Annotated in this window: 45 protein-coding genes and 1 tRNA gene (1 of these 46 running past the window's edge); 17 read left to right on the top strand and 29 right to left on the bottom strand. The window is 37.5% G+C overall.

Features of this window, described 5'->3' with window-relative positions; translation table 11 throughout:
* From N3A72_02905 to N3A72_02945, 9 genes are all read left to right on the top strand, one after another.
* A partial coding sequence (locus tag N3A72_02905) for a tetratricopeptide repeat protein (GenBank protein ID MCX7918560.1) occupies window positions 1-1,229 on the top strand: 1,229 nt, incomplete at its 5' end.
* 342 nt (window positions 1,230-1,571) lie between these two features.
* The gene (locus tag N3A72_02910) at window positions 1,572-1,970 is read left to right on the top strand and encodes a HEPN domain-containing protein (protein ID MCX7918561.1); all 399 of its coding nucleotides are present in this window, start codon (window positions 1,572-1,574) and stop codon (window positions 1,968-1,970) included.
* On the top strand, window positions 1,967-2,278 hold the full coding sequence (locus tag N3A72_02915; GenBank protein MCX7918562.1) for a nucleotidyltransferase domain-containing protein: 312 nt from the start codon (window positions 1,967-1,969) through the stop codon (window positions 2,276-2,278). The genes N3A72_02910 and N3A72_02915 overlap by 4 nt, the downstream gene beginning before the upstream one ends.
* A gap of 83 nt (window positions 2,279-2,361) precedes the next feature.
* Window positions 2,362-4,440: a DUF2723 domain-containing protein gene (locus N3A72_02920; protein ID MCX7918563.1), complete on the top strand. Its 2,079-nt coding sequence runs from the start codon at window positions 2,362-2,364 to the stop codon at window positions 4,438-4,440.
* A gap of 196 nt (window positions 4,441-4,636) precedes the next feature.
* Window positions 4,637-4,882 carry a 50S ribosomal protein L31 gene (gene rpmE / locus N3A72_02925; protein ID MCX7918564.1) on the top strand — a complete coding sequence of 82 codons (246 nt, stop codon included), beginning with the start codon at window positions 4,637-4,639 and terminating at the stop codon, window positions 4,880-4,882.
* A 112-nt stretch (window positions 4,883-4,994) separates the two neighbouring features.
* Entirely contained in the window at window positions 4,995-5,990 is a 996-nt protein-coding gene (locus tag N3A72_02930; GenBank protein ID MCX7918565.1) for a DUF1385 domain-containing protein, read from the top strand.
* Between the two features lie 48 nt (window positions 5,991-6,038).
* Complete coding sequence (prfA, locus tag N3A72_02935) at window positions 6,039-7,118, top strand: peptide chain release factor 1 (GenBank protein ID MCX7918566.1); 1,080 nt, start codon at window positions 6,039-6,041, stop codon at window positions 7,116-7,118.
* 72 nt (window positions 7,119-7,190) lie between these two features.
* The gene (locus N3A72_02940) at window positions 7,191-7,526 is read left to right on the top strand and encodes a MerR family transcriptional regulator (GenBank protein ID MCX7918567.1); all 336 of its coding nucleotides are present in this window, start codon (window positions 7,191-7,193) and stop codon (window positions 7,524-7,526) included.
* Between the two features lie 35 nt (window positions 7,527-7,561).
* Window positions 7,562-7,640: transfer RNA gene (locus tag N3A72_02945), tRNA-Pro, on the top strand.
* 15 nt (window positions 7,641-7,655) lie between these two features.
* Here the strand turns inward: N3A72_02945 and aroC are convergent.
* From aroC to N3A72_02960, 3 genes are read right to left on the bottom strand one after another with little or no spacing between them, the layout of a single operon-like run.
* Window positions 7,656-8,822, bottom strand: a complete 1,167-nt coding sequence (aroC, locus tag N3A72_02950; protein MCX7918568.1) for a chorismate synthase — start codon at window positions 8,820-8,822, stop codon at window positions 7,656-7,658.
* A 48-nt stretch (window positions 8,823-8,870) separates the two neighbouring features.
* Window positions 8,871-9,746 carry a shikimate dehydrogenase gene (locus N3A72_02955; GenBank protein MCX7918569.1) on the bottom strand — a complete coding sequence of 292 codons (876 nt, stop codon included), beginning with the start codon at window positions 9,744-9,746 and terminating at the stop codon, window positions 8,871-8,873.
* A complete protein-coding gene (locus tag N3A72_02960; protein ID MCX7918570.1) occupies window positions 9,743-10,630 on the bottom strand; it encodes a prepilin peptidase in 888 nt (295 codons plus the stop codon). Before N3A72_02960 ends, N3A72_02955 begins: the two co-directional genes overlap by 4 nt.
* 437 nt (window positions 10,631-11,067) lie before the next feature.
* On the opposite strand from N3A72_02960, the gene N3A72_02965 reads away from it, so the two are divergent.
* Entirely contained in the window at window positions 11,068-11,835 is a 768-nt protein-coding gene (locus N3A72_02965; GenBank protein ID MCX7918571.1) for a hypothetical protein, read from the top strand.
* Between the two features lie 90 nt (window positions 11,836-11,925).
* Here the strand turns inward: N3A72_02965 and N3A72_02970 are convergent, their stop codons facing one another.
* The 26 genes from N3A72_02970 to N3A72_03095 form a co-directional block, all read right to left on the bottom strand.
* Window positions 11,926-12,795: a response regulator gene (locus N3A72_02970; GenBank protein ID MCX7918572.1), complete on the bottom strand. Its 870-nt coding sequence runs from the start codon at window positions 12,793-12,795 to the stop codon at window positions 11,926-11,928.
* 18 nt (window positions 12,796-12,813) lie between these two features.
* Window positions 12,814-13,701: an acetylglutamate kinase gene (argB, locus tag N3A72_02975; protein ID MCX7918573.1), complete on the bottom strand. Its 888-nt coding sequence runs from the start codon at window positions 13,699-13,701 to the stop codon at window positions 12,814-12,816.
* Between the two features lie 143 nt (window positions 13,702-13,844).
* A complete protein-coding gene (locus N3A72_02980) occupies window positions 13,845-15,269 on the bottom strand; it encodes a B12-binding domain-containing radical SAM protein (GenBank protein ID MCX7918574.1) in 1,425 nt (474 codons plus the stop codon).
* A gap of 95 nt (window positions 15,270-15,364) precedes the next feature.
* Complete coding sequence (locus N3A72_02985; protein ID MCX7918575.1) at window positions 15,365-16,204, bottom strand: glycosyltransferase family 2 protein; 840 nt, start codon at window positions 16,202-16,204, stop codon at window positions 15,365-15,367.
* 73 nt (window positions 16,205-16,277) lie between these two features.
* Window positions 16,278-17,750, bottom strand: coding sequence for a hypothetical protein (locus tag N3A72_02990; protein MCX7918576.1), 1,473 nt, complete (start codon window positions 17,748-17,750; stop codon window positions 16,278-16,280).
* A gap of 16 nt (window positions 17,751-17,766) precedes the next feature.
* On the bottom strand, window positions 17,767-18,936 hold the full coding sequence (locus N3A72_02995) for a Wzz/FepE/Etk N-terminal domain-containing protein (GenBank protein MCX7918577.1): 1,170 nt from the start codon (window positions 18,934-18,936) through the stop codon (window positions 17,767-17,769).
* A 7-nt stretch (window positions 18,937-18,943) separates the two neighbouring features.
* Window positions 18,944-20,329, bottom strand: coding sequence for a sugar transferase (locus tag N3A72_03000; protein ID MCX7918578.1), 1,386 nt, complete (start codon window positions 20,327-20,329; stop codon window positions 18,944-18,946).
* Between the two features lie 266 nt (window positions 20,330-20,595).
* Window positions 20,596-21,576 (bottom strand): NAD-dependent epimerase/dehydratase family protein, encoded by a 981-nt coding sequence (locus N3A72_03005; protein MCX7918579.1) that lies wholly within the window; start codon window positions 21,574-21,576, stop codon window positions 20,596-20,598.
* Between the two features lie 13 nt (window positions 21,577-21,589).
* Entirely contained in the window at window positions 21,590-22,861 is a 1,272-nt protein-coding gene (locus tag N3A72_03010; protein MCX7918580.1) for a glycosyltransferase family 4 protein, read from the bottom strand.
* Complete coding sequence (locus N3A72_03015; protein MCX7918581.1) at window positions 22,854-23,981, bottom strand: glycosyltransferase family 4 protein; 1,128 nt, start codon at window positions 23,979-23,981, stop codon at window positions 22,854-22,856. Before N3A72_03015 ends, N3A72_03010 begins: the two co-directional genes overlap by 8 nt.
* Window positions 23,982-23,989: 8 nt before the next feature.
* Entirely contained in the window at window positions 23,990-25,441 is a 1,452-nt protein-coding gene (locus tag N3A72_03020; protein MCX7918582.1) for an O-antigen ligase family protein, read from the bottom strand.
* Between the two features lie 162 nt (window positions 25,442-25,603).
* Window positions 25,604-26,779, bottom strand: coding sequence for a glycosyltransferase family 4 protein (locus N3A72_03025; GenBank protein ID MCX7918583.1), 1,176 nt, complete (start codon window positions 26,777-26,779; stop codon window positions 25,604-25,606).
* A gap of 118 nt (window positions 26,780-26,897) precedes the next feature.
* Entirely contained in the window at window positions 26,898-28,211 is a 1,314-nt protein-coding gene (locus N3A72_03030; protein MCX7918584.1) for a flippase, read from the bottom strand.
* Between the two features lie 118 nt (window positions 28,212-28,329).
* On the bottom strand, window positions 28,330-29,118 hold the full coding sequence (locus tag N3A72_03035; GenBank protein ID MCX7918585.1) for a class I SAM-dependent methyltransferase: 789 nt from the start codon (window positions 29,116-29,118) through the stop codon (window positions 28,330-28,332).
* A 6-nt stretch (window positions 29,119-29,124) separates the two neighbouring features.
* Window positions 29,125-30,231: an alkaline phosphatase family protein gene (locus N3A72_03040; protein ID MCX7918586.1), complete on the bottom strand. Its 1,107-nt coding sequence runs from the start codon at window positions 30,229-30,231 to the stop codon at window positions 29,125-29,127.
* 146 nt (window positions 30,232-30,377) lie between these two features.
* A complete protein-coding gene (locus N3A72_03045) occupies window positions 30,378-31,745 on the bottom strand; it encodes a hypothetical protein (protein ID MCX7918587.1) in 1,368 nt (455 codons plus the stop codon).
* Window positions 31,746-31,900: 155 nt separating this feature from the next.
* Window positions 31,901-32,872 (bottom strand): hypothetical protein, encoded by a 972-nt coding sequence (locus N3A72_03050; GenBank protein ID MCX7918588.1) that lies wholly within the window; start codon window positions 32,870-32,872, stop codon window positions 31,901-31,903.
* Between the two features lie 190 nt (window positions 32,873-33,062).
* On the bottom strand, window positions 33,063-35,798 hold the full coding sequence (locus tag N3A72_03055; GenBank protein ID MCX7918589.1) for a hypothetical protein: 2,736 nt from the start codon (window positions 35,796-35,798) through the stop codon (window positions 33,063-33,065).
* A gap of 324 nt (window positions 35,799-36,122) precedes the next feature.
* Window positions 36,123-36,431: a class I SAM-dependent methyltransferase gene (locus tag N3A72_03060; protein ID MCX7918590.1), complete on the bottom strand. Its 309-nt coding sequence runs from the start codon at window positions 36,429-36,431 to the stop codon at window positions 36,123-36,125.
* 111 nt (window positions 36,432-36,542) lie between these two features.
* Window positions 36,543-37,466, bottom strand: a complete 924-nt coding sequence (locus N3A72_03065; GenBank protein MCX7918591.1) for a glycosyltransferase family 2 protein — start codon at window positions 37,464-37,466, stop codon at window positions 36,543-36,545.
* A 15-nt stretch (window positions 37,467-37,481) separates the two neighbouring features.
* On the bottom strand, window positions 37,482-38,555 hold the full coding sequence (locus tag N3A72_03070; protein ID MCX7918592.1) for a tetratricopeptide repeat protein: 1,074 nt from the start codon (window positions 38,553-38,555) through the stop codon (window positions 37,482-37,484).
* Window positions 38,552-40,708 carry a CehA/McbA family metallohydrolase gene (locus N3A72_03075; GenBank protein MCX7918593.1) on the bottom strand — a complete coding sequence of 719 codons (2,157 nt, stop codon included), beginning with the start codon at window positions 40,706-40,708 and terminating at the stop codon, window positions 38,552-38,554. Before N3A72_03075 ends, N3A72_03070 begins: the two co-directional genes overlap by 4 nt.
* Before the next feature lie 250 nt (window positions 40,709-40,958).
* Window positions 40,959-44,357, bottom strand: coding sequence for a C25 family cysteine peptidase (locus N3A72_03080; GenBank protein ID MCX7918594.1), 3,399 nt, complete (start codon window positions 44,355-44,357; stop codon window positions 40,959-40,961).
* Between the two features lie 72 nt (window positions 44,358-44,429).
* A complete protein-coding gene (locus N3A72_03085; GenBank protein ID MCX7918595.1) occupies window positions 44,430-47,048 on the bottom strand; it encodes a C25 family cysteine peptidase in 2,619 nt (872 codons plus the stop codon).
* 105 nt (window positions 47,049-47,153) lie between these two features.
* The gene (locus tag N3A72_03090; GenBank protein MCX7918596.1) at window positions 47,154-48,251 is read right to left on the bottom strand and encodes a GDP-mannose 4,6-dehydratase; all 1,098 of its coding nucleotides are present in this window, start codon (window positions 48,249-48,251) and stop codon (window positions 47,154-47,156) included.
* Between the two features lie 84 nt (window positions 48,252-48,335).
* Window positions 48,336-49,277, bottom strand: coding sequence for a GDP-mannose 4,6-dehydratase (locus N3A72_03095; protein ID MCX7918597.1), 942 nt, complete (start codon window positions 49,275-49,277; stop codon window positions 48,336-48,338).
* 235 nt (window positions 49,278-49,512) lie between these two features.
* On the opposite strand from N3A72_03095, the gene N3A72_03100 reads away from it, so the two are divergent.
* From N3A72_03100 to gatB, 7 genes are all read left to right on the top strand, one after another.
* Entirely contained in the window at window positions 49,513-50,637 is a 1,125-nt protein-coding gene (locus N3A72_03100; protein ID MCX7918598.1) for an LptF/LptG family permease, read from the top strand.
* A complete protein-coding gene (locus N3A72_03105) occupies window positions 50,634-52,754 on the top strand; it encodes a hypothetical protein (protein MCX7918599.1) in 2,121 nt (706 codons plus the stop codon). The genes N3A72_03100 and N3A72_03105 overlap by 4 nt, the downstream gene beginning before the upstream one ends.
* 436 nt (window positions 52,755-53,190) lie before the next feature.
* Complete coding sequence (locus N3A72_03110; protein MCX7918600.1) at window positions 53,191-54,042, top strand: tetratricopeptide repeat protein; 852 nt, start codon at window positions 53,191-53,193, stop codon at window positions 54,040-54,042.
* Between the two features lie 92 nt (window positions 54,043-54,134).
* Window positions 54,135-54,560 carry a nucleoside-diphosphate kinase gene (gene ndk, locus N3A72_03115; GenBank protein MCX7918601.1) on the top strand — a complete coding sequence of 142 codons (426 nt, stop codon included), beginning with the start codon at window positions 54,135-54,137 and terminating at the stop codon, window positions 54,558-54,560.
* 26 nt (window positions 54,561-54,586) lie between these two features.
* The gene (locus N3A72_03120; GenBank protein MCX7918602.1) at window positions 54,587-55,957 is read left to right on the top strand and encodes a YchF/TatD family DNA exonuclease; all 1,371 of its coding nucleotides are present in this window, start codon (window positions 54,587-54,589) and stop codon (window positions 55,955-55,957) included.
* Window positions 55,958-56,017: 60 nt separating this feature from the next.
* Window positions 56,018-57,478 (top strand): Asp-tRNA(Asn)/Glu-tRNA(Gln) amidotransferase subunit GatA, encoded by a 1,461-nt coding sequence (gene gatA / locus N3A72_03125; GenBank protein MCX7918603.1) that lies wholly within the window; start codon window positions 56,018-56,020, stop codon window positions 57,476-57,478.
* A 92-nt stretch (window positions 57,479-57,570) separates the two neighbouring features.
* Window positions 57,571-57,671 carry the start of an Asp-tRNA(Asn)/Glu-tRNA(Gln) amidotransferase subunit GatB gene (gene gatB, locus N3A72_03130; protein MCX7918604.1) on the top strand. The gene runs 1,327 nt beyond the window's last position, so 101 of the gene's 1,428 nt are visible here — the first part of the coding sequence; it begins with the start codon at window positions 57,571-57,573; its stop codon lies beyond the right edge, outside the window.

A 57,671-nucleotide genomic window follows, 5' to 3' on the forward strand; every position in this document is an offset into this window, starting at 1 on the left:
GCGTAATTCTCGGAGCGGGAATAATTTTTGCTATCATTAAATCACCGAACATATATCGCTGGGGTCTACTCTGGTTTCTCATCGCATTACTGCCGGTAGTAAATATTATCCCGATATATAATCCGTTCGGCGAACGATATCTCTACCTACCGTTTATTGGTATAGCTGGGATTACCGCATATACGTTGTATTTGTTGAAAGATAAAAAATGGATTTGGAGTATTTTAGCCGTATTGGTTCTGGGGTTATCCATACGGACAGCTATTCGAAACCGTGATTGGCACAATGATTACACGCTGTTTTCGCAAGCGGCAAAATATCCGAGCGGACCTCGGGTATATTTTAATCTCGCGAATGAATATCGTAAACGCGGACAAGTTGAGCTCGCTATTCAATCCTATCAACAAGCGATACAACGTGCACCGCAGTTCATTCAAGCGTTACATAACCTCGCTACCCTTTATACAGAACAAGGAAATTTTCCCGCTGCGGTTTCAGTTTTCCAGCAAGCGATACGAGTTAATCCGAATTCAGCATTACTCCATAACGGTTTAGGTATGACGTATGCACAACTCAATCAGTTAGCATTAGCGCAAAACGAATTCCAACATGCGATTGCATTGCAACCTGATTATAGTGAAGCGCATCATAATCTCGGTATTATTTATCTTAAAACCAACCAAATCGAATCCGCAATATCTGAATTTAAACTCGCAATACAATTCCAACCGGATTTCCTTTTATCGTATGATATGCTCGCGTCAATTTATATTTCTCAGAATAAACTCAATGATGCATTAACCGTTCTCCAAACTGCATTACAAAAATCCCCTGAACGGATTGAACTATTACAGAACCTAGCGAAAGTATATCAGCAGCTCAATCGAGTGCAAGAAACAATAACGATTTTTCAACAAATCTTGAAAACGAATCCGAATTATATCCCGGCATTGAACGATCTCGCTTGGCTCTATGCAACATCATCAGATGCATCAATTCGGAACGGATATAAAGCGGTTGCACTCGCATTACAAGCTGCGAAATTAACGAAATTCAGCGATGCGAATATTCTTGATACATTAGCTGCCGCCTACGCTGAAACGGGCGAGTTTACCCGCGCTATTGAGTACATTCAACAAGCGATTAACCTTACTTCAGATAATAATCTCCGTACACAATTTCACGCGCGATTAAAACGATACCACAAGAAATCCCCTTATCGCGAATAGCTGCCGTTTGTTTTAACCCAAAACTGTATCTGCTAGAAAAAAATCAGATTGCGGCTACTATCAATGCTTCTAAGCTTTCTGTTAGATAGAAAAGGAAATATTATCCATCTTGTATAAAATATGGCGTTAGCACCTTGACAAAAACCTCCTGGTTACCAGTCGAATTATCGCGATTTGAACGGAATACAAAAATAGTATTTCTCTATTCAGACAAAATTGCGTTCTACTAACCCGTTCTGATTCAATCTCAAAACGGTTTTTTATTTTGCCTGTTTACTATTACCAAACTTTCCTGATTTCATTGTTTCATGGTATTATAATTACGTTAGAAAGGAATATCTTATGCGGAAACAAGCACAGTTATGGTTCCGGCAAGCGGAAGCTGATTTAAAAGCTGCAAATGATAGTTTCGCTGATAGAAATTATGAATGGAGTTGTTTTCAAGCACAGCAGAGCGCTGAAAAGGCTCTCAAAGCATACCTCTATAATTTAGGATATACCTCGTTAACCACTCATTCAATAAAACTGTTGATTAATGAAGCACAAAAAAAAGAAAAAAGATTTTTGAAATTAGATACTCCTGCTCGAATTCTCGACAGCTATTATATTCCGACTCGATATCCGAATGGATTAGATGCGGATACTGCACCAGTTGATTATTATGATAAAAAGGATGCAAAACAATGCCTAAACTATGCAACATTAATATTGACCACCGTGAAACAATTACTCAAGAAATGAAAAAATTTATCACCCGGTTACTTCGGAAATATTCAATTCACCGTATCTATCTTTTTGGTTCATTCGCTAGAAACCAACTCCATGAAGGTAGTGATATTGATTTGATTATTGTTGGTGATTTTCAAGGAAAGATGTTTGAACGAATTGCTACAGTACTCCAACTTACCGATTTACCTATAGAACCCTTAGTTTATACTCCAGATGAATTCAATAAAATGAGAAAACAGAATTGCTTTCTCAAGAAAGCAATCGCTGAAAGTAAACGACTATACCCTGAAAATAGTTACCAAAATATATTCAAAGTCTAACCAAGGTTAAATAAACAAACATTAAGTCTAGTCATAGTTTCGATGGAGAGAACTATAGTAAAATCCAACCAATAATACATTCAATGATCTCTTCTACACGGTTAATCGGAATTATAGTTGCGTGCATTGCATGCTGTATATATCTTTATACTCTCTGTCCCACGGTATATGTTGGCGATAGCGGAGAATTAACCGCAGCTGCGTATACGCTCGGAATCGCGCATCCGCCAGGGTATCCCCTACTCTGTTTAACCGGTAAAATCTTCACGTGGATTCCCGTCGGCGATATTGCATATCGGATAAATCTTCTTTCAGCTTTTTTCGCTGCAGGAACAATCTTTTTCCTGTTCCTCCTATTAATCAAATTAACTAATAATCAATTCGCTGCTGCTAGCGGCAGCTTACTCTTCGCATTTTCGCAGACGTTCTGGAGCCAGGCGAATATCGGGAAAAGCAGTTATGCGATGAATAGTTTTTTTACCATCGTTATTTTACTTTGTCTCTATCTATGGAGTGAACGACAAATGAACGTTACTCCACATAAACCTACACCGCATAATGCTGGAATACAATATCTGTATGTATCAGGATTATGTTTCGGATTAGGATTATCCAATCACCATACGCTCCTGCTATGGTTACCGCTCTATATTCTATTTATCATTTATATTCATATACGAACTGTACGAGTGAATAAACAAAAACAATCTAAAAAATCGAATTCGGGACAACCGAAAAAAGTCGGAGAAACTTATATAACCGTTTATCTCATGCTCATTTTTTTCTTCATCCTCGGACTAGCACTCTATGTATATCTCCCACTTCGCGCAACATTAAATCCGCCAGTAAACTGGGGTATTCCAGATAATGTAGAACGGTTCGTTGCCCATTTAGTTCGAAAACAATATGGAAGTATGAGTTTTAATTTTACTCTGCCAAGAACGTTAGATTTGCTACTTCAGCAGGTTATCGTGTATGGAAAACTGCTCAGCGCTCAATTCAGTCCGTTCATGCTCGGCTTTGCTATGGTAGGTATGCTATTTCTTTTTTGGAAGAATAAACCCAGTTCTACGTGCCAAATTCAGCCGTTTTCCTGGCTTTTACTCGGGATATTTATTTTGTATAGCTTCGGATTAATATATCTTATTAACTATCGGATTACTACCGAAGAAATTACACTCGCGCATGTCTTTTTTATCCCGTCATACTTGATAGTAGCTATCTGGATATCATTCGGTATATCATTCATAATGCGATACTTACAGAAATACTATTTAACGATAAATAAATCAATCGCTTATATATTATTACTCTTACCACTAATTCCATTGCTGAGTAACTATAAACTTAACAATCGGCTTGGTAATAGATTCGGTGAACTGTATGGGAAAAATATATTATCTGCATTACCACAAAACGCTATTCTCTTCTCCATACGCGATAGTAATAATTTTACACTCGCTTATCAAAAAATTGTTAATAAACAACGACCAGATATTACTATCTATGATATGAGCGGAGGATTGTTTGAAGATGCGAGCGGGGGATACCGGAAACAAAAATGGCAATTATCCGAACCAGAAATGGCAGAACGGCGTACCCAATATTTCAACCAACTCCTCGCACGAAATAACAATCAACACCAGATATTTTTCGAAATTCCTGTCGAAATGACTGCTTTCCCTGGATATACACTCAAACATGATAGCTATTTTTATCGTGTCGTCTCTGTAACAGATACATCTCGAGTTTACTTTAACCCAGCAGAACTTGAAGATATTGATAGATATTACCATTCCTGGGAACAGAATAATCTTATTACCCGTATCGTGAATTTCTATGTTCGAGAAGCGTTAATTGATTACCATTTCCATCTCGGGAAATATTATCTCGCAATTGGCGACCAGAAGAAAGCATTTGACCATTTTTCTCGTGCTGAAACGATCGGGGCAGATTTCTCCCAGGTGTATAATAATCTCGGAACTATTTATTATGAATTAGGTAAATTCGATTTAGCGGTAGAAAAATATAAACAGGCAATCGCTATAGCTCCATCGAACCGAGAAGCATATTATAACCTTGCGCTCTATTATCAAAATATTGCAAAAAATCCGGTTTTAGCTCAATTCTACTATCAACAATTCGAATCTCGAAATAGGTAAATAACCCGCTCTACCTACCTTACATTTGTTTAACCTGTGGAGTTGAGTGGGAATTGCTTTGAGCAATTCCCACTCAACTCCAGTAGTTCAGCTTTCTTACTTACTTCGATAATCAAATTTTAGACAAAAGAGGGATTTTTTGATATAATAGATAGTTCAATACATAAAGTTTTCTTAATAAAGGAGTAGAGAGCTGATGAAAGAGAAAATCCATCCGCAGTATTATCAAGTAACCATAAAATGCGCTTGCGGTGCCGTATATGAAACCGGTAGTACCAGAAAAGACTACCATGTCGAAATCTGTTCCGCCTGTCATCCCTTTTTTACCGGGAAACAGAAATTAGTCGATTCTGCTGGTCGAGTTGACCGATTCCAGAGAAGAGCGGAAAAAACTGCTGCGGTTACCGCTACAGCGAGCGCAGCGAAAAAAACCAGTAGTTAGCTTCGTTTCCCTTATAATGCAGGATAGTAGTTTACTATTTATACCCTTGGGTATAACCGCAATATAGACTACCCTGCATTTTTTATTTACCCATAATTCAAGCACGAGCAATATGTTCTCTATTTCTAAAGAAGATTTTGCGGTCGGCGGTCAAGCGGTAATTGAAGGAGTTTTGATTCGCGGGTCTAAAGGATATACGATTGCGGTTCGCCATCCGAACGGGAATATCATCACTCATCAGGAATCGCGCATACCGTTGCACCAAAAATATCGATGGCTAGGGATTCCATTTATTCGTGGGATCATTGTTCTCATTGAATCGCTAGCGATAGGGTTCCGAGCGCTAGAATTTTCTGCAAATATCGCCATAGCAGAAGAGCCGCAACCGGAAAAAGAAAAAAAAGCGTTTGGTCCGGTATCGCTCGTGGTATCAGTATTGGTAGCATTTTTCCTAGGAATTTTCCTATTTATCGTTATCCCGAACGTAGTTACGCAATGGCTCGGAATTCAAGAGACCGCTATCCATAGCGGAACGCAAAACGGTTCGGATATCGGGTTGGCGAAACAAGCGTTTACTTCATTTTGGTTTCATATTGTTGCTGGGCTTTTGCGCATCCTGATTTTTCTTGGGTATATTATTGCGATATCATTTTTAAAGGATATACGGCGGGTATTTGAATATCACGGGGCGGAACATAAAAGTATTTTTGCGTACGAATCCGGTTTAGAACTGAATGTTGATAATGTTAAACAATTTTCGACTAAACATCCTCGCTGCGGGACTAGTTTTATTATTATGGTGCTATTAATCAGTATTTTCATATTTGCCATTATTCCAAGTATCTTAAGTTGGTTAACTCCTGCGTTCAACGGATTATCCGTATGGAAACAAAAATTGATTTTAATCCCACTGCATATCATACTCGTTCTCCCGATTGCTGGGGTCGCTTATGAAATCAATAAATTCGCTGCAAAAAGAAAAAACCGATGGTATATCCGCTGGTTAATCGCTCCGGGATTATGGCTGCAACGCATTACTACCCGTGAACCGGACGATAAACAAATTGAAGTTGCATTAACTGCACTATATAAAACATTAGAGTTATAAAGAAAAACTGACATCAAACATACCAAACTATTTCTTTGGGTATAGGTTATGGACAATAATCTAATCGCTAAACTTGATGCAATTGTCAAACAGAAAACCGAACTTGAATCAATGTTAAGCAATCCTGCTATTGCAAGTAATCCATCGGAATTAACTCGAATTGGTAAAACGCTATCCGGATTGAATCCGATTGTAACAAAATATTTGGAATATAAAACGGTTGAAAAGGAAAAAGAAGATACGAAATTATTACTAGCCGATGCGGATAAAGCTGTGGTTGAATTAGCGAAAACCGAATTACCGGTTCTGGAAGAGAAACTGATTAAACTCGAACGAGAATTGAAAGAAGCGTTGCTCCCGAAAGACCCAAATGATGAAAAGAATATTATTGTTGAAATCCGGGCGGGTACTGGCGGAGAGGAAGCTTCATTATTTGCTGGCGATTTATTTCGGATGTATGGCAAATATGCTGAAAAACAGGGATGGAAACTTGAAATTATCGACGGGAATCAGAGCGATTTAGGCGGGTATAAAGAAATTATATTTAGTGTTGAAGGGAAACGTGTTTATAGCCGATTAAAATATGAACAGGGTGTGCATCGAGTTCAACGCATACCGGTTACGGAAGCAAGTGGCCGAATCCATACTTCCACGGTAACGGTAGCGGTTCTCCCAGAAGCGGAAGAGATAGAATTAGAGATTAAACCGGAAGATTTAAAAATTGATATCTGTTGTTCCGGTGGTCCTGGCGGTCAAGGAGTAAATACGACTTACTCAGCGGTTCAAATCACGCATTTACCAACTGGTATGATTGTCCGCTGTCAAGATGAACGGTCTCAAATTAAAAATAAAGCGAAAGCTATGAAAGTGCTCCGTGCACGATTATTAGATAAACTACGGCAGGAACAACATCAGCAGATTTCTGAAACCCGTCGGGCGCAAATCGGTTCCGGTGAACGGAGTGAAAAAATTCGGACGTATAATTTCCCGCAAAATCGTATTACTGACCATCGTATTGGACAAAGCTGGCATAACCTTGAAGTAATACTTTCCGGTGAACTGGACGAAATCATTGATGCATTAACCGCATACGATATCCAAAATCGGTTAGCTTCGTTTACGCTCTAACTATTTTAAAGTTTTTCTTGACAATTTTCACGTAACTCGTTATACTTGCATAGTCTAATTAAACAATTGACTATGGCAAAAATACCGTCGGAAAAACTTTATTATACGATACGGGAAGTAAGTAAACTCCTCGGAATAAAAGAATACGTGCTCCGATATTGGGAAACCGAATTCCCGACATTACGACCTTTAAAAAGTAGTAGTGGCCAACGGAAATATAAACAGAAGGATATTGAAAAACTGCAGCGAATTAAACACCTACTCTATGAAGAACAATATACTATTGCAGGAGCAAAACGGAAATTAGCGGAAGAAGAATTACCGCCGGAGAAAAAACAGGAATTAGTCGAATTGCTCAATTATACCAAAAAAGAATTGAACGCTATCCTAACCAAACTGAATCGATAACCAAAAACGATACTCTCGGATATATCATACCAATGCGGGGCGTAGCGCAGTCCGGTTTAGCGCGCTTGCTTGGGGTGCAAGAGGTCACCGGTTCAAATCCGGTCGCCCCGACCAGAGTTAAAACCTTCCTTATAATTTCTTGATATAATCTACATAGTTGCAATAGTTCTGCTTCATTTCAGGAAGCGAATCTCCACCGAATTTTTCGCACATAGCGTTCGCTAATTCTATTGCAACCATTGATTCACCCACAACCGCTGCTGAAGGAACAGCGCATACATCTGACCGTTCTGTTGCTGCAACTGTTTTCTCTTTTGAAACCAAATCAACGGAATCTAACGGTTGCATTAAGGTTGAAATCGGTTTCATTACCGCTCGAATAACCAATCGTTCTCCAGTAGTTACCCCGCCTTCAAGTCCACCGGCATTATTGGTTTTTCGGAAAAACTTTCCTTGTTCATAATAGATAGCATCGTGAACCTGTGACCCAAATTTATTCGCAACTGCGAATCCGGCTCCGAATTCAACTCCTTTAATCGCGGGGATACTCATAATCGCTTGCGCTAATCTTCCGTCCAGCCGATTATCCCATTGGGTATAACTCCCCAACCCTATCGGGAGACCATCAACTAATATTTCAAAGATGCCGCCAACAGTATTCCCATGTTCTTTTGCAGTATCAATTATTTCCTGCATTTTTAAACTAATTTCAGGTGATACACACCGAACTAATGATGCCTCTGTTAACTGCGCTATTTTATCAATTGACCATTGCGAAACATCAACCGAACTTTGTACTCCGCCAATATTCGTGACCTGACTCGTAATGTTAATATTAAACTCTTTCAAAAACAGTTTCGTAATAGCACCTATCGCCACAATTGCTACCGTCGTTCGCGCACTGCTGCGTTCCAGTACATTCCGAATATCTCTATGTCCAAATTTAATTGCACCGACTAAATCCGCATGACCTGGTCTCGGCTGGGTCAACGGAGAAAATGTTTTCCCTGCAGGTAAGGGTTCAACCGCCATTTTCTCCTGCCAATTTTCCCAATCTTTATTTCGAACGAATAGCGTTATCGGACTGCCGAGCGTTTTCCCGAAACGAACCCCCGAAATAATCTCAACAGTATCAGATTCAATTTGCATGCGCGTTCCGCGACCATACCCCATTTGGCGTCGTTTCAACTCTAAATTGATCGCGTCAATCGAAATTTCTAACCCAGCTGGAATACCATCAAGTATAGCGGTTATTGCTTGGCCATGCGATTCACCAGCGGTTAAATATCGAATCATAGGTACTCCTTTTTATGAATGGCAATAAGGATTGTTTTCTTCTTGTTATCAACTACTTTGTTTAGATCTTGCAAGATAATCTAAGATAGCTTGTTGCATTATTTCAACCGGTGGTTGAATTCCAGTCCAGATTTCAAATGCAGCGGCACCCTGCTCAATCAACATTCTTAAACCGTTAGTAGCGCTACATCCTCTCTCTTTTGCCGTACGAACCAATTTTGTTTCTAATGGATTATAGATTAAATCAAATACTTTCAACTCTTTGTTTAACCATTCCGGTTGAATCAGAAGCGGGTCTTCCGGTTGCATACCAATTGGAGTCGCATTAACAAGAATATCCGCTTTCGATAAAACTGATTGCAAATCCACGAATTCGATTGATTCCGCTGCGACCTTCGGATTACTTCGTTTTATATCAGCAACTAATTTCTGCGCCCGTTCTTTAACTATATCCATAATATATATTGCTTTAAGGTTAGATAATGCTGATTGTATTCCTACCGCGCGAGCTCCACCACCGGCACCTAGTAATACCATGGTTTTGCCTTCTATGACCATATTTAATTCTGATAATAAAGCGGTAATAAACCCTACCCCATCGGTATTATATCCAATCAGCCGTTCCTGCGCATCAATTTTTATGGTATTCACCGCACCGATTAATTCCGCTGTTGGTGAAATTTCATCTAGTAATGGAATAACCGTTTCTTTATGTGGAATGGTTATATTCAATCCTTTAAATCCCAGCGGAACAATCGCTTTCATAGCTAAATTCAGTCTCTCCGGCGGAATACTAAACGGGATATAAACGAAATCGAGTCCGAGGAACGTAAACGCTGCGTTATGGATAATTGGCGAAAAAGTATGTTTCACCGGATATCCGAACAACCCGATGAGTTGCGTGGTTCCAGAAATATTCATCATCGTACTCCTGGAGGTAATTCTGTAAACCCTAATAAATGATTGAAATACCAATTAATGATATCATTCCCCCAAATTAACGCGATAAACGCTCCGAGCGCTAAATACGGACCGAACGGGATGTAATGCCCGAACGGTGTCGTTTCCTTTTCTTTTCGTTTAGCTTGTATTAACACGAATGCACCAATAATCGAACCAACAAACGATGCAAGTATTAAGGTTAATAAAACTAATTTATATCCGATAAACGTTCCCAGTGCAGCGAGTAGTTTTACATCACCACCGCCCATCGCTTCTTTTTTAATGAGCCATTTTGCGGTTATGCCAATCAACCATAATATTCCGCCACCTACCGCAAAACCAAATAACGAATTATAAACCGGATAGCATTTTCCTGTCGCTGCGGAAAATGGACCTGACATCTCCCCGCTAATAAGAAACGTTGGATTCGGTATAAAAACCAGGATAATACTTACTACCACACCAAGTATCATAACTGGATAGGTTATAACATCCGGAATAATGAAATGGTCAAGGTCAATAAAAGTCAGGGCAATTAATGACCCGACAACAACTAAATAGGTGAATGATACAAAATTCACCCCATCGAATTTCCAAATGACAATAACAAAGAGAATACCGGTTAATAATTCGACAATAAAATAACGGAAACTAATCGGAGTTTTACAATGCCGACATTTTCCTCGTAAGATTAAATAACTTAATAGTGGGATATTATCATACCAAGCGACCAGTGCATTACATTTCGGACAATGTGACCGAGGTTTAACAATCGATTGATTTAATGGGATACGATAAATACAAACGTTCAAAAAACTGCCAATAGCTAACCCGAATATAAATATGATAATATATGGAATAACCATGGTAACCTCTGTCATTTTGGTATAATAAAGCAGAAGATTGAAAAACGCTCCGAGGAAAAATCTTTTTCCTCATATCTTCTGCTAGGTTATAACTATTTTATAATAATTAGTATAAAGGTTCTAGCAAAATTACGCAAATGTTTTTATATAATTAACAAAATCATTACTATCAAGAACTAATTGTATCAGGTTTTAGGGTATATAATTTACCTCATTTGCCTTATTTGATTGTGAGGTCGTGCAAAGTGGTACTAGAATTGTACCTTATGGTTATATGAGAATCTTGCCATTCTGAATCCAGCTTATTCCTATATAGCAAATTTATGGCGTGATTTTTGCACAATGTTTGGATAGATAGCACGATTACTGTGATTTAAATCTTCGTATCAAAATTAAATCACTGTAATCAAACAGTATAAGAAAGGAGGGTAAACTCTATGAAACGGTTGATTCTATCCAGTTTGATAGCTGGATTTGTGTTTGGAATAATCAATTCTGTGAATGCTGTACCACCACCACCCGTGCCTCCTAGAGCTCCTTTACCGCCATATTGGCGATATCCGCCACCACCGGTTTGGCGTCCATATTTACCGCCACCGTTGCCTCGACCGTGGGTTGTTGTTCCGCCACGACCATGGTATGGACCGCGACCGCCATTACCGTGGTATTGGGCTCCACCACCTCCTGCAATTCGACATTGGTGGTTCTGGGTATGGTGGAAACCGATGCCTGTAAATATTGTTTTGTATCCAGCTCCGCACACGGTATATTATTATCCTGCACCTTATCCGGAACCAGTTTATCCGTATCCTCCGACATATCGTGATGAAATGCAAAATGTATACCCAGAATATCTCCCTTCAATTGATTCTGTCGAAGAATATGAACAATGGTTAATCCAGAAACTGAATTTGACTCCTGAACAGCAGAAAGATTTTCTCCCGAAATTACATGCTTTGGTAGAATTGCGAGACCAATATGTTTCAACTCGAACCGCACTAAATGCTGAAATCAAAAAGCTTAAAAAATCTGGGGATATCTCAGCTGCAGAGGCTAAATCAAAAGAATTAAAAACCGCTGAATCGAAATTCCGAAAACAAGAGCAGAAATTGATAGATGAATTACTCTCGCTTTTAACCGAAGAGCAGAAAACGAAATTTATCAACGAAATGAAACAATACGAGGAAAGAGACAGCGAAGAATAAATACCAATAACATAGAGGCACTCGCGCAAAAAGTACTAGGAATAAAAATCTAGGTTTTCCTAGTACTTTTTGTATTTCTTACTAAGCGAGTTACGTTGTCAATCGGCGAACGTTGATTATTTTCCACGTTCCTCCAAGTAGCGCTAAAGTATATACTTCACGGAATTGCTGTTCTTTCCCAGAACGGATATCAGCTCTAATTACAGTTACTTTCGTCTCTTTTGGGTCTCCCGTTACGGAGATAATTTGACGTAGTTCCTGCCGTAAAGTGCCGCTTGCCATCGTTTCCTGATAATAACTTTTTCGCCGAGCTACATAATCCACTAGGTCAACATTTCCATGTAATCGGTCTGATAAACACAGATATTCTTTATCAAACGATTGCGTATTCCACGATTCGATAAAGGTGCGAACAACATCTTCCGGCGTCACAGTCTTTGCTATACGTTTCGCTGACTCCGGTTGTGGTTGTGGTTTGCTCTCCTGACTTACGGCAGGTTTCGACATCGGTTCCGTTGCAAGCCCCATAGCTTGCGCTGCTAAAAAAGGTTGACGGTCTTTATCCAACCAACCTTCCCGTTTTTTTCGCAGAAGATTTTCAATCCGTTTTAATAAATCCGATGGGTCAAATGGTTTAGTAATATAATCATCAACGCCCATCCCCTGTTGCCAGAATTCATCCGGTTTATTTGACCCTTGACTAATGGCACTAACCATCATTATAGGAATCCCAGCTAATTCCGAATCCTTTTTGAGCTCTTTAACCAGTGTATACCCCGACATTTTCGGCATCATTACATCTAGAATCAACATATCCGGTTTCTGCCGCTTAATCTGATTTAATGCTTCTTCTCCATCAGCAGTGATGATCGGTTCATACCCTTTCGATTCAAGGACGATCCGAAATACTTCGGCAATATCAGATTCATCTTCAGCGACAAGAATCTTTATTTTCGACATGCTCGTTATACCTCCTACTTATAATAGTATTTCTGTTCCAATACCTTTTTGGGTGTATATCTCTAATAATACCGCATGCGGAACCCGACCGTCAATAATATGCGTTTTCGCTACTCCAGATTCTAATGCCCGGATGCACGCCTCAATTTTGGGTAACATACCTCCAGAAATAATCTTATCTTCAATCAAAAATTCGATTTCGTTCTTATGAATTGTCGGGATTAAACTCGATTCATCGTTTGGATTACGTAGAATCCCAGGGGCATCAGTTAATAACACTAGTTTTTCTGCGCGCAATGCACCCGCAATCGCTGCAGCAACTAAATCTGCATTGATATTATACCCTCGTCCGGTTTTGTCTGCTCCTAATGGTGAAATAACCGGAATAAAACCATCTTGTGTTAACGCCTGAATAATTTGTGGATTAACCTGGTCAATATCGCCGACAAAACCTAAATCTGGGACATCTTCTTCAGGGATACCACGATGGTTAGTTGGAATAAACTTTTTAGCCTGAATTAAATTCGCATCTTTCCCGCTTATCCCAACCGCAGAACCGCCATGCTGGTTTAATAATGACACTATCTCTTTATTAATCTTTCCAGTTAAAACCATCTCGACTATTTCAATCGTTCGTTCATCGGTATATCGGTGTCCGTGAACGAACTTCGGCTCTAACCCAAGCTGGGTCATAAACTCAGTAATTTCTGGGCCGCCACCATGTACCACCACCGGATTCATTCCAACGTATTTCATCAGAACGATATCTTGCATCGTAGTTTCTTTCAAGTCTTCTTTAACCATCGCGGCTCCGCCATATTTCATAACAATAGTTTTCCCAGAAAATTCTTTGATATATGGCAAAGCTTCTATTAATATATTAGCTTTTTCTATTAACTCTTGCATAGGTCTTCTCTATCATACAATATATCACAATTGTTCAAAAAAAGCTATACAAAATAGTCATTACACAGATTACATTTCGAGTACACAGAGTGATAGTTTTAATCGGTGGAATCGGTTTTGGTTAAAATTGGATAATCGTTATTTCAAAAATCAGAAAACACTTTCAGTCCCGCATGAATTTTCTTTTTTAAATCTTTGACATTCCTAATTCGCATAATTTCTCTACCAAATTGTCTCGGACGGAAATAGAACTGCCGCATCGCTTTCTTCTGTGCTTGTATTAAATCTGATGCGGTAAGATGTTCAGTCCGCATTACTGCGGAACCCTCTTCTTCGAACTGACTCCAATCGTCGGTAATCAGCCAATGGTTATCTTTAGCGATTTGATATAATTCGGTACCAGGAAAAGGTGTGGCGATATGGAAATTAACATAATCCGGATCGAGCTTTTTTGCAAATGAAATTGATTGGTCGATGGTCTCCCAAGTTTCTCCAGGTAACCCTATTATAAAATAGGCAAACGCTAAAATCCCCGCTTCTTTCGTCCATCGAATCGCCTGTTCTGCTTGAGCTAACGTTATTCTTTTTTTCGCTCTATCAAGTATCTCCTGATTACCCGATTCAATGCCATAGGAAATCAATTCACAACCTGCAGCGTGCATTAATTTCAACATTTCAAAATCTACGGTATCAACCCGGCTATTCCCAATCCAACGAAAGTTGAGTTTGCGCATTTGGATCATATTACATAACTCAACTGTCCACGATTTTTTTAAGGTTAATGCATCAGTCATAAAAACAATATTGCGGATATTGTATTGATTAATAACCAATTCAATTTCATCGCAAACATTCTGTACTGACCGCAGTCGAATTTTTTCACCCCAAACCGCGCCTGCTCGACAGAACGTGCATTGATAAGGACAACCACGAGAGGGAATGATCGTAACAAATGGTTCTCCATCGAAAAATGGCATTCGATATTTTTGGTTTGGCAATAAATGACGCGCCGGAAATGGAATGGTATCTAAATCTGAAATTAATGGACGCCGTGAATTGATTTGGATTTGCCCGCTTTTATCTCGAAACGCTAATCCAGAGATTTTACTCCAATCAGCATTAAACTCGTTTGCTAATTCTAATAATGTGTATTCCGCTTCTCCAATAAGAATAAAATCAGCCACGGATGCAGCTAATGATTCATAGGGAAGCACGGTTACATGGGTTCCAGTAAAACCAAGTTTGAGTTTCGAATCCTGAGGTTGAGATTTCGAGATGAATTCAATTACTGCTGCGTCATTATTAAACGTTGGCGTGGTCGTATGAATAACAATCAATTCAGGCGCGAAACGGTTTATCTGGTGCTGTAGTTCAATTATCGTGATACCCTCTGCCATGGCGTCTAGAATTTTACAATCATGACCTGACTGTAGCAATACTGCAGCTAGATATGCTAGTCCCGTTTGTGGCCAGAGTTCACCAGCAATACTCTTTCTTCCGCAACGACCGAGTTCTTTCATATAAATAGTTCCGCTTAAATGCGGTGGATTCAATAATAATATTTTCATAGGATACTCAAACCAGCGCTTCGCATATCCAGGTTGTTATATATCATACGGTATATGACGCGGGATTCATCGTGTCTATGGATTCTCCATTGAGATTACTGAGCACGATGGATAAGAAGGTCGGCTAATAAACCGAGGATAGCGATTTCAACTCCTGTAACCACACAAGTGATCGTTGATACATCCATCAGTGTTCCTAGAATGAATTTGCTATATATCCCAATAAATAATCCAAGTAGGATTAACATGAGACTTACTGGTAAGAATATGCGGATTGGATTAAAATAAACAATAGTCCGCAGAATTAAAATAAAAAAATCAGCGGTATGTTTAATCGGCTTAATTTTTGATTGCCCAATTCGAGTCCGGTATTCTATTGGAACATATTTAACAAAATATCCATTGCAATGCAGCGCTAAGGTTAAAGTTGTGGTAAATGAAAATCCGTTTGGTAAGATGTGCCGGAATTGGTGAATTAAATCTTTTCGAAATACACGAAGTCCGGAGTTTAAATCTGGAATTTGTGTCTCTGCAAGATAATTGGCTAGTTTCGATAGCGTCCATTTCGCTAATCTCCGTGAAGCGGGAATAGTTTTCCGTGCGCCAACAACCATGTCATACTCGTTTCGTTCAGAAATTAACTGTGGGATAGCCTCTACAGGATATGTCCCATCAGCGTCAAGAATGAGTATCCAATCATATTTCGCTTGATTTACTCCGGTTTTAATTGCTGCGCCATATCCTCGATTTTCCGGATGAATGATAAGTTTAACCGGTTTATTTTTCACTATTTCAGCGGTTCCATCGGTTGACCCGTCATCAATTACAATGAGTTCATATTCTTTTCCAGTTAATATGGAATTAATTTCATCAATAACTTTACCGATACTAGCCGATTCATTAAATGCTGGGATTATTATGGTTAACGCTTCCATTTGAACTTATGGTTATCCTTAATTAATATTGTAATCTATTATAAAATATTAAATGTTGTTTATATACACTAATTTATGCTTGTATGAGCTCACGGTTGTCTTCTAGAGAGACAACCCGAACTATATAATATCCTGTGAACAATAGAATCAGTACCGCTACTATCGGTAAACTTTTTATCCATATAGGTAAACTTGATTGCCAAAGTTGCAGGAAAAATAAATCGATTATCCCTTGCCGGACAATTTCCCAATATCCGATTAAACTCGAATGTGCTGGAATATATAATGAATACCATAACGCAGGTACCTGGGTGAGTAACCAGTGATGATAATCCATAAAACTTACGAGAATAGCGGTTATCTGAACAAACATACCAACCGCAGTCAAGAGCACAATCCAAGCCCAGAACAAGGAATGAGGTTTTCTAATATACTTTTCAAATAACGCTAAAACTGGTATCAACAAAAATATATGGATTTGGAATATATGCCGGGGACCCCAACACCATCCACCTGCCCAGCTTTCCCATTTAGCGTAAAATAAAAGATATACTACCGCAATTGCACAGCAGAAGTAAGATTCGTATCGTTTTTCCTGCCAGAATGTTTTCAGTGCGATAAAGAACAAAAGTATCGGTGGCGAAAAAAGAAAAATACTCCTTCCTGAACTGAACAACAATCCATATAACCCATCCAATAACGGATAGCTAAAAGTTAATCCTTCGGATTCGTAGCCGGTTGAAGTTACCGAACCGAACCGCACGTAATTATATAAGGCAACTAATCCGCAAAATAATCCTATCGGGATTAACCAGAAGATTATAGGTCGAACTGCGGATTTAAACCATCGGGATGGAGTAACTGTTGTTAACCCAAACAATAAATATCCTAGATAGAGCGGAACTGTGATGATACTATCGATTCGCGTAAAAATCGCATAGCCAAGTGCACTTCCCGACCAAAGCAACCACCGGAGTTTATTGGTAAGTTTATAGGAATATAAACTATAAAATGCAAATAAGAGTAATAAGGTAGCTAATGGTTCGGAAAAGAAAGTTTTTGCATGTGGCATTGCCATTGTTGCCAGTCCATAGATTAATGTTACCAACAATGCTGCGCGTTTTGTATACCCTAAAACAATCCCAAAATGAAATAATAATAAACAGGTTACAGCGGTCACCACCTGATTAAATCGCGATACCGCTAATCGGGTAACATTTTCATATAGAGTTCTGCCAGGGTACCGAAACACTTGATTCCAATCTGCAGGAATAACCTGCACCAACCCTGTCCCGAAATAATACAATGGTACTGCTAACAACGGTTGACCTAATCCGTAATGACCATAATATCTACCGCTCGCATCCGCTTGCGTGAATCGATCTCCACCGGGGACTAATGGTTGAATTGCAAATCCCTGAAATTGCGCCATACTTTCTGCCGTCCGAAACATTATTTCTTCATCTGGCGAATATAAATGGCCGCCCATGATCAGGGTATAAAACGCAAAGAAGAACAAGAAAATAGCGAGATATAATAACTTCAAAAGGTAAACTCCAAATTTATGTAGTTCGGAAATATTCTCGAGTTACGATAAAGCCTGAGGAAATAAAGAAACCACTAAAAAATGCTATGATAGAAATGACTCCCTTTCTAGGCCATATATGTTGTTCTGGAACAACGGCTTTTGCAAAGATTTTTATATCTTCTACCTGTTCCGCTTTTGCAATTTTTGCTTGTTCTGCTTTTTCTGCTAACATAATATAGGTTTGTTTATATTTATCAACTTCCCGTTGCGCTCGACTAATGAGTGTTTCGCCGGTAACAATTTCGTTCTGCAGTTTCTGTACCTCTTTTTCCAGCTGTTGAATCGTTTTATTGAGATCATGTATCTGAATAGTAAGCATATCAATTCGCTTTTGTATCTGATTTCTTTCATCTGGAGAAAACTGAGGTCCAAGTTTATCTAAAAGATTTTGTGTAGTACTTAGCTCATACAACATACTCGCTTGCAATCCACGATATCCCTGTTCTATCTTTTGTGTTTCAGTCGGTGTATAAACAGAAATAATGGTGGGTTGCTGCGCCCTGAATAGTGACGGAGCTGAATTTCCATCTAACTGCTGCAATTTACCAGCTAATTCGCTCCGTAAGTTTTCTAATTTATATTTCTCTTTGAGCTGTTTGACAATTTCTTCTGCCTGTTTCAGATTCTGTTCGGTGCTATCTAACTGGTTAGTTAATAATTGATATGCACGATCAATTTCCCGTGAACTTAAATGTTCGGTTCGAGCAACGAAAAGTTCTGCCCATTTATTTGCAATCGCTGCTGCGGTTTCTGGACTATCCGATTTCACAGTTAAATATATCACCGGAGTAAATATTGATTTCGGTTGTGATTCTATAACCACTTTTGTATTCATTTTCCGCTGTAATTCTTCGACGGTAATTTTTTTTAACTGTAATTGGTCAATGATTTCCTTAACCAACTCCCGACTTTCTAACAGCGCTTGATAGGTTGGTGCACTAAATGCTGTCGGCTGAACATCAGTCTGAAATTTCGGCGGCATAACCAATAATGTCGCTTTGGCTTCATAAGTTTTCGGGATAAAAAAACTGATAATCAGCGCAATCATTCCACAGAATACACTACAGCCAATAATAAGATGTTTGTATTGCCAAAGAATTTTCCCAACTTGTATGGTATATAAGTTTCCATTTTCACTGGTCATAGATTGATTATCTCGCTCCTTTACCGGTGAGCACTACCCGGATGGTTGAAAATATAATTTTTAAATCTAGCATTAATGAGATATTATAAACGTAAGCTAAATCGTATCGCAACTTGTTTTCTACCGAAGTATCATACCGGCCATGAATCTGGGCTAATCCCGTTAGTCCCGGACGCACTTTCAAACGCCGGGAATAAAAAGGTTCAAATTGATAAAATTTCTTGACAAATTCAGGCCGTTCTGGTCGCGGTCCAACCAAACTCATATCCCCTTTTAGAATATTCAATAATTGTGGGAATTCATCAATTCGTGTCTTTCGGAGAATAGCACCGAATCGAGTTATTCGGGGATCATTTAAAGTCGCTAATACCGGTCCGGTTAAATCTTCTGCATTCTTGACCATGGTACGAAATTTATATAGCATAAATTGTTTCCCATCTTTACCGACACGTTGCTGCCGATAGAATACCGGACCAGATGAAGTTAATTTTATTAAAAGCGCTATGATACAAAACGGGATGAGCAAGACCACTAATGCGCCTAATGAAACTACAATGTCCAGAAATCGTTTTATTACTGGATATACACCAGAAAATGCATGCGATTTGATTTCAATCAGTGGAATACCAGCAGTTTCCTGTAATGTTATCCGACCGACGGTAACTTCATAGAGCGATGGTAGGACTTTCACTTTAACCCGAGCTCCGATATTCTCACATAAAGAAATTAAGCGTAATAAATCATTTGGCGCCACTCCAGTTACCGCAATAATTAGTTCGGTAATTTTCAATTGGGAAACTAATTCATGTAATTTCGATATTTTCCCCAACATAGGCATGGATGGTTCTCCATTCGACGGAGTGATTTCTGCATCAATGATTCCTAATACTTGATGTCCATATTTAGCGTAATCTTTCATTTCGTCCATAATCTCCTGTCCTAACCGACCAGAACTGATAATTGCTACTCGTGAAATAAAACTCCCTCGTGCCCGTTCGATTCGATAATATAAAATTCGCCAACTAGATAATAATACTATCGTCCATAACCAATTGTATAGCAATAATCCCCGTGAAATATTAGCTGTCGGGAAAAAATACGTTCGACTAACTAACATAATGAGAAATGAAAATAACCAGCTTATTGTAACCGCCCAAAAGGTATTATAAATTATGTCGAATGGATATCGATCCTGGTCAAGTTTATATAATTGAAATAGAGCGAGTGTAATTAAATGAATTACAGTGATTAAAGGAGATAAATAGAAAAAAATATTTACGTGAACAGGTTGCGGTACGCCATGAAATTTAGTAAAAAAACCGAGACAGATTGCTGTATGAATTAAAATACAATCTGCAAGGATTGCTGAACTAATGATAAGTTTTTGTTTCATTCGTATGTAGTAATTCTAAGTTACCTATTGGAAAATGTTTCGATATTATTTACACCCACAAGTAATTATACACGTTACATAATATTGAATAACTTTGACCAAACCACGATATGCTTATCTTAGAGTTTATATTGAACCTGATAAATTGGAGTAAATCCCGGTTAAATCGGGCGGAACATATCTAACGCTCGATATACCAATGTGTTACAACTTGAATTTAATTGGGTAACTGTGACTGAACCCATCAACAAAACTGAAGTCATATGCTATTGAATTCTGCCTGCCTTAACCAGTTCATTGTATATCCAGCGATAAGTTATTTCGAGTCCTTGTTCTAACGAAATCTGTGGCTCCCATTGTAACACTTGCCGAAGTCGAGTATTATCACTATTTCTCCCACGAACACCTTGTGGTTTCGTTAAATCGTATCGTTTAGTTATTTTCTTCCCAGCGATTTTTGCAACGATATCTACTAAATCATCTATACTGACTAATCGGTCAGTACCCAAATTCAATGGTTGATGATAATCGGACTGCATTAATCGATAGATACCTTCAACACAATCGTCAATGTAACAATATGACCGAGTCTGTTTTCCATCGCCCCAAACTTCTATTTCGTCAACTGGTTTTGCTAATGCTATTTTCCGGCATATAGCAGCAGGCGATTTTTCACGACCACCTTCATAAGCACCGAGTGGTCCATAAATATTATGGAATCGAACAACATAGGTTTTTAAACCGTAATCTTCATAGTAATGACGGCACGCGCGTTCAGTATATAATTTTTCCCAACCATAACCATCTTCTGCATCTGCAGGATATGCATCTTCTTCTTTGAGTGGGATAACATTCGTATCTTTTTGACGATAGCCAGGATAGATACATGCAGATGAAGTGAAAAAGTATCGGGAAACACCCTGTAATCGCGCTGCTTCTAGCATATGCATATTAATCAGGATATTGTCATAAACAATCTCTGCTTTATGCGTCTCAATGAACCCAATACCGCCCATATTTGCAGCTAGATTATATACCTGGTCGATTTTACGGACTGCCTGTAAACAATTATCCCAACGACGTAAATCTAGCAATTCAAATTCATCCGCTACCGTAGGTTCATATTCTGGCAATTTAATATCAACTCCACGAACCCAATATCCTTTTTGTTTTAAAAATTTCACCAAGTGATGTCCGATAAATCCACCGGCGCCGGTAACCAAAATTTTTTCTAACCGATTTACCATACTGTTTTATCTCCTATTTTATGAATGTGCGTTTTGTTACATTACTAAGTAACGTATGATATGCTTGTACAGCGGTTATTAAATTGTATTTCTTTTCAATCGCATAACGCGCATTATATCGCATTTCATTTAATCTTACCTGATTATTATACAGGGATAAAATCGCATTGAGCAACCCAACTTTATCTCCCGGTTCTACCACAACACCGCAATTCTCCTCTTGGATAACCTTAGCAATTTCCGATTTCGCCGACATAATCGCGATGACGGGAACGCCAGCAGCTAAATAGCCAAAGGTTTTGGAAGGAACAGACAACCCTTCTTGCCCACGAGCTAGTGAAACTAATCCCAAATGCGCACAGGATAATGAGAATCCGAGTTGTGCGCGTTCAACATAGGTATGAAACTGGCAATTGGTTAAATGATTATCTTGCGCAAACTGCTGCATCCATTGTTTATAATGCCCTTCCCCAATAAACAGAAACTCTATATCTGGATACACCTGCAATTCTTTTACGACAGCCATAATTGTTTCCAGATCGTGGTATCGTCCCATATTGCCAGAATAACTAATTACGAATTTATCTTTTAACTTCCACTGGTCAATGTACGGATTCGGTTTTCCGAACGCTTGCTGAATAAGACGGTCGTCACTCCAGATATGGATACGGTGGATTTTATCTCGGTCTTTTAAACCGTGCTGTTCGAACTTCTTAATAATTACTTCTTCCATACATCTACCGATAACTACGATAGCAGTCGCATGACGATATGTAAATTTATTAAACCATTCCCAGAGTTTTGCAACGAAACTATCTTTTTTTAGTACACCAAGATTAATTGCACTATCCGGATACACATCGAAAATCAAATAGATATATGGTTTTCCGAGACCGATACTTTTTAAAATAGCACAACTAACCGCAAGAAATGGCGGATTGGTTAAGACTAAAATCGGTCGTTTGCTGAAATCACACAATAGCTTGATAAAAGTTGAACTTGCATAGGTTATCTGGTTGATAATTCTTCCCCACAAATGCAACTTCGGAAATCGCGTTCCCCAAACCCGATGAATTCTTATTCCTTGATATTCAAGATATTTTGGAATTTTATTTTGTTTTTTTAGAATGGTTACTGGACCACAGATAACTTCGATTTCAACTCCCAATTTTACTAATTCTTCACATAATTCGGTTAACGTCTGCCCAGTAGAAACGAGCTCTGGATAAAATAGTTGACAGAGAACCAATACTTTGATTCGATAATTATTGTTATTTTTATCCATTGACAACCGCTATGTAAGCATCTAAAGTTGTTTTTGCCATTTTTTCCCAGACGAATAATTTTGCCCGTTGATATCCTTTTTCAATCAATTGTTTTCGTAAAACGGGTTGGGTTAGAATAGCATGGATTGCCTCAGCTATTGCTTGGGGGTTTTCCGGATCAATAAGCAGTCCTGCATCACCGATAATCTCGGGTAACGCAGTTCGGTTTGCCGCTATTACTGGACACCCGAATTTCATTGCTTCTACAACCGGGATGCCGAACCCTTCAAATAATGAAGGATGAACTACCAGCTCAGCTAATTGGTATAACCCAGCTAAATCAGGATCACCTATATAACCAAGAATCAATACTCGATTGGGATTGATTTTATACTGTTTTATATGTTCTTGGATTGCTGATAATGATTGTAGTTTTAATCCAACCAAAACCAAATCCACATTGCATTGGTCTGCGATTCGCGCATAAGCTTCCAGTAAACGTTTAAAGTTTTTATGGGGTAAGAGTGATGCAACTGATAAAATAAACGGAGCTTTAAGATTATACTTCGTTTGTATCTTTTCGTTAGACGGTATTGACAATTCAAAGATATCAAACTTCGATGCTGGATAGGTTACGATTATTTTATCTCTCGGTATATTCAATAACATCGCAATATCTTTTTTCGAATATTCTGATAATGTAATAATTCTATCTGCTTTTTTTGCACTTCTCGGAATAAAATACTGCCAATACCATAATCGAAATGTACTAAAGTTTTCCGGATAATATTTATATTGCATATCTGGAATAGTTACAATCGTATGGCTATCTATTGATAATGGTCCAACATATCCTGGTGAATGGAGTAGGTCAATTCGTTCTTTTAGACCTAATTTCGGGAGAATAGCCTGTTCCCAGAAAACCCGAGTTGCTTTTATACGACTGGAGAAATTACATAGTATTCGCTTGAAATTCGGAAGTTTGAAATCAAACGAATCATGATTTTCGCGATTGGTAAAAAGTATATATTCATTTTGTGAATCAATTTTTGTTAAGCCATACAGTAATCCACGAACATAGGTCTCGGTTCCACCGACTTTCCCTGGAAGCAAGAATAAGGTATTAATTCCAATTCGCATAAAAAATATTATTTAAATACCGTTTGTTTAAGTTTAGCTAATTTGTGGATACAAACTAATAACCCAGCAAAAAACCAAAAATGGAGGTTATTTGGGAAACTTTCGAAAGTAACCCCGCCTAAAGCCGAAATGATTAGAATAATTATGCAGGCAAGCAGACCAAGAACGATTGTTTTTTCGAAAGATTCAGGGAGTATTCTGAATAGTCTAAACCCGAAACGCAATATACTTCCTAGTATCCAGATGAATAAAAATAAGCCGAACATTCCCATTTCAATTAGGAGTAATAAATAATAATTATGAGTTAATGTTGCATCAGGTATTTCATAAAGGACTCCGACTGGACCAACCATACCTAACCCAATACCTAATAAATTCGAATCGAGCATCCGCTGGAATAATACCGTCCATTCATCTAATCGTTCCCGAATCGTGATATGGCTGGGGTCAAACGTTGTAATTCGACTGAATAATGCGGTCAACGCTAATGGTTGAATGAAATAAGCTATAACGACTGCAATGCAAGCTATCAGCAGAAATCTAATAATAATTCTCGATTTCCCGGCGAGAAATCCGATAACCAGCGATGCGATAAATACTCCAAGCCAGGCACGTCGCGAGAAAGTAAACACTAAATTTATCCCACCAAAAAATAACGTTAATCCGAGCAAATACCGCCAACTTTTCACTAATTTATTGCGATAAACGAGCGCACCAAGACAGAATCCAACTAACATTGCCATAAATATCGCATACGCATTCGCACTATGTTCATCACCAAACACGGTTAATCGGCCAACAATATGTTCCGGCATGACCTCAAACCAAGTTCCTAATCCAATTTTAGTCGTAAAAATGCGGTATAGCCCCCACAGTGAAAAAAGCAACCCGCTCCACAGGAAAAGTTCAATCGCTTTTTGGATATCCTGCGCTCTGGTTAAAATTGCTATAGTTAAGAGAAAGACAAGAATAAATTCTACAGTAGACCGTAGCCCCCAAAAACCCGCTTTTACCTCTGGACTAACAAAAGTATAGATAAATGCTAATCCAATAAAACATAGTATCGGAATGTAAACTGGATAAAGTTCATTTTCCTTAATCGGTAAACGATATCGTTTATGCACCAGATGTAAACCCCATACTCCTAGTAAACTTAATAACCAGATATCTTTCGGAACGCGAAGTAACGTTTTGGGTATTTCAACTCCGGTAAGTTGGGCAACGAGTTTAGTTTCACTTACTACGATTAAAAAAGGAGCTGATGCAATTAATAGTATTAACCCCGATTCTACATGGTAATACAGGAATATCAGCCAAATAAATGTAACTAGCACCCATACTACTATCCAAGGTTCCAAGTTGACACAAATTGCTGATATAAGTAGCAGTAGAAGTAACCAAAGATAACCTTGCCGGAAATAGGACGATTTTGAAACCGCGATTTCTTTGACGTTGAGCATTATATTTCATCACCAAAATTTTTCGATAATCATCATAAAATAATTATAATACGGAATTTAACCTCTACGATAGGGAAAGAAAAAAATGGCAAATATCAAAATCTAAATTTCAAAATAATGCCGTGTTGAATTCGAATTTTTCAAAACAAAAGGTAACAAGGTTTATTTTGATGGGGATGATAAAAGTTGTCGGTAACAAGTTTCGATTGCAGCGACGTTCTGTTGAATATTAAAATGCTGCTCGAGTCGGTTACGACCTTGTTCTCCAAAGATTTTTCTTAATTCCGGACAATTTAGTAGTGTTTGAATTGCGGTCGCTAATGCTTCTACATCATTTGGAGGAACTAAAATACCAGTTTCATTATCAACAACAATTTCAGGAACGCCACCAACGTTACTTGCAACTACTGGTTTCCAATATAACATCGCTTCAAATAATACGGTAGGTAATGGGTCTGGCATAATTGAACTATGCACGATAATATCAGTCATCTGCATTAATATTGAAATATCGGTTCGATATCCGGTGAAAATCACTACCGATTGTAGATCTAATTGTTTCACTAATTGTTCAAGACACTGCTTATAGCCTCGTTCTCTCTCTTGAATAATATCACCGACAATAAGGAATTTTACTGGGATCTGCGTTCGTGAAATTAGTTTTTTTACTGCGGAGATAAAAATATGCTGACCTTTCCATTGCGCAATTTGACCAAACATACTTATAACAATTGCATCTGGCGGTATATTGAGCTTACTTTTCGTTTTCTGAATTATCTCTTGGGATAGTTGTTTTGCTTGCAAGCAATCCATGCCATTATAGATAACCGTACATTTGTCTCGTGAAACGCCTAATTCAATCAATCTGGTTTTAACAGCGTTTGAAACTGCGATAATCCGCGTTGCTAGACGTCCGGCAAATCCGATAAATTGCCGGTTAAACCAGCAGGGGGTAACGATATCATGCATATGCCAGATTATCGGCCGATGCATTAATTTAGCGGCAAAACCGCTGTATAACATTGCTGTAAACGAATTCGCATGCAGTAAATCTATTTTCTCTTTCTGAATCATGGTTTTCAATTGGGCAGTTGTTTTCCAGAAATTTGGAATATATAGTATTAATCGAATCGGATTATACGAACGTACGAGCAACGGAATTTTAATTGGATAGGTTTTGATTCCAAGTTTAGTTATTTCAGATAACAATGTCCCGTCGGAGGGTGCAATTACGACCGGTTCAAATTTCGCTCGGTCAAGATGCGAAAGCAAATTCAATAGCACTCGTTCAGCTCCACTAATTTTTCCAACATGGTTTATATACAGTATACGTTTCATTTTTTTGTAGAGTTTAGAACCAAATATTTTTTGTTATTGTCGGGTTAGATCGAACGAACCTATCAAGCCTCGTACGATCTAACCATAGTATTTCTTGCCATGCTCCGTTCACTCTAACCTATTTCCTGTTAAATATAATGTTTTTCATATAATGAAAATCAATAAATAACGGGCGAATGTTGAATTGTTTGTTTAAAATAATCCAATAGATCAATAAAACTGAAGCAGAAGTAATCAACGAAGTTATTGCTGCACCGAAAACGCCAAGTTTAGGAATTAATGCTAGATTAACCAGGATATTTATCACTGCGCCAAACCAGGTTAATTGCGCATTCCATTCTGGTTTTCCAATTCCATTAAATACACTTGCAGCAATCCGATAAAATGGATGCAGCAAACCCCAGAACGCAAACACTCGCACCAAACTTGCTGCCTCTTGATATTTTTCGCCATAAAAAACTCGGAGAATAAATTCAGGGAAAAAAAATAAAATTAATGTTACTGGGATAGCTAACAGAAATAAGAACCCTGATGCGGTTTCGTATATTTTCCGAATACGTTCCCGACTGATTTCTCCTAAAGACAAATCAATCTTCGCACTTTCTGGAAATACAATTGCATTCATTGAATCATTTATCACGGTCGCAAAATTCGTGAATAAATGCGCGATATTATATACCGCGATGCTCATCGGACTAACCATAAAATATGCCAGCATAAATAAATCTATTTTCGAATAGATTTGGACTCCGGCGCTATTGATAAACGAATAAGATGCAAACCGAGTAATACGTTTAAGCCATTCTATTTGTAGCTGATTTTTGAATTTTAGATACTCCCGTGCAAACCATAGTCCGGGAATTGAACTGATAAAATAACTTAATGCAACAATCCAGATAACTTCAATCCCGTTGGATAAATGCCCGGTAAGTTTGAAAAGAGTCAGAAAAAAAACAAAGTTACCTAAAACAAAACAATCAGTCCAAAAAACCTGTTTCAACTTTTGTTTTGCAATCAGAAGTTGGCGAATGAAATAATTGCATAATACTGCAAAAAGGATTAACGGTACCCAACGTAATAGAATCGCTAATCGTGGAACATGGAATATTGTCGCGATACCTTCGGAAAAGAAAAACAAGATACTTGATGAAAATATCGTCAGAATGAATTTAAGCAATAATGAATGGAAGTTTACGAGTGGAAGCTCAGAATCATCTTTCTCTGCAGCGTATTTGATTAGCGCCTGCCCAATGGATAAATCACCAAACAAAATTAAAAAGACACGAATACTATCGCACAGAACCAGTACTCCATATTCTTCTTTTGGAATACTGCGTACTACCGTAATAACATAAACGAAAGAAAACAATGCTATGATGATACTATCTAAAATCGCATAAACACTACGATGTATATATACATTAATTTTCATCGGATTATATCCAAATTAATTTAACGCTATGGATTCTTATAGGCATAAATAACCATTCGATTTTGTCTATGCAGAACTGCTGCGACCAAATTACATAATCCTAGAATGAAAAAATTTACTATTTTTTAGGTAATGATTTTTTAAGGTTGTTTTTTGCCAATAAAATTCTAAATGGACTTTCGATTTGTTCAATGTGACGAATAGAAAAACCCATTTTTTCAAGAATCATACGGATATTCTTTTTATTAAAAACATACCAATGGCCGTATTTAGTTCCATACATGGTATTGGCATAGGTTATTTTTCCCATAGATAGTTTATAGATGAACCGATGGAAACTATGAATTAAACTGTCTTCACTTGGTGTTTCAATAACTAATAACCCATCTGGTTTAATCCAATCAGCGATCTGTTGCAGGGAATGAACCGGTTCCGAAAGATGTTCTAAAATATTAAACATGGTTACAACATCGAAAAATTCTTTGGGAAACTCCGCTGAATGTACCGATGCCACTTGAATCTGAATGTCAAATTGCTTTTTAGCAAACTCCGCTGCATACCGACTTATATCAACACCATAGCATACCCATCCATGCTGTTTCGCGACATTAAGAAAATATCCGAAACCACATTCAACATCAAGTACCGTTTTGCCGTTAGTTTTTTTCAAACGTTCAATTTTTTTTAAGCGATTTATAAAAGTGCGGTCGAAAATTTCACGGTTTAATTCATAGATATCCTCATGCCCACCATAGTGTTCAATGATTTCTTCTTGGAACGTACCGTTTACATAGACCAATCCACAGTGAGGACATTCAACAACTAGCTTACCGGGAATACTATACAAGGGATGTGGCGGATATTTCTCATTGTCTTGACAAATACAACATGGTTTAATATACATCATACTCGTTTACTCTATTTTAAGAATTACAGATAAAAATTTATAAATATCCACTGTTTTTTCAATCGGTAATAAATGTTGGGCGATGATATTATTATAAAATAATACTCCTTTTTGGCTTTCTAATTCCGGATGATATCCATGCATCGCTTTCGGAATCTTCTTACCATAAAAACTTGGGGAAAATACTAACCCTTCATTCAATAAGAAAAGAATATTACCAAATTTAGATGAGGTAAGTTTATATTGTAGTCGTTCTTCTGGAGTAATTATTCTGCCATACACTTGCTGATTGAGAAATTTTTCTAGTTCGGAACGTAGATTATTATCAAAAGTCCAAATACGCAGCATAGTTGAATCCTGTATATAGAAATAACGCTCTGGACTAGGATTCCCAAACTCCGTTTCCATAATTAATTTAACTGATCCGGTAACATTCGTCATGCCATGATCGCTTATGACAACTATCTTTCCATCTGGATATAACTTCTGATATTTTCCTATTAACGTGGAAATATTCGTATTCAACTCTTCTATTGCCTTTACATAATCTGACGTCCCAACACCTACCCGATGCGTTATTCCATCTAAATCTACTAACCCGATAAATAACCGCGGATGAGATTCCATTGCGGTTAGTCCTGCGAGTGTCATTTTAGCATCGCGGTTAGGATGTTTAAAATCAGGATATTTAATAACATATAAATCCGGATTCTGAATAAATAACGATGGAATATGATAGTTAGGCGAAAATATATCCGGCTGGTTCTGTAAATAAGGTAAATAGTGGAATGGAATATTCCAAATGGGACCGAAAATTTTGTTTCCCAGACGATGTAAAACTCGGTCGATTACATAACATTTGCCCATTGGTGAAATGACCTTGAACAAAAACCGATATTTCCAGAACGGCGAATTAGTTCCGACATAAGTCCATTCACTGAAATATCCGAGTTCGTCTGGCATTTTCCCGGTAAAAAGTTCTGCCTGAATATTGATGCTATATCCAAACCCGGGAGTTAATGGAAGCTGAGTCACAAATTGCTTCGCAACTGCCATTTGTAAAGCATATTGATACGGGAGACTATCAATGAATATAATGAGAAAATTAGCCATTGATGATTATTTAATGTCAAATGTTATAGCTCAAACCTTCATTGCTCTATAACCAACAAAAACTGGGAATAGATGTCGTCTGACATTGAACATTAAGTTTTGAACGTTTATTGGTGATTGAAACTTTGACATTTAAATTTGGTATATTATCTTTCTATGTGACCTTCCAAAATATAAGATAAATAATCTTCCTTTTGCCCGATGCTCTGATATAAATCCATTAAGAACCGACCAAATATTTTTCGTAACCAAATCCATCGTTCTCCAATTGGGATAGATAAATCCATAAACTCTACCGGTAATCGGCGTAATGTTAATTGTGATACAAGCTGAGATGCTTTTCTTAAGTGGAATTCAGCTTCAGGTAAATCATTGATTATTGCTATCGCTCGGAAAGCAAAATGTAAATGATATAGGCAACTGATCATTTTCCCGATTTTCCCTTGCCAATACCAATTCCACCATCTATAAATTGTCCTTTGGTTGAAATGTTTTGCTACTAATGTTAATTCGTATACTTTTCGTCTGAATTTGTATTCATTAAACAACCGCGTTTGGTATTTTTCAAGGATGTTCGGTAGTTCAGTATCTGGAACTTTAATATTATTAACAGCTAACAGATGTTTACCTGCCTGGATAAAATACGCTAACGTTTGCTGGTATAACTGTTCTGTTGACTCAGGAAAAATGAACTTGAACTTTCCATCCAAACATTGATTTAGAAAATCTGGAAATGAAGAATTAAAATAACGCCGAAGTTGTAAATCTGGATAATGCTCACGAATATAATCGACTCGTTCTCTAAATGAAGACAATAAAACTTTTTCCCATGGTAGGAGATAAGTGGTTAAATCCAATGAATTCCGACATAAAACGAAATTGAATAATTCTTGGTTATTATTTCCTTCCGTTCTTCCGTTTTTAGGTTTTGTAATCAGCCAGGATCGTGGTACATATAACGCTATTGCCCATAATCTCCATAAAATCACTTCCGCTAATTCCCGGTAATCCAGATTATCGCAATTAATTTCCGGAATTTCTGAACGTATATCGGTTCCGAAGATAGTTTTCCCGATCTTTTTTGCTTCATAATGACGGATTAATGGCGGTAGTTGCTGTACCTGGCGTAATGAAATATAACTGCAATCAATATGAAATAACGGGGAATTTTTATTCCATTTTTTTTCTAATTGCGCGAGTTGAACAAATAATCGCTTCCGTTCAGTGTTGCTAGGTTTTCTTTTCGATACGGCTAATAATTCAATATCACTCCATAATGAAATCTGCCCATCAGGTTCAATCCGATAACTAAATTCACCTCGAGCGGTACTACCCAGCAGTAAAATAGATAGAATATCAGATACACTTTTCTCTGTAATAACTTGAATTTCAGATAAGTAGTTGTGAATAAGGGTAGGATAACCAAATTCATTGCAGAGCGATAGCAAACTCGATTGTTCCATATGAATGAATAAAATTACCGCTGATTTCTGAATATCTTTTAGTGGATTCAAAATAAGTGATAGGAACCATAAGCGAATTAAAAATATTTTGGGTTACATATTAAGAATTCACCGTTGTACGATAGGTTAACCCAATATTAGATTCTGATTTATCTTAACGTTATAGTTTATCCAAAACTGCATTTTAAGTAATCATCCAACTTCTGTTAGCGTATAATGGCAAATCCACCAACTTTAAACAATTCTAACCATAATGGTTCTAATCCACCCACTTCAAATTCTAGGGTAACATAATTGTTCCGGGTAACGACCTTACTTTTCCAGTCAATTTTCTGGGCGATAAACTTCCTCCGAAATGCTTCTCCAATAAACTCGGCATCATCAATAACATCCTTAATCCTATTTATTTTGGCAACGTCAAACAGCATCGTTCCACGCAATCTATCCGAATTAATAATATCCATCTCAATCACAATACTACGAATATCTTCTGCAGAAAGTAACAAACTCATTTTCCATTTTTTCTCACGCAAAAGCAGGAATTTAGCAAAATGTTGGTGATTATTATTGCAAAAAATTATTATATCTCGTCGAGGTATTGAGCTGGCTCCTCCAGCTACAATATCCGGTACCGTGATTATATGTTTGATTTTACGCAAATAAACCTGAATGGTCGTTTGTATTGCCGCTAGGTTATTCCCGATAATTAATTGATGGTCTAAAATTGCGTATCCAATCTTTTTCGTCCATGAAGTATCCGTCCCGTAAATAATCTGAAAACCGGATTCCGTATAGGTAGTCCAATTCGATTTTGCACCTAATTCATTACTCAATTTATTTTTTATAAACTTTATAAACTCAGTATTATTGTTAACTGCTTGCCGATAAGTTAATATTACTATATATTGGAGATTATTAGGATCAGAATCAGGATAAAGTGCTGCTATACCGGAAACCGGTGTGAGTTTGGCTACAATCTCGCGTATCGAACTTTTTCTCGGGATAGTAACCCAGTTGTCAAATAGCCAGGATATTCCTGGGTCATTTGATTTGACATCTACTTTTAAATAAACAATTGCATTTGATGCCACTAGTACTTGTTCTTCTGCATTTATCAGTCCAAAATATGAAAATAATATCACCACACTTACTAAAATTAATGTGTAATTCGGTTGCATATTTGTTTTTTTATAATAACACTTTTTAAAACATAAATATTCTATCATATCAATATCATATCACTACATCATTCTCTATCTTAGCACTTTTCTTTTCAAACAGTATTAGATTCTGTCCTTAAAATACTTTTCCTTAAAAAATTAATGTAAGTAGATAACAAAATAAATTTATTATCAGTTATTCTTTCGGTCATTGAAAATCTATCCAACCCAAATCAATCGCTTCTCCAAACGTACCCTCCCCATCTCGATAGAAACCAAAAATTACTTTATAAGAAAGTGGTTCTGCAATAATATCGTTATGAATAATAACATACTTCCCTACTGGCCAATGAGTGGTAACTGGATAAGGATAAAAATCCCAATTCTGCCCTTTCATCTGCCTATTAGATTCTGGCAATAATCCCACATCTTCTTCTTTTACTCTGCCGTGAATATAAACCAACCAATCCTTTTCTAACGGTTGATTTACTTTAAACAAGAAATACAGTCGATATTTTTTAGGTTCTAATTTTTTTAAATACACGTCAATAAAAGTTATTGCTGGATGGATAACTTTTTCTTTTCCACTCTGATGTTTAATACATAATGTTTCGAAGCTAGATGCTATTTCCCTGTATAGTTCGGGGATAATATTTTCGTAAAAAGCATAGGTCTGTAAAAATTCACCTATTTCAAAAATATTTTTACTGATTGATAACTGTTTCCACCTTTTATACAGTAAACCATCAAGATTATCCGTTGCAAAATCAATCCACCCTAATGGAATCGGTTTCCCGAAGGTTTTTCCTCCTTTATAAAAGCCGATAACTATATTATATGGAATTGGTTCTGCTGAAATCACTCTCGATACAATGATGCTTTCATTTTTCCGCCAAGTTGATGTAGGTGGATCTGGCCAAAAATCCCAATTTTGTCCTTTCCACGATTGTACTTTTTCTGGTAACCTTGAAACATCTTCTTCTGCCACTTTACCGTGAACATATATTGCCCAATCGGTATCCATAAGTTCTTCCGTTTTAAATAATAAATATAGTTTATATTGTTTTGGATCAATCTTTTTATAATAATATCCCAAAAAGGATACCGCTGAATTCACTGCGAATCCCTGATGTTTAGTATATTCGGATATTATAGCCCTATATTTTTTATCTATTTCTTGAAATAGTTCCGGAAACGCTCTCTGATTAGATTGATATAATGAACGAAATTCATAGATTTCAAATGGATTATTACTTGCTAAGATACGTTGCTGAGTTTTATCGACCTCATTTTTCGAAATCGAATACAGATACCAACTATACCCGTCTATTGGTTGTGCACCGGCATCGATACTCTGGTACGGCGTTTTTTTACCCTGCAATAATGCAGCAAGTTTACCACTCCAAGTTAAACATGGATATTCCTCGATTCTCGTAAACGTTGTTTCGAGGGTTAGTCCGAAAAGATTCGGTTCTCGAGAAACATAATAAATCTTTTTAACTCCAATATAATTACTAGGCCAATCTATTAAAACTGGATTATTGCGTTTATAGTAATACGGCAAAAATTCGTTAAAATAAAGCATGATTTTCTGTTCATATTCTTCTACTTGTTTAACTACCACTACTGCACCAGTAGAAAGTTTCTGGTCTAATTCAGTTAGCAATCGCTTTTCAATAGTTCTTGCATTATATTGCACAAGAAATTGATAAAGGAAATTGTGATAATTAACCACGAGAAAGAAAAATAAAAACAAAACGACACCTCCAACTATGACCATGCCGAATCTTCTATTATTTTTAGCATGAGCCCAGATGGGTATAGTAGAAAAAGCTAATATTATTGCCAGCAATGGTACCACCGGATACCAATATCGTAATGCTTGCTCCCACGAGGTACAAAGAATGCAATATAATCCTATAAACTCAATAATAAGTATTAGGAAAAAAGTATTCGATTTCGCAATCGTTTGCGTTTTTCCATAAATTCGTCCCCAAATATATATTCCTTTTCGCAGATATCCCAGCCGCACCAATCCTAATAATAGAAAGGCAATACTGAGAATAATCTGGGTATCAAGCAATAAGATACTTCGAACCAACCACCATCCGTTACTTACCAAAAGTTTTAAAGTTATCGTTGGGACACCGTATCCACCTCCTTGAAAGGCTAGTTTGACTCGGAAAAAAGTGTATAGCAATACTAAAATCAACGGTAGCAGGCGGAATAAATATTTTTTCGAACTATGGTTTGATTCTAAGATGATGAAAATTAATAAAAATATAAACAGTAAAATGATATTTATCTCTTTCACAATTGATAAGCCAAAATAGCTAATGTAAATGAGAAAAAGATTCAACCGCGATGTAGAACTAAATTCGCCATTGGACTGGACAATGAGTATCGCTATTGCATAGTTAATGATGGCTAAAAATAAACCGGTATGTAATTCCACCGGAGCTAGTCTTGCTTCGGGGTTATTGGGAAAGAAAAAGAATATGAAACTAAATGTTAGAACCGGAATATTGAATGATTTAATTAGCCTAATGAAACAGCGATTGACATTATCTTTTCCCTGGTGTAATGATTGTTGCTCGTGATTGGTTTGTATGAATAAAGAAAGACATTTAATCCAGAAATAAAACGAAATAAGTTTTACTACCCAACGAAATGCATGATGTAAAACCGGATTTGGTCCAAACAAAAACCAGACAAAAAAGTTATAAATATAGAGAAACGGACGATATCGACCGGAACCCAAATTGATAAATGTATTGTTAACCCAAGCAGCGAATTCACTGGCATTTTCGGCCAACTTAACCACTTGCCAGTCAATATAATCGTCAATAAGTCCAAACGGCGTTTTCAGTGAATAATATATTGCAGGAAGAAGGAGAACAAAAATAATTAGGTAGATTAACCAATTTAAGAAGTGCGTTTTCATACTCTTTCGATAATTTGAACTTTTGACCATTTAAGTTTAATATATTCTGAACCTAAATTTTATTTTTTCCGCGCACAAACTGCAATGGTGACCATCCATCGTGCTAATCTCTTATCTAACTTCTTATCCAACCATCTTAATATGCCATTCAACCAAGGAATAACAGATGGGAATACATGAATGCCTTTGTATTCAAGTATTTCTAAATTAAGATTCTCTAGAAAAATCCGAAATGCTTTATAATAATGGAGCCAATTTTCGTATCCTTTATGCCTTCTTACTCCAATTACATTGGCTAAAACAACCGCAAAATACCAGAATGATTTATTGGGAACAGTGATACAAATAATCCCATTTTTTTAAGACACGAACCAGTTCCCGAGTAGCTTGTAGCGGGTTGGAAGTATGTTCGATAACATCAGAAGAAATAACATATCCAAATGCATTTTCCTTAAAAGGCATCGCGAGAATTGAACCAACCACACCGTGAGCCATTGAATTTTTTTCTTTTGTTATCTTAACGAGTCGTTCACCAATATCAATTGCAATTACTTTTCCGGATCTATCTATTATCGCTTTCGTAAACCACCCGGTACCGCAACCGGCATCGAGAATAAGTTTATTCTCTAATATTTGCGTACCTAAAAATCAGTAAAAATAACCTCAATTCTTCTCTGGGTATCATATCGGTTGCTTAGTGAATCAAATTTAATAGCTATTTCATTATAAAATTTCTCTTTATCATTACTTTTCACAATTTTTTTCTTTAATAATATATTGTGGTCTGCGTTTCGATTCAATAAATAGTTTCCCTAAATACTCACCAATTATTCCTAAGATGAGAAGTTGTATACTCCCGATAAACAAGACACTAACAATAAGTGACGCCCAACCAGGAACAGTTTTATCAGTAAATATTGTTATACCTACCGCATATCCTCCATAAAGAATGCATAAAAATGCTAATATTAATCCTAAAAAGGTTGCTAAATGCAATGGCCTAGTACTAAATGAAGTAATTCCGGTTATCGCAAGAAGAATCATATTTTTAAAGGAATATTTGGTCTTCCCGGAATATCTTTTTTGAGGAGTATATTCTAATGCATATTGGCGGAAACCAACCCAAGAAACTAACCCTCGAAGGAAAATAAAGGTCTCATTCAGTTCTCGTAATATATCAATCACCTTTCTATCTAATAATCGGAAATCTGCTGTTCCCGGAGTTATTTCAATTTCAGATATTTTATTCAGTAGTTTATAGAATAACCACGACGTTTTTCTCTTTAAAAATGAAGCATCAGGGTATTCTTTCCGGACAGTATACACGATATCGTATCCTTCTTGCCATTTTTGAATCATCGCATCAACTAATTCTGGAGGATGTTGTAAATCTGCATCAAGAGTGATTAAACAGTCTCCTGTCGAATAATCTAGCCCGGCTTTTAATGCTTTTTGTTGGCCAAAATTTCGCGAAAACGCAAGATATTTTATCTTAGCTCCGTTTTCTACAAGTTCTTTAATTCGTTCTAACGTTGCATCCGTACTGCCGTCATCAACAAAAATAATTTCGTAATCCGAATACTTGTTTAAGACCTCGGTTAGTTTCTTTACAAGAATCGGAATATTTTGTTCTTCATTATAACAGGGGATTACTACAGATATTTTCATGGTATCGTTTGGGTATTAGTATAATTGAATATCATCAATAAATATTTCGCAATTAACTCCGAGTGTATTGATTCCGATAACTTCCATAACCATATTTTTAGTACTCCATTGGTTTACTGGATTTAATGCGGTCGCAACTGCCTGTTGATAAAGATCATTTGCTTCAATTTTCGTCCATACTTTTGGTTGCAAACGGATAACAGCAGAAATTCCACCAGCTTCGGGTCCATATTTTGCTTGTGGTTCGGTTTTTTCATATCGAAAACTAACAACCAATTGCACCACTGATTCTTTGTTTGCATAAACGAACATTCTAACTCCAACAGGATGGGTAAACGGCAGAAATACGACCTTCCCCCATAAATCTGGATTTTGTTCGTTATACTCAATCGAGAACAATTCGGATTTTTGACCCCGATATGAAAGAGTTGAACTTAATGTATGTGTTTTTATTACAGCAGTATTATTTTTTACCCAACGGTCAAAAACTGGTACACTTGTTCGCTCAAAATTTTCTACAGTTACAAAAACATCGTGACCATTCCACAGGATATTTTTCCATGGTTTTAAAAAACTTTGATTAGCCATTTGTTTTAGTGTTGCCAAAGAAGCGATCGGATCGCATGAGAGCATAGCTCCTAAACTATATGCATCTTCCGCTTCAACCCATTTCTTTTCAACAACATATACAGAAGCGATTGACCAACAGATAGTCTGCATTTCTTCACGGAAGCTTACCCAGTCAACATGAGTCGGTCGAATCTGCTGAAATCTATAAAACATATCGAGTGTTCGGGTATATTTTTTCTGCAAATAGTATAATTTTCCTAAATAAAAATAAGCTTCTCGATCCTCTGGATTTATCTGAATAGCTTTTTCAAAGCTATAAATCGCAGGCAATATTTGTCCATTCTTAAATAACTCTTTTCCTCGAATAACCGCTACTTTGGGATCGGATAAAGCTATTTGTCGCATATATATTGAGCCCCAAAAAACTATTATGAGAAATCCAATAAGCAAAAATAGCCAAATGATCAAAATTCCATTAAGGTTTAGTTTCTTCATATTGTTATTATTCGAAATAATCATTCAGGTCGAAAATCTTCATTTCGAGTTAAAATAACCGCATCAAATGTATGCCATACTCTCATATCTTTTGCAGAAACAGCTAAAATATTCTCGCCTTTATTCAATAATAAACTTCCACCAGTGAACCACCCAATCTCTTCAGGAACCCAGTCAGGTTTAATAACAGTTTCTTCCCCATGATTGGTAGAAATAAAATATTCTCCGGCTTTGCGTATTCTTAGCCAAACATAATATTTTCCTGTAATCGGTATATTAATGACAAATTGATGTTTTTTGTGCGAATATTCATTACATAATTCATCTTTCGGATTCCATTTAACCGCTTCAGCAGGAAAATAACTCCCTGAACTATCTACCAACCATCCCGAACCACTCGTTGCGCGCAGAACAATTGAATCGTTACTATAGATTTCCTGAACAGGTTGCAGTGGTTTTAACCATATTTGGATATCAAGCTCATTCATTAATTTCTTTGCATGAATATACGTTTCTCTTTTCGTCAGCGAGATATCGTCTATCGATTCGACAAACCGTTGAATTTTGCTCGAGGCAAAAACAATACTGGTAACCAATGAATAATATCCTTGACTCGTGACTTGAATTTTTCTGCCCGGATTAGTCTCAAAAGAAAATTTCCCGGAATTATCACTGGTGATCGTATCATAGATTATACCGGTATTGAGCAAACCTGTTCCTGGAGAAACTAATTTAACCACTGCTGGAATCGGGTTCCCGTGGACGTCGGTTACAACCCCAGTGACTTTGACTGAAGTAATAATATCAACCGTTTTTTCTTGTTTTGGCAAAAAATAAATTGGATTTGCTATCGCTACTCCAGAAGAAGAATCCAGTTGTACTAAATACCAAGCTTTTTCAGTTTCGTTAATTAAATATTCATACTGAAATTCTTTTTTTCGTTCCGGTATATACACCGTATTAATAACCATCCCATTTCGAATAATTTTTAGTTTTTTCAATTCATCTCCATACCCGGCAGTATAACATAGAATACGCATAGAATGTTGTTGTGCATCAGGTTCCAGAATGGTACCGGGTAAAAAGGTATCAATTGAAAATAGAAGCAGTGGTCCTGTAGTAGCAAAATTTTTCCCCTGTTTCAAATTCTGCATAATCTGATTATAATCAAACTTCTCGCTATAGGTATAGGTTCTACCCCATCCAATGTCTCCTCCTGTTTCTGTATCTAATCCTGTATCGCTATTCATCACTCCCGCAACTCGATATCCAGCGTTCAAAATGGCAAACCAGGTCTGAAGGTCTCTTTCATTCTCGAGAATCTCAATTGCATCAACTGCACCGCATACTACTGCTAATGGTAATTCTCGCGCTAAATTGCTTAACACTGCATTTTTTCTATTATCTAACCACCAACGAGTAGGATGTGCAGCAATAAATACCGGATTATGCTTATTTGTTCGTTCCTCCTCACTTTGCTCAATCAAATGCCATCCTTCTTGTCCTATAAGATTTGGGAGATTTAACCGAAGATAATGGATTTTGGGAATTTTATCGTTATATCCTTTCATTTCGACGCCGGGTCGGCATATAAAATCTGTATCACTATTTTCATTACAGATAGTAAATATTTGGTCGTTGGTTAAATTTTTCACGGAATCATAGAGTTGAACAAATGTGACATAATCTAATCCAACCGCTCGAGCTAACATAGCACCATACTGTATATTAGTAGCAATCCTTGCATTTTCTCGTCTAGCAACATGAATATGCGAATCACCACAATACCATTTGATTTGCGGTAAATTAACCAGGCGTTTTAATCTAACCAGAACATTCCTTCTCTGTGGTGATAATCTAACGATAACCTGTTGCGGCTGATATTCAAAGCCACGGCTAACGAAAATTTTCACTGTTCCTAATGGAAGAATGAAGTCGCCCTGCCCGTCGATAAAAACCGCGTGATTTTGATAGGGACTTTTCGCGTAGGTTTTATTTTCACACTCAATGACTAATTTTGCGGGCATTAATTGGCCAGTTTCATGGTCAACAACTCGAATTCGTAACTCCGCAGTTTTTACTTGGGATAATTGATGAACTGATGTACATCCTATCGTAACTACCCATATAAATATCAACCCTACATAAAAGAATTGCTTATAGGAATATTTCTCCATAACTATTATTCCTAAATTAAACGCCGTACCCTCGAATGTAAAGTCAATTTGCTTTGATATAATGTGTTACATTAGCCATTCCACGTTTTTTCGGATTTCACTCCATTGAACAATCTTGGCTGCGCGAAACAAAAAAAAGACACTCGATACTTTACTATTTTTATTAAACCAAATCTCTTCAAAATTTGAGAATTCTGTAGTACCAAATGTCCTTTATAATGACGCAAATTTTGGATAGAATGCATACATTCTATTGGTTATTCTTTAAATATACTTTTAATTTATTTGGTGGAAAAAACAATTCAATATCATCTACATATAATTGAACATTTCTCCCTCGAGTATTAATACCAAGATATACAATATGCATATTATCAATATCCCAGCAATGAACATCATCAACTGATCTATAGGAAACAAATAAATCTGGATACACTCGAATATCACCACTAATATCCTTTTGTGATAATGCACGTTTTTTAGCAATTTGATAGAGGTCATTTATTTTTAATTCAATCCAATTGGAACTGATTGAATATGCTTGAGAACAAAACGCTTCGTTATGTTTTCCATTATAGGTAACCGTAGCATTTAATTCTACCTTACTTTCGGTTGTTCCTCGTACAAAAAGACGAACTCCTATCGGACCGCGTAACGGTATGACAACCTCCTTACCCCAATAATCTACCCAGCCTGGTATAGGATAGACTAAGTCAATCAGTTCACTTTTTTTACCCCGATGAGCATAGGTGGTTGAAAGGTAATGACCTATTATTTTTGATTTATCACTCCAATGCCAATTTTTTAACTGCACCGCAGTAGCTGTTTCAAAAGTTTCGATTGGAACAGAGAGTTTCGCCAGGCGTTGAATCATTTTTAAATCTCGGCATCCGTATTGAAATGCCTCGCTATATTTTAAGAGTGCATTTAGCATATCTTTTTGTTGATAAAATCTATCGCCGTCTTCCATGATTTGTTTTGCTTTTCTATCATTATCTATAGAAACTGATACAATAATATCCCGAATATCCTTATTGTTCATTGGCGTTACAGACCAAAGTAATCTTGGCAATAACGCTGGTAAACCAACAGTTTGCCCAACATTTATGGTATCTACAGTGGAAACTATTGTATATCCTATTGCATCCCACTTTGTTTTCTCATTCCATAAATAGCAATAAGCGATGAGTGTATCTTGTACGAAATGAGGTGGAATGGTCACTTTTGTGGTGAACTTTGCCTGATGATTTATGGTAATATTTTTTTGGATAACTAATTTCCCTTTTTCAGTCTTGATGATAACACTCCCTTTTGCAGGTCGTTTTCTATCCAGTGTTCCTGTAATTCGAATTTGAGGTTTAGATTTTATGGTCCGCGTTCCCTCTAATTGAACTATATCGTGAGGGAATGAAAGTTGTGTACCCGGATCACCTAACAAGACATAGGTAGCAGAAATATCAGGTAGTTTAATTTCTTGTTTCGCATTAATAAAAATATCACCAAGACGTCGAACATTCTTTTTAAACATCTGCGTGAACATTGCCCGGTCAAATGCATCGTTGGAAGAAACATAGCTTCGCCAAGTAGCGCTAATCACCGCTATCGCACCAGCGTTCGGTGTTTTTAGTAACACTTCACCAAGGCTATCATTATCAATATTATCAAAAACGCCGGTATAACAAGTTAAAGCGATTACTAATGGATATTTTCCATAGTTTTTCAATTGCAATATATTTTTTACTCCAAAAAAATCACGGTTATCTGGAACGACTTCTACTCCATGTCGCTCTAAATCCATGCGACCGCTTTCCCAAACATATCCGCCGCCATGCCCAGTAAAATGAAGTATGATTCGTCCTTCGTTAATATTTTCAACAATATCTTCCGTTCGATATTTATAATCCGGTGAACCACTTGATGGATATCTGCGATATACTTCATAATATGATGGCACATACGATTTCGCTAATTCTTCACTAATCCCTTCAAACATCGGTTCTGGACTCGCTAAAAAGAATATCTTTTGACGCCATTGACCAAAGTTCGGCTTCTGTTCGTATTGAATAATTTTATTTACTACATTAGTTACTTCTTCAATCGAATGCGCAGAAATCCTACCAATTGCCATTTCCGGTTTTGTTTCATCTTCGCCAACCGCGACAAACCAGTTATCTGACGCTGCTGCACCCATATATGTTGCCCAATAATACGTAGGAATATATAACCGAGCATGCGCTAGATTCATATTTCCGCGTAAATCAACACTAACATCACCGACGAGTAAAACATATCGCGGTCGTGGTTGCCAGTTGTAATAGGCATACTTGAGAAAAGACTTAATTGCTTTCGCATCAACTAATCCATAGTTGAAAGTATCATAAACTTCTGATGTTTTGACACATTTTACCGTTAATCCGGTCTTCTTACGCCATGCTAACAACGGTTGAATTGCAGGATAAAAATCATCGTGCGTTATAACCAGATATTCCGCACCACTTGTATCTTGTGTTAAATCGTAATACATTATTTTTTCGATTTTAACCGGAGATTTTTTCTGCCTATCAGTTAGAGCAATGTAATGAACCGAACTCGATTCGTTATATAGTGTAAATTGTGCTTTAAAAGAACTTGAAGAATCAAGTGAACTTATTGTAATTGCAGGTATTATTACTTTCTTGTGAGTAATATCATATACATTAATATGTGGATTCGTAAACCCTCGAATTTCATGTTGGCTGGTAACTATATCATAGTTCATATTTATTGCGCTAAATACTAATTCATCGTTGGTTGCAATAAATGATTTCCAATAACTTAATTGAAATTGAACCATATAGATAACATCAATATCAGATGCTTGCCCAGTTGGATCACCAGATTTTCCAGGTAACGATATTTGCAATACATTATTCCCTGCCTTAAAAAAATTCATCGGAACCGTATTACATTGATAAGTATGTTTTGCCCGACCATACCACCGAGTTTCACCAACTCGATTTCCGTTTAATCCAATAACAACATAATGGTTTCCATACGAGACTCCTTGAAATACTATAGATAGTGAACAGAATAATGTTGGAGCTAAAATGGGATGGGTGATAGTAAACTGAAATGGATAATCATTCACCGGCGCAGCTATTTCCCGCCAATACCATAGATTTTGCTGCTCTTCTGTTTGTCCAGCAGCGGTTCGTGAATAAATAAAGGTTTCCTTACGAAATTGAGTATCTCTAAACATTGTTTTAGTCGAGAAAGAGATACTGGTTGCAAGCAAATGAGTTTGTTCTATATTCCAGCGTAATCCGGTTGATTTTCCCCAGGTTAAATAATAGACATTGGTATCAGAATATTCATCAGGTTCACCATCCGAATTACGATTTTTCTCGCCATAAAATTCAATATAATCATTGGTTCCATCTAAGGTATAGCGGGTTGTAAACTCAGCGCTACACAATATTGGGATTTCTCTCCCTCGATTCCAGAGCTGAATACTGTGAGGAGTAACCTGACTTAAATTACAACCGGCATCTGCTAAATCTCGATATCCGATTCGATAGATTCCATCTTCATCAATATAAATTTTACATAATTCGGTCGGACCCGACCCTACTCCATACAAACCCCAAGCTACTGAACACAGTAATAGCATTATTCCTATACCTACTAGTATTATTTTATTAGTTAAGCGCTCTCTTCTATATTGTTTCATAAAATCGTCTTTCTACTCCTCTGTTTTTGGATCTGCCTCATTATAATGTGGTGTTACTGGAGCTACCAGTTCCCGAGCCGCAGCAAATCGTTTGCTATATTCATTCCATAAATTTATTGTTATGACTAACGGAATTGTTCGGTAAGCACCCGAGATAGCAAATTGTGCATTCCATTTCATTTGATTATTCGGTACCAAAAAGGAAGATATTAAATCACCTGATTGTGTCCGAAGCTGAATGATTCCTCGTGTAAACTCATTTGCCCACATTCCACTCCCATCGGTTACCGAAATTATTCCTAGGTCCGATGTGGTTGTTTCGATTCGTTCGATTTTACATGGTATCGGCTCTGGAATTGAGATTAGTAATCCAGGGTCACCTAATAAAGTATATAAATTATTTATCTCTTCGTTATTAACTTCTCGTTTAGCATCTAAAAATGCATCTCCGAGTCTTATTGGAGTAGTTGATTGAAATATTCGACGTAAAAATGCTTTATCAAACATTTCAAAACTAGCTTGTGAAACTCGATAGGTACCTCCAACACAGGCAATTGCACCAGCTTTATCGACTTTTAATAATGCTTCCCCTATTCCATCTGACCACATGGAATCAAATTCGTTTGCATAACAAGTCATCAAAATAACTAACGGATATTTCTTTTTATTTTGTAACTTGGTTATATGTCTTACACCGAAAAATCCGCGATCTTTATATCCGACAGTTTCGGGTTGTCCTTCTTCACCCGGTCGGCCAACATCCAAATGAAACGGACTCGCATGACCAGTAAAATGAACCAACCAAGCTCCTTCATTAAACCATTCTATCACATTTTGCGGTGTAATAACTACCGATTCAATGGTTTCCGGCGTTGCATAGCGCGGTAAAGAATTCATCTGATTGGGTACAACATGTTTCATCAACTCAAGATTGATTTGGTCAGTCCATTCCCGTGGAGTTGCTAGAAATAATACTGATTGACGCCAGGGACCAAATTCTGCTTGCAATTCATATTCCAAAATTTTATTGATTACCGCTTCTGTTTCTGATACCGAATGCGATGGGATTCGACCTATTGCGAGTTCCGGTATCGAATCTTCTCCTTCTAAACAAACATACCAGTTATCACTAGCAGCATATCCCGCTGACGATGCAAAATAATGCATCGGGATATATGTTCGCCCCTCAGCTAAATTTAAGCTTCCTTTCATATCCCAACTCGCATCCCCAACTAAGAGAACATATTTCAATCGGGGGGATTTCCAGTGGTGATAAGCATAGAATAAAAAATCACGAATCGCTTGCGGATTGATTATTCCGAAATTAAATTCATTATAGATATCTTCAATATTAACGAGTTCAGCCAATAACCCTTGTTGTTTTCGCAATTCGACTAAAGGCTTCAAAATTTCATTAAATTCTGATGGAGAAATAATGATATACTCTGCTGATATTTCAGGATTCCGCCATTTACCAATCCATTGTTTCTCTATTCGAAACGGGGTTTTAATCCGATTTTCAGTGCACGCGAAATAAGATTGCGGTAAATCGGCTTTTTCAGGTTCAAAATAGGCAAAATAAGTCGTTTGTTTTAACAAACCCAATTTGGGTATTACTATCGGTTCGTATTTAGTAGTATTAGAGAGATTATATATACAAATATTCGGGTAGGTAAAATTTTTTATTCGTAATCCGGAAGGAAAAGTATGCTGCAAATCTTTATCTGAGAGTTGAAATTGAATATCATTATTGGTTGCGACTAGCTGTTGCCAACAATCTATTTCAAACCAAGAAAGAAAAACTACATCGATTTCCGACGCTAAATGTTTCGGGTCGCCCTCTTTACCTGGCAACGATATTTCTAACGAATTACTTCCGACCTTAAAATATCCTATTGGGACAGAATCATTGGTATAAAGGAACTCGGTTGCTCCATCCCATCGTATTTCACCGAGAGGATATCCATTTAAAGAAATCACGACATAGTGGTCTGGATTTTGCGGTAACCGCGATACACCAAAAAATTTTATACGAACGCTACACTGCTTTGTAGTATCGCTACTTAACGATGGAACCGTGAACAGTAATTTTTTCTTCGTTGGTGCAGCAAGTTCCATCCAAAACCATCGTTCAGCAGCATCAATATTTACCCAACGGGAATGGATGAATTTTTCTTCCCGATGAATCTTATTGAGATAATCTATTTCAGATTGTGCTTTGATAATGCCATTCCATTTTGACTGCGGTTTTCCAATTACCCTATACCACTGCGGAGATAAATTGGGATTTGTCCAATGTAAAAAGTAAACGTTCGTATCCGTATATTCATCATAGTAAGCTGTTGAACCACGATTGAATGTTCCATAGAATTCGAGATAATCATTTTTATTCCATTGACTTGATTTTGTGGTTCCCGCGGAAAAATATACTGGAATACATTTTCCTCTGTTAGTTAATCGAATTTTGGTTGGATTGATTTCTAACGGATTAATTCCTGCATCAAGTAGATCGAAATAGGTTATTCGATACAGTCCATCTTCATCAACGAAAATTTTTACTACGTTTTCTAAATTTGGCTGTTTCGCTGGTAGTCCTAAAATGAGACTAACTATAGATAAAAAAAACGACACAACAATTATACTGCGGTTTAATTTCATTTTTAAAAACTAAAAGTCAGAAGTAAGATGGTATTAGTCATAATAATCTGTTCTTTAAACTCTGCCATCTTATATCTTTTAGTGCCGTTCGATATCTAGTAAGTGTGGATTATTCATAAAATACTCAACGTTATCCTGCATAGATTTATTCAATGGAATCCGTGGTTTAAATCCTAACTCATTTTTTGCTTTTTCGAAATCGCATAGTAAAATATCTACTTCAGCGGGACGATACCGACTCTTATCGATTGCAATTTCAACTTCCACGTCACAAGCTTTTGCTGCCAGTTTAACCAGATTCTCAATCGTTATCCCAAACCCATGACCAAGATTATACGGTTCGCCTCGTTTCGCTTTTTCTACCGCCAGGAGATATCCTTGGATAATATCACGGACATCCGAAAAATCTCGAATCGGATTCGGATTACCAATGGTAACGGTTTTAGTTTTTCGTAATTTAGCGCGAGCGATCTGTCGGGCAACGACTGAAGTCACAAATTGGAGTCCGCGTCGCGGACCTTCGTGGTTAAATGTTCTCGTCAATACTACCGGAGTTCCAAACGCTTTATAATGACACTGGGCTATTAATTCTCCGGCTACCTTTGAAACCGCATATGGCGATTGTGGTCGTAACGGATTCGTTTCTTTAATCGGCACCTCGTTCGGATAAACCAATCCATATTCTTCTGAGGAGCAAGCGATATGAATTGCTTGAATATTTGCCCGGGTTTGACGACTTGCTTCTAACACGTTTGCGGTGCCAATAATATTAGTTTCATAGGTTTCTATCGGTGCACGAAACGAGGTCGGAACAAAACTCTGTGCCCCTAAATGAAACACCACCTCTGGTTGGGTTAAGTTAAACGCAGCGATGATTGAATTGATATCCGTTAGATTTCCTTCAACCAGCTGGATTTGGTTTAAAGTTTTTGCAAGATTTGGATAATCCGGGACGCTATGCCGCCGAATTAGGCCATAGACATTACATTCTAATTCAAGGAGTTTTTCGACTAAATGACCGCCAACAAATCCGGTTATTCCAGTGATAAAAACTCTTTTCCCTTTCCAGAATGTTTTATCAACTAAATCTTTCTGCATCTCCTGTTCATAATTCGGAAAATGTTTAAGGTATTCATCTAAATGTTCTGGATCAATCAAATATTTTTTATCAATCATACGTTCTCCTTTTTAAAACCAAATTCGAATCATTAGATTTAAATTATTTTCTAATAGTTTATTATGTTAAATATGGTTTTGGACTTACGCTTTGGTTCTATAATACTCCAATAAATCAGATAATGTTTGGTGAAATGGAATTTGCGGGCTCCAGCCAGTCTGGTGCTTAAATTTTGAATTATCGCCAACTAAGATAGGTACATCTACCGGTCGAGTTCGATTCTGGTCTTGTACGATATCGATTTTCTCTGTAGTCATAGAAAGTAATAAATTGAGAATTTCACGAACTGAATAACCCTGACCAGAACAGACATTATAAACCTCCCCTGCTTCACCTCTTTCCATTGCTAACCAATACGCTCTAACTATATCGCGAACATCAGTGAAATCTCGGCATGTATCTAGGTTACCTACCATAATCTGCCGATTTTGCTTATTTTTTTCAATATCTGCAATTTGTTTTGCAAAAGCTGGACAAACGAAATCCGGTTTCTGTCCGGGACCAGTATGATTAAATGCCCGAATTCGAATAATGGGCAACTGATAATTTAGATAATATTGATAAGCGACCATTTCCTGCCCGATTTTACTTACCGCATATGGAGTTAAAGGCCGAAACGGTTGACTTTCTTTAATTGGTAATTCTTCGGGAAACACTTTCCCATACTGGTCAGCGGAACAAGCGATGATAATTCGGCATTTGGGTAAGTTCGCTTGGCGTACCGCATCGAGAAGATTTACCGTCCCAACGATGTTGGTCATCAACGTTGCCGTTTGCTGCTGATATGATTCTGGTACATTGGTTCGCGCAGCGAGATGAAATATACCATCCGGCTGAATTGTTGCAATAGTCTGCGCAACTTGGTCAGTATTCATCAAATCAACGGTATGTAAAATAATTCCAGGTAAATCACAAGAAACGGTCTGAATATCTAAACCAAATAAAGATTCTTTTGTTTCAGAAATAATATATTGTGCTAGATGTTGGCCAACGAAACCATTTATTCCGGTAATTATTAGTTTCATATATATTCATGTAGATTATAGCACGAAACATTAAGACAGCTAAATAGCACTAATAGTTCATTCACCAGAACCAAACGCGATATCTCCCGAGAAGAGAATACGTTAACAATATTTGAAGCTGGGTTTTAGCAACATAAGCCCTTATATTTTCCATTAATATAAATTTTTAAATTGTATTATCTTCATGCTATTATAGTTAATTGAAGTAAACATATATTTTTTATAGATTTTTTACATGAAACTCCTCATTCGTAGTATTTTGCGCGAATTTATTTCTATAACTTTTCTCGTATTATTTCTTTTCACTGCGGTTTTTATAATCTTTGCTACCAAACGAATTTTCGATGTAATTGATTTAATTTTCAATCGCGACGTCGGTCTTTTAACGATACTCAAAATTTTCGGGTTACTTCTTCCGTATGTTACAAGTTTAACCCTACCGATATCATTATTAGTTGCTGGATTAGTGGTGTTCGGGAGACTAGTTCTAGATCGGGAATGGTTAGCATTTCAAACTAGTGGAATTAGTCCTGGTTCAGTGATTGTGCCGCTACTCATTTTGGGGATAATCCTCAGCGGGGGACTAATGTATTCGGCAGAGTACGTCGTCCCAAAATGTTATCGACAGGCACGGCATCTAATATATAACGCAGTAAATAATATTACGGTTACGCTTAAAGAGAACACCTTTAATCCAATAGGAAATAATGTCGTCCTGTACTATCGAACGAAAACCGAAGCTGACGGAATAATGCACAATATTATTGTTCTTTATTCAGAAGAGAAAAAGTTACGCCGCTTATTCCTAGCGCCCCGCGGCAAAGTATCAGTTGATCCAAAGCTAGGATTGATTCGATTAACGTTAGAACATGGTATGTATCATGAAACCGTACCAACTGATTCCACAGTCTATTATATCGGTCAGTTTACAAAATATGAGCAAAACATCGCTTTTACCGAGTTACTTGCTCAGACGGAAAAACTACAGCTTGGTCCGAAAGAAATGCAACGGGTTGAATTAATAACCGAGATTAATAACCGAAAAGCAAAGAATCTCCCTACAGAACGACTGGAATACGAACTCGCACAACGGCCAGCAAAATCGTTCGGCGCGTTTATCTTCGTTCTACTTGGAATCCCGCTTGGGATATTCTGGCCACGTTTTGGTAAATCGTTAGGAATGGCAATTGAACTTGGCTTTGCATTATGTATACCTTATTTCTATTATGCAATAATGACATTGGGGGAAGATTTGGCTCGCGGGAAGATTATCCCATTTTGGTTCGGAGCATGGCTACCGAATATGACAATGGGTATAATTGGGTTAATTCTTTTATTCCAGAGCTGTCGACAGAAATGATATATTACAAAATAAAATTTTGGTATTTAATTATTATCTACCTGAATATTATCATAGTATTTTCTCCCGTGCATGCGGAAGAAATATTTCGTAGCGTAGATACTGCGATTCCGATAGTTATCAAAGCGGAATATGTTAAATATACCGAAGATAACGAAACGGTTTATGCACGAGGTAAAGTTCGAGTTACCTATAGTTCAGATACACTTCGTGCGGATGAACTTTGGTTTTCCTTCCCAACCAAACTCTTGCATGCAAAAGGTAACGTTAAACTTATCCGTGGTACCTATGGAAAAATCACTGCAATCCGATTAGAATGTGAAGAACTAACCTATGAACTTGATTCGTATCGCGGGATAGCAAAAAAAACCTATACCAATCTACCGCCATGGTTCATCTATTCTCCGGAAATTGAGCAGTTGAATCGGTTTGAACAACATGTTCGGGAAGCAAGTTTTACAACCTGTGATCGACCGGAACCGCATTATCATTTAACCGCTAAAGAAATTATTATTTATCCCGATAAATATATCATGGCAAAAAATGTTTGGTTCTATGTAAAGAATGTGCCGATTCTCTATTATCCGAGCTATCGCAAATCGCTAACCAAACATACAGCTAATTTTAGCATCACGCCTGGACATAACAGTCGGCATGGTATCTTTATTAAGACCGCATATAATCTTTCATTAAGCGACCGTTTTCTAACCCGATGGCATCTCGATTATTTTTCAAGACAAGGATTAGGTTATGGGCTTGATGCAGAATATACGGATACCACCAATCATAACGTGAGACTAGCATCGTACTATGTTGATGAACGCGAAACAGACGAAGACCGGACTCGGTTTTATCTGCGGCATCGAAGCAAGTTAACTGATTCCATTTCAGTTCTCTCGTATGCAGATTACGCTAGCGACCCGGAGTTCGATGAAGATTATATCTGGAAATATATTCGCGGAAAACTTGACTCTCGCGAAATATATACTTCATTCCAAAACCTACAGGATACCTATGTCCTTCGCCTTACTGTTCGGCGATATGATGAAGCGATTGCGGATGAATCCGGCATCAAACATTTCGAGTTATCCGAACAGCAAACGCCGCAATTGGAGTTACATACCAAATATCAAAAACTTGGTCGATTCAATTATTACTGGTTATGGAAATCAAGCGTTGACCAAAACGAGTATCCCGGTACGGATTTAGTCAATAACAGCGATAACTATTCCGCTATGAATATCAGCGCTGGACCGGAAATAATCCATAGTCGGCAGCTATTCAAGAATCTGATTTACACCTCAACATATGGACTCGAAAACAGTTGGAGTTCGAAAACCTCAAATAATGCAATTTATGACGAATATCAGGTTCGACTCTACCACGACAAAAACTTACGATATCGGATTAGCGATAATCTGAAAACTGATATCTATTGGCGGACAACGAAACGGTTAGATGACCCTGAAGACCCAGAATATGATAGAACCGAATCGAGTATTCTCGGCTCGCGAGTCACCTATCGGGTTCCGAAAACTAAACTGCGATTGAACTGGTTAACCGCTTATAGTCTAAAAGATAAAACGGATTCAAACCCGAACGACATCCGGTATTCAACTCGGGTAGATGCTTCGTGGCAACCCAGAAATAATTTAATTCTCTATGCAAGTGGTGAATTATTAAATCAATATCTCGATGATTCCGTTGGCAACCGAGATACCATTACCGGTCAAACTTGGTTCGCTTCTGCAACTTACTATCCAAAAGATTGGTTTTGGGTTTCGCTCGGAGCCAAGTATCAGAATAATAGTTATCCGAACGAAAATTTTGGGCAGTCAACAGAGTCTTTTGCATTTTATCCTGGGTTAGGAACTAATCTTGGCTCAAAATGGAAACTGCAACTCGGCGCAGGGTATGAAATCGGAAAATCTGAAGGGCATGACCAGACCTTTGATACCCTCTATAAACAAGTTATTTTAATTCGCGATTTACATTGCTGGGAAGCGTATCTCCGATACCAAGAATGGGAAGACGGAAGTTCGTGGTGGTTTGCGCTTAACCTGAAAGCTTATCCTATAAAATCCATCTCATTCGACCAAAAAGCCGTGCTATTTTAGCTCAACTTCTATCCAGTAAGAGTCATAATTATATTCGGGAGAATAACAAGAGCGGCTTTAACCCGCTCTTGTTATTCCCAAAAACAATTTGCTTCATCGAGTGATTCAGGCTAAATAATATGACTGATGGATTATTAATACTACTAGTTTGAGTATTTTAATTTTTTGGAGATTATTTCTCTTCGCGATTATCGAGAAACTATGGGATTAAACTGACTACGAATCGAAGTTCGCCATTTAAAATCAAAACATGTTATCTGGTATATGCTCTGTATTTCTTGCGCGACTTAGTGAACGGTAGCTCTACTTTAGATTGAGGGCAAGTTGACTAACCAGCTAAATAATGGTAAATTGTATAGTCAAATTTGTTTGATTGGATGATGAATGTATGCGACCCTATCGGTAATTCGAAACTGTCTGCTGCAAGGCAAATATTATGATGGATAAGAAAACTATTGTTTATCTCGTTTTTACACTAATTTTAGTTACATTAAGTTCCGCTGAACTCGTTTGGACTACCGATTATGAGAATTCAGTTTTAGAAGCGCGACGTCGAGAAAAATTCCTTTTGCTTTTCTTCTATTCAGCGACGGATAAATCGAGTCAAACGAATTCGATGGAACAGAAAACATTGATGCATAAAGATACGGTACCGTATTTAACCCCATTTATCCTAGTAAAAATAGAAATAAATCATAAAAAAGACCTTGCATTAAAATATCAGGTTACTAAAACACCTACCATTATCTTTACCAAGCCGAACGGAAACGAACTTGACCGAGTAACTGGATATATTCCGGTGAAAAAATTTCTGAAATTGCTTATTCCGATTGCTGAACAGAACTTAACTTATGGAACACCCGATAATTTAATTAAACAATTAAAATTACGTCCAAAAGATATTTCAGTATTATATGCGTTTGGTGTTGAACAGGTTAACATTAAAGATTATAAATATGCAGAACGGATATTTCGTCAGATACTAGAGCTCGATGCAATTGATGAATTTGGGTATGGCGAGGTTACACGGTTGAATCTGGGTTATTGTTTGCTTGCTACTGAACAGAAACAAGAACAGTTAGAATCGGCAATTACAATATTTGAAGAACTCCTCAAAAAATATCCGCAAACAAAATATCGGCCAGAAATAGAATATCAACTTGGGGTATGTTATCTAACGTTGGGCGATAAGGAACGAGCGAAAACTATATTTCAATCTTCATTACCAAATGCACCGGAACCATGGTTTACTAAAATCAAGTTACAACTAGAAAATATTAATCATTGATCGGTGTTATTTTTTATATTTTGAGGTGAGTATTCCTCTTTAAGTATCGACCACAATCTGCGAATTCTATGTTCGGGAGGTTTATCTAATCTATGGTTGAGCAAACAGTAGTCCTCATTAAACCGGACGGAATCCAACGAAATCTAGTTGGGGAAATTATTTCTCGATTCGAACGGAAAGGATTTAAAATTCGCGCTCTTAAACTTATGCGCTGGTCGAAAAAAACTGCAGAACAGTTTTATTCGGTTCATAAAGGAAAACCATTTTTTAAACCATTAATAGCGTTTATGACCTCTGGACCGGTAGTTGCAATGGTATTAGAAGCAGAAAATGCCATTGATATTGTACGAAAATTAATTGGGGAACTTGACCCCAAAAAAGGTATCCCTGGCACTATCCGAGGTGATTATGCACTGGATATTCGATGTAATATTGTTCATGGTTCAGATTCACCTGCTAGCGCTAATCGGGAAATGAAGGTGTTATTCAAACCACAAGAACTTATTAAATATGATTAGTCACATCTAACATTTAGCATGGTACAATGAGCTTTTTTATTGATTCTCACGTCCATTTGGATGACCCAAAATATACCTCTGATCGGGAGGCAGTGATTCATCGAGCGTTCGATACCGGCGTTAACTGGTTAATCCAAATCGGAACGGATATTCCGAGCGATGAATTTGCAATTCAATTAGCTGAACAATATCCTACCATTTACGCTACCGTGAGTATACACCCTCATGATGCTAACGCATTTGATGAATCGAGTTATATAAAACTTCGCACGTTAGCTCAGCATCCGAAAGTGGTTGCTATCGGTGAAACCGGTTTAGATTATCATTACGACTTTTCGCCACGTGAAATACAGCGAACGGTTTTTCGTCGGTTAATGGAACTCGCTGCGGAACTGAACAAACCGGTAGTCATTCATAGTCGGGCAGCAAATCGTGATACATTACACATTCTAACCGAATATCAAGGAAAAGTTACGGGGGTTATGCATTGTTTTTCGGGAGATGAATTGATGATGAAAGAATGTATTCAACTCGGGTATTATATTTCTATTGCTGGTCCGGTAACCTACCCAAACTCAGCTCGATTACAGGAACTGGTTAAAAAAATCCCAATCCCGCGTCTTTCCATTGAAACCGATTCGCCTTATCTCGCTCCACAATCGTATCGGGGTAAACGAAATGAACCAGCGTACGTAATTGACATTGCAAAAAAAATCGCTGAATTGCGTGGACTAACCGCAAGCGATATAGGCAGGATTGCAGCAATTAACGCAAAACTCTTATTCGGAATATCGGTTCCTGATGAACCGAAAATTGCTTATCCGATTCGTAATTCGTTATATCTGAATATAACCAACCGGTGTACTAACCAATGTTATTTTTGTGTTCGGTTTTATACTGATTATGTTATGGGACATAATCTCCGCTTAAAAATCGAACCGACAACGGAGGAAATTATCGCTGCAATCGGTGATCCGAAACAATACGAAGAGGTTGTTTTCTGTGGATATGGTGAACCTACCCTGCGATTAGATGTCATGAAAACAGTTGCTCGATGGTTAAAAGAACAAGGGGTTAAAGTTCGATTGGATACTAATGGGCACGGTAATCTGATCCATCAACGGAATATCGTTCCGGAACTGGTTGGGTTAATTGATTCGGTGAGTATTAGTCTCGATGCAGAAAATCAGGAACAGTATATGAAAATATGTAAGCCACAATTCGGTGAACCTACATTTCAAGCAGTCATTGATTTTATTAAAGAATGCAAAAAATTGTTGCCGGAAGTAAGCGTTACTGTTGTCGGCGTACCTGAGGTTAGTGAAATAAACTGCAGAAAATTAGCGGATACTCTAGGGGTTAAATTCCGGTTCCGGGTTTACAATGAAGTAGGATAGTATTGTATTATATAATAAATAAACATTTATCATCGGCTAACTTATTTCAAGGAATATTGTATGGAACTTGCTCAATTAACCGCCCATGAATTACATCAGCTGCTTACGAAGAAAGAAGTGACTGCAAAAGAGATTACGGAATCTGTTTATGATCGAATTGAACGTTTAGAACCGAAACTAAAGGCATATACAACCTTAACCCGTGAGTTTGCGATGCAGCAAGCGAAAGAAGTTGACCAGCGGATCGCAAAAGGAGATTCAATATCACCATTAACCGGTATTCCGATTGCGATTAAAGATGTCATCTGCACAAAAGGAATTCGGACTACCTGCTCATCAAAAATCCTGTATAATTTCGTCCCGCCATATAACGCAACAGTTACCGAACGATTATTAGCCCAGAATGTCGTCGTGCTCGGGAAAACAAACATGGACGAATTTGCTATGGGTTCGTCAACGGAAAATTCCGGATTTCACATCACCCGAAATCCTTGGAATTTAGAAACGGTTCCTGGCGGTTCAAGTGGCGGTTCTGCTGCGGTTATCGCTTCTGACACTGCAATTGTTGCGCTTGGTTCTGATACTGGCGGTTCTATTCGACAACCGGCAGCGTGCTGTGGAATAGTTGGTTTAAAACCCACCTACGGTCGAGTATCCCGATATGGCTTAATTGCATATGCATCCTCGTTAGATTGTATCGGCCCGATGACGAAAGATGTTACCGATGCAGCACTGATGATGAATGTTATTGCGGGTCATGACCGATTCGATTCTACGTCGGTAGATTTACCTGTCCCGGATTACACGCGATCACTTGTACCTGATGTTAAAGGACTCAAAATCGGTATGCCAAAGGAATATTTTATTGGCGGAATCCATCCGCAGGTTGAACAAGCAGTAAAATCAGCAATCCGATTATTAGAATCATTAGGTGCCGAAATTATTGAAATATCTCTACCCCATACTGACTATGCGGTTGCGGTATATTATCTCATCGCAACAGCGGAAGCTAGTTCGAATCTCGCACGATTTGATGGCGTTAAATATGGATATCGGTCAGCGAAATTTGATGATATGATTGATATGTATATGACTACCCGCGTGGAAGGGTTTGGGAAAGAAGTAAAACGGCGGATTATGCTCGGAACCCATGTTCTCAGCGCAGGATATTATGATGCATATTATTTAAAAGCACAGAAAGTGCGAACTCTGATTAAACAAGATTTCGACAATGCGTTTAACCGCTGCGATGTAATCATTACTCCCACGGCACCGACTCCAGCATTTAAAATTGGTGAAAAAACTACTGACCCGTTGCAAATGTATCTCTCGGATATTTATACCATATCTGTTAATTTAGCTGGGATACCCGGTATGAGTATCAATTGCGGATTTACTGATGGATTACCTATCGGTTTGCAGATACTCGCAAAACATTTTGATGAACCGACAATTTTCCGAACCGCATATACGTTTGAATGCTATACCGATTTTCACAAACAGAAACCAAACCTAAATTAAGATTCAAAAGGATTATTGCGGATTCAAACAGCTTCTCCCAACAACTGGCGTGAATCTGCATAAATCAATTTTGTATCGGTTATATTTTTTATATGAACTACGAAGCAGTAATAGGACTTGAAGTCCATGCAGAACTATTAACCAAATCAAAATGTTTTTGTTCCTGTAGTACAGAGTTTGGGAACGAACCAAA

It is taken from the genome of bacterium (assembly GCA_026416715.1).
Taxonomy (GTDB): domain Bacteria; phylum UBP4; class UBA4092; order JAOAEQ01; family JAOAEQ01; genus JAOAEQ01.

What these genes read in the sequence shown, in the direction of transcription:
- N3A72_03105 (MCX7918599.1), top strand. Translation starts at nt 50,634, where the DNA reads ATGATATATTACAAAATAAAATTTTGGTATTTAATTATTATCTACCTG.
- N3A72_03090 (MCX7918596.1), bottom strand. Translation starts at nt 48,251, where the DNA reads ATGATTGATAAAAAATATTTGATTGATCCAGAACATTTAGATGAATAC.
- aroC (MCX7918568.1), bottom strand. Translation starts at nt 8,822, where the DNA reads ATGATTCGATATTTAACCGCTGGTGAATCGCATGGCCAAGCAATAACC.
- argB (MCX7918573.1), bottom strand. Translation starts at nt 13,701, where the DNA reads ATGCAAGAGTTAATAGAAAAAGCTAATATATTAATAGAAGCTTTGCCA.
- N3A72_03100 (MCX7918598.1), top strand. Translation starts at nt 49,513, where the DNA reads ATGAAACTCCTCATTCGTAGTATTTTGCGCGAATTTATTTCTATAACT.
- N3A72_03030 (MCX7918584.1), bottom strand. Translation starts at nt 28,211, where the DNA reads ATGAAAATTAATGTATATATACATCGTAGTGTTTATGCGATTTTAGAT.
- N3A72_02940 (MCX7918567.1), top strand. Translation starts at nt 7,191, where the DNA reads ATGGCAAAAATACCGTCGGAAAAACTTTATTATACGATACGGGAAGTA.
- N3A72_03015 (MCX7918581.1), bottom strand. Translation starts at nt 23,981, where the DNA reads ATGCGAATTGGAATTAATACCTTATTCTTGCTTCCAGGGAAAGTCGGT.
- N3A72_03055 (MCX7918589.1), bottom strand. Translation starts at nt 35,798, where the DNA reads ATGAAAACGCACTTCTTAAATTGGTTAATCTACCTAATTATTTTTGTT.
- N3A72_02920 (MCX7918563.1), top strand. Translation starts at nt 2,362, where the DNA reads ATGATCTCTTCTACACGGTTAATCGGAATTATAGTTGCGTGCATTGCA.
- N3A72_02970 (MCX7918572.1), bottom strand. Translation starts at nt 12,795, where the DNA reads ATGTCGAAAATAAAGATTCTTGTCGCTGAAGATGAATCTGATATTGCC.
- N3A72_03110 (MCX7918600.1), top strand. Translation starts at nt 53,191, where the DNA reads ATGATGGATAAGAAAACTATTGTTTATCTCGTTTTTACACTAATTTTA.
- N3A72_03070 (MCX7918592.1), bottom strand. Translation starts at nt 38,555, where the DNA reads ATGATTATTTCGAATAATAACAATATGAAGAAACTAAACCTTAATGGA.
- N3A72_03080 (MCX7918594.1), bottom strand. Translation starts at nt 44,357, where the DNA reads ATGCTATTACTGTGTTCAGTAGCTTGGGGTTTGTATGGAGTAGGGTCG.
- gatA (MCX7918603.1), top strand. Translation starts at nt 56,018, where the DNA reads ATGGAACTTGCTCAATTAACCGCCCATGAATTACATCAGCTGCTTACG.
- prfA (MCX7918566.1), top strand. Translation starts at nt 6,039, where the DNA reads ATGGACAATAATCTAATCGCTAAACTTGATGCAATTGTCAAACAGAAA.
- N3A72_02995 (MCX7918577.1), bottom strand. Translation starts at nt 18,936, where the DNA reads ATGACCAGTGAAAATGGAAACTTATATACCATACAAGTTGGGAAAATT.
- N3A72_03120 (MCX7918602.1), top strand. Translation starts at nt 54,587, where the DNA reads ATGAGCTTTTTTATTGATTCTCACGTCCATTTGGATGACCCAAAATAT.
- N3A72_02910 (MCX7918561.1), top strand. Translation starts at nt 1,572, where the DNA reads ATGCGGAAACAAGCACAGTTATGGTTCCGGCAAGCGGAAGCTGATTTA.
- N3A72_02960 (MCX7918570.1), bottom strand. Translation starts at nt 10,630, where the DNA reads ATGGTTATTCCATATATTATCATATTTATATTCGGGTTAGCTATTGGC.
- N3A72_02965 (MCX7918571.1), top strand. Translation starts at nt 11,068, where the DNA reads ATGAAACGGTTGATTCTATCCAGTTTGATAGCTGGATTTGTGTTTGGA.
- N3A72_02955 (MCX7918569.1), bottom strand. Translation starts at nt 9,746, where the DNA reads ATGATGAATATTTCTGGAACCACGCAACTCATCGGGTTGTTCGGATAT.
- N3A72_03050 (MCX7918588.1), bottom strand. Translation starts at nt 32,872, where the DNA reads ATGCAACCGAATTACACATTAATTTTAGTAAGTGTGGTGATATTATTT.
- N3A72_03040 (MCX7918586.1), bottom strand. Translation starts at nt 30,231, where the DNA reads ATGGCTAATTTTCTCATTATATTCATTGATAGTCTCCCGTATCAATAT.
- N3A72_02930 (MCX7918565.1), top strand. Translation starts at nt 4,995, where the DNA reads ATGTTCTCTATTTCTAAAGAAGATTTTGCGGTCGGCGGTCAAGCGGTA.
- N3A72_03025 (MCX7918583.1), bottom strand. Translation starts at nt 26,779, where the DNA reads ATGAAACGTATACTGTATATAAACCATGTTGGAAAAATTAGTGGAGCT.
- N3A72_02915 (MCX7918562.1), top strand. Translation starts at nt 1,967, where the DNA reads ATGAAAAAATTTATCACCCGGTTACTTCGGAAATATTCAATTCACCGT.
- N3A72_03075 (MCX7918593.1), bottom strand. Translation starts at nt 40,708, where the DNA reads ATGGAGAAATATTCCTATAAGCAATTCTTTTATGTAGGGTTGATATTT.
- rpmE (MCX7918564.1), top strand. Translation starts at nt 4,637, where the DNA reads ATGAAAGAGAAAATCCATCCGCAGTATTATCAAGTAACCATAAAATGC.
- N3A72_03095 (MCX7918597.1), bottom strand. Translation starts at nt 49,277, where the DNA reads ATGAAACTAATAATTACCGGAATAAATGGTTTCGTTGGCCAACATCTA.
- N3A72_03010 (MCX7918580.1), bottom strand. Translation starts at nt 22,861, where the DNA reads ATGGATAAAAATAACAATAATTATCGAATCAAAGTATTGGTTCTCTGT.
- N3A72_03020 (MCX7918582.1), bottom strand. Translation starts at nt 25,441, where the DNA reads ATGCTCAACGTCAAAGAAATCGCGGTTTCAAAATCGTCCTATTTCCGG.
- N3A72_02980 (MCX7918574.1), bottom strand. Translation starts at nt 15,269, where the DNA reads ATGAAAATATTATTATTGAATCCACCGCATTTAAGCGGAACTATTTAT.
- N3A72_03000 (MCX7918578.1), bottom strand. Translation starts at nt 20,329, where the DNA reads ATGAAACAAAAACTTATCATTAGTTCAGCAATCCTTGCAGATTGTATT.
- N3A72_03035 (MCX7918585.1), bottom strand. Translation starts at nt 29,118, where the DNA reads ATGATGTATATTAAACCATGTTGTATTTGTCAAGACAATGAGAAATAT.
- N3A72_03065 (MCX7918591.1), bottom strand. Translation starts at nt 37,466, where the DNA reads ATGAAAATATCTGTAGTAATCCCCTGTTATAATGAAGAACAAAATATT.
- N3A72_02985 (MCX7918575.1), bottom strand. Translation starts at nt 16,204, where the DNA reads ATGGAAGCGTTAACCATAATAATCCCAGCATTTAATGAATCGGCTAGT.
- N3A72_03005 (MCX7918579.1), bottom strand. Translation starts at nt 21,576, where the DNA reads ATGGTAAATCGGTTAGAAAAAATTTTGGTTACCGGCGCCGGTGGATTT.
- ndk (MCX7918601.1), top strand. Translation starts at nt 54,135, where the DNA reads ATGGTTGAGCAAACAGTAGTCCTCATTAAACCGGACGGAATCCAACGA.